General features: G+C 69.1%; 27 protein-coding genes and 2 pseudogenes. 14 read left to right on the top strand and 15 right to left on the bottom strand.

The window, feature by feature from the left end; genetic code table 11:
- Window positions 1-325, top strand: a pseudogene (locus tag R6V09_RS54520) (hypothetical protein); the annotation flags it as partial.
- A 108-nt stretch (window positions 326-433) separates the two neighbouring features.
- Here the strand turns inward: R6V09_RS54520 and R6V09_RS02675 are convergent.
- Window positions 434-4066, bottom strand: a complete 3633-nt coding sequence (locus tag R6V09_RS02675) for a LamG-like jellyroll fold domain-containing protein (RefSeq protein ID WP_317879694.1) — start codon at window positions 4064-4066, stop codon at window positions 434-436.
- 16 nt (window positions 4067-4082) lie between these two features.
- Between R6V09_RS02675 and R6V09_RS02670 the strand changes: the two genes are divergently transcribed.
- Window positions 4083-4370 carry a hypothetical protein gene (locus R6V09_RS02670; RefSeq protein ID WP_317879693.1) on the top strand — a complete coding sequence of 96 codons (288 nt, stop codon included), beginning with the start codon at window positions 4083-4085 and terminating at the stop codon, window positions 4368-4370.
- 285 nt (window positions 4371-4655) lie between these two features.
- On the opposite strand, the pseudogene R6V09_RS02665 reads toward R6V09_RS02670, so the two are convergent.
- From R6V09_RS02665 to R6V09_RS02655, 3 genes and pseudogenes are all read right to left on the bottom strand, one after another.
- Window positions 4656-4950 (bottom strand): annotated as a pseudogene (locus R6V09_RS02665) (zinc-binding dehydrogenase); the annotation flags it as partial.
- Between the two features lie 42 nt (window positions 4951-4992).
- Window positions 4993-5304, bottom strand: a complete 312-nt coding sequence (locus R6V09_RS02660; RefSeq protein ID WP_317879692.1) for a hypothetical protein — start codon at window positions 5302-5304, stop codon at window positions 4993-4995.
- A 442-nt stretch (window positions 5305-5746) separates the two neighbouring features.
- Window positions 5747-6286 carry an AMIN-like domain-containing (lipo)protein gene (locus tag R6V09_RS02655; protein WP_317879691.1) on the bottom strand — a complete coding sequence of 180 codons (540 nt, stop codon included), beginning with the start codon at window positions 6284-6286 and terminating at the stop codon, window positions 5747-5749.
- Window positions 6287-6871: 585 nt separating this feature from the next.
- Here R6V09_RS02655 and R6V09_RS02650 point away from each other — a divergent pair.
- The 3 genes from R6V09_RS02650 (at window position 6872) to R6V09_RS02640 (ending at window position 10061) form a co-directional block, all read left to right on the top strand.
- Window positions 6872-7093: a hypothetical protein gene (locus R6V09_RS02650; protein WP_317879690.1), complete on the top strand. Its 222-nt coding sequence runs from the start codon at window positions 6872-6874 to the stop codon at window positions 7091-7093.
- A gap of 19 nt (window positions 7094-7112) precedes the next feature.
- Window positions 7113-7409: a hypothetical protein gene (locus R6V09_RS02645; RefSeq protein WP_317879689.1), complete on the top strand. Its 297-nt coding sequence runs from the start codon at window positions 7113-7115 to the stop codon at window positions 7407-7409.
- A 78-nt stretch (window positions 7410-7487) separates the two neighbouring features.
- Window positions 7488-10061, top strand: a complete 2574-nt coding sequence (locus tag R6V09_RS02640) for a GmrSD restriction endonuclease domain-containing protein (protein ID WP_317879688.1) — start codon at window positions 7488-7490, stop codon at window positions 10059-10061.
- 26 nt (window positions 10062-10087) lie between these two features.
- On the opposite strand, the gene R6V09_RS02635 is transcribed toward R6V09_RS02640, so the two are convergent.
- From R6V09_RS02635 to R6V09_RS02625, 3 genes are read right to left on the bottom strand one after another with little or no spacing between them, the layout of a single operon-like run.
- Window positions 10088-10540 (bottom strand): PIN domain-containing protein, encoded by a 453-nt coding sequence (locus R6V09_RS02635; protein WP_317879687.1) that lies wholly within the window; start codon window positions 10538-10540, stop codon window positions 10088-10090.
- On the bottom strand, window positions 10533-10841 hold the full coding sequence (locus R6V09_RS02630; RefSeq protein ID WP_317879686.1) for a type II toxin-antitoxin system Phd/YefM family antitoxin: 309 nt from the start codon (window positions 10839-10841) through the stop codon (window positions 10533-10535). Before R6V09_RS02630 ends, R6V09_RS02635 begins: the two co-directional genes overlap by 8 nt.
- 13 nt (window positions 10842-10854) lie before the next feature.
- Entirely contained in the window at window positions 10855-11355 is a 501-nt protein-coding gene (locus tag R6V09_RS02625; protein WP_317879685.1) for an ATP-binding protein, read from the bottom strand.
- 147 nt (window positions 11356-11502) lie between these two features.
- Between R6V09_RS02625 and R6V09_RS02620 the strand changes: the two genes are divergently transcribed.
- The 8 genes from R6V09_RS02620 (at window position 11503) to R6V09_RS02585 (ending at window position 31730) form a co-directional block, all read left to right on the top strand.
- Window positions 11503-12423 (top strand): helix-turn-helix transcriptional regulator, encoded by a 921-nt coding sequence (locus tag R6V09_RS02620; RefSeq protein WP_317879684.1) that lies wholly within the window; start codon window positions 11503-11505, stop codon window positions 12421-12423.
- A complete protein-coding gene (locus R6V09_RS02615; RefSeq protein ID WP_317879683.1) occupies window positions 12420-12617 on the top strand; it encodes a DUF397 domain-containing protein in 198 nt (65 codons plus the stop codon). The genes R6V09_RS02620 and R6V09_RS02615 overlap by 4 nt, the downstream gene beginning before the upstream one ends.
- Before the next feature lie 90 nt (window positions 12618-12707).
- Window positions 12708-13922 carry a serine/threonine-protein kinase gene (locus R6V09_RS02610; RefSeq protein ID WP_317879682.1) on the top strand — a complete coding sequence of 405 codons (1215 nt, stop codon included), beginning with the start codon at window positions 12708-12710 and terminating at the stop codon, window positions 13920-13922.
- Between the two features lie 103 nt (window positions 13923-14025).
- Window positions 14026-17202, top strand: coding sequence for a DEAD/DEAH box helicase (locus tag R6V09_RS02605; protein ID WP_317879681.1), 3177 nt, complete (start codon window positions 14026-14028; stop codon window positions 17200-17202).
- Window positions 17199-19643 carry a hypothetical protein gene (locus R6V09_RS02600; RefSeq protein WP_317879680.1) on the top strand — a complete coding sequence of 815 codons (2445 nt, stop codon included), beginning with the start codon at window positions 17199-17201 and terminating at the stop codon, window positions 19641-19643. Before R6V09_RS02605 ends, R6V09_RS02600 begins: the two co-directional genes overlap by 4 nt.
- Window positions 19607-22678, top strand: a complete 3072-nt coding sequence (locus R6V09_RS02595) for a hypothetical protein (RefSeq protein WP_317879679.1) — start codon at window positions 19607-19609, stop codon at window positions 22676-22678. Before R6V09_RS02600 ends, R6V09_RS02595 begins: the two co-directional genes overlap by 37 nt.
- On the top strand, window positions 22675-29409 hold the full coding sequence (locus R6V09_RS02590; RefSeq protein ID WP_317879678.1) for a DEAD/DEAH box helicase: 6735 nt from the start codon (window positions 22675-22677) through the stop codon (window positions 29407-29409). The genes R6V09_RS02595 and R6V09_RS02590 overlap by 4 nt, the downstream gene beginning before the upstream one ends.
- Entirely contained in the window at window positions 29406-31730 is a 2325-nt protein-coding gene (locus tag R6V09_RS02585) for a UvrD-helicase domain-containing protein (RefSeq protein WP_317879677.1), read from the top strand. Before R6V09_RS02590 ends, R6V09_RS02585 begins: the two co-directional genes overlap by 4 nt.
- 10 nt (window positions 31731-31740) lie before the next feature.
- Here the strand turns inward: R6V09_RS02585 and R6V09_RS02580 are convergent, their stop codons facing one another.
- The 4 genes from R6V09_RS02580 to R6V09_RS02565 form a co-directional block, all read right to left on the bottom strand.
- Window positions 31741-33090, bottom strand: a complete 1350-nt coding sequence (locus R6V09_RS02580; protein WP_317879676.1) for an AAA domain-containing protein — start codon at window positions 33088-33090, stop codon at window positions 31741-31743.
- Window positions 33087-34595: a hypothetical protein gene (locus R6V09_RS02575; protein ID WP_317879675.1), complete on the bottom strand. Its 1509-nt coding sequence runs from the start codon at window positions 34593-34595 to the stop codon at window positions 33087-33089. Before R6V09_RS02575 ends, R6V09_RS02580 begins: the two co-directional genes overlap by 4 nt.
- The gene (locus tag R6V09_RS02570; RefSeq protein ID WP_317879674.1) at window positions 34592-35746 is read right to left on the bottom strand and encodes a hypothetical protein; all 1155 of its coding nucleotides are present in this window, start codon (window positions 35744-35746) and stop codon (window positions 34592-34594) included. Before R6V09_RS02570 ends, R6V09_RS02575 begins: the two co-directional genes overlap by 4 nt.
- Window positions 35747-35890: 144 nt before the next feature.
- Entirely contained in the window at window positions 35891-36763 is an 873-nt protein-coding gene (locus R6V09_RS02565) for a hypothetical protein (RefSeq protein WP_317879673.1), read from the bottom strand.
- Window positions 36764-37052: 289 nt separating this feature from the next.
- On the opposite strand from R6V09_RS02565, the gene R6V09_RS02560 reads away from it, so the two are divergent.
- The gene (locus R6V09_RS02560; protein ID WP_317879672.1) at window positions 37053-38735 is read left to right on the top strand and encodes a DUF6119 family protein; all 1683 of its coding nucleotides are present in this window, start codon (window positions 37053-37055) and stop codon (window positions 38733-38735) included.
- Window positions 38736-38766: 31 nt separating this feature from the next.
- On the opposite strand, the gene R6V09_RS02555 is transcribed toward R6V09_RS02560, so the two are convergent.
- From R6V09_RS02555 to R6V09_RS02540, 4 genes are all read right to left on the bottom strand, one after another.
- Window positions 38767-39990 (bottom strand): TIGR02679 domain-containing protein, encoded by a 1224-nt coding sequence (locus R6V09_RS02555; protein WP_317879671.1) that lies wholly within the window; start codon window positions 39988-39990, stop codon window positions 38767-38769.
- Window positions 39983-44254: a TIGR02680 family protein gene (locus R6V09_RS02550; RefSeq protein ID WP_317879670.1), complete on the bottom strand. Its 4272-nt coding sequence runs from the start codon at window positions 44252-44254 to the stop codon at window positions 39983-39985. The genes R6V09_RS02555 and R6V09_RS02550 overlap by 8 nt, the downstream gene beginning before the upstream one ends.
- The gene (locus R6V09_RS02545; RefSeq protein WP_317879669.1) at window positions 44251-45411 is read right to left on the bottom strand and encodes a TIGR02678 family protein; all 1161 of its coding nucleotides are present in this window, start codon (window positions 45409-45411) and stop codon (window positions 44251-44253) included. The genes R6V09_RS02550 and R6V09_RS02545 overlap by 4 nt, the downstream gene beginning before the upstream one ends.
- Window positions 45408-45695 (bottom strand): DUF2397 family protein (locus R6V09_RS02540; RefSeq protein ID WP_317879668.1); only part of this gene is annotated, 288 nt, incomplete at its 5' end. The genes R6V09_RS02540 and R6V09_RS02545, both read right to left, overlap by 4 nt.

The raw sequence follows: 45695 nt of genomic DNA, 5'->3' as shown, positions 1-45695 counted from the left end.
CCAGTACGTCGCCAAGTACAACGCGGGCAGCGACGTGCCCTTCACCACCTACACCTGGGGCACCGGGCAGAGCTGCGCCCAGTCGTCCCAGACGGTGATCTCTTCCGCCTCACGCGGCCAGATCCGGGTCGTCACCGCCTTGGTGTCGGCAGTGTCGCGTTTCCACAGCGCCGAGAGGGGCTTGGGCTCGGGTCTCTCGGCCGCCTGGGCGACGGTCAGCCCGCCGGCGGCGAGACTCAGGGCGACGCCGAGCGCCACCCCGGGTATGACCCGTACCTGCCAACGGCGCAGTCGTGACCTTCGTTTCCGGAACATGGAGAGATGACCCCCGTGAGAAGTGTGAGAGGGACCGCGTGAGCCAGGAGCGCGGAGCGCGGAAAACGTGCCGGTGCGTCGGCCGGCCCGGGCGGTGCCCCGGGCCGGCCGACGGAAATCAGCCGATCATCGTGTCGACCTGGTCGCTGTCCGCGGCGGCGCCGACCCAGATCCGGATGTCGTTGATCCGGCCGGGCAGGTAGTACCCCCAGGCCCCGCCGACGTAGCCCTTCCCCACGGCCAGTTCGGCCGTGCCGACCTTCGCCGTGTACGCGGTCTCCACGTCGTTGCGCGTGGAGTCCAGGTAGAGCCGGATCGTGCCGTCCTGGGCGTCGTACACCCCGGTCAGCCGGACCGCGCCGGTGAGGGCGGCGCTGTCGGAGGTGACCGCGTCGAAGCTGCCGTCGCTGTTGCGGCGGCCGAACTTCCAGAACCCGGCCGGGTCCTCGTGCAGGTTCCCGTCGTCGTCGAACCAGGTCTCGGTGCCGGTCCGCTGGTACCACAGTCCCCACGCCGAACCGTCGGCGCTGCGCTGGCCGAGGACCTGCCCGACGTAGTCGGTCGCCTTGGTGCTCAGGACGGCCCGGTCGAGTTCGACCTCGGTGGTCACCGTGAAGGAGCCGGTGTCGTCGACGACCGGTCCCGTCACGGTGGCCGCGTCGTTCGTACCGTCCAGGACGATCGACTCACCGTCCAGCGCGGCGCCCCCGGACAGGGTCAGCGAACGACCGTATCCGGTAAGGGAGTCGGCCAGCGTGGTGCCGGTCGCACCCTGAGGATTCCAGTTGGCCATCAGTTCGGTGGCGGTGGCGGTGCCGGTGGCATCCAGCAGCTTGGCCTCCTTGGCCACGTCCGCCGGCTGCAGGGCCTCCGGGAAGACCGCGGGCTCGTCGATACGGCCCTTCCAGTACTGCGTGTACGTGCCGTACACATAGCTGGCCCGGCCGATCTGCAGGGCACCGTCGGGGGTCTGGACCTCACCGCCGGCCGGCACGGCGACCGGGGGGTCCTGGGCACGGCCGTTGAGGAACAGTTGGATGGTCTTGGCGTCGGCGTCATAGACAGCGGCGACGTGGGTCCACACCTTCAGGGGCACGCCCTCGGCGGTCGAACCCGTGGTGACGAAGTGCCGTCCCGTGCTGTCGCTCCAGTTGAAGCGGAAGATCCACCGCTTGACGCCGCCCGAGTAATAGAGAACGAACCCCGAACTGTCGCTGCCGGTCTGCGACATGACACCCCGGTAGACACTGTCGTCCGTGAGGTACGCCCAGGCGGACACGGTGTACGAGGACTGGGTGTTGACCACCGGTCCCGCGGTCGCGGCGTACCCCGTCTGCCGGGTGGCGTCGGAGTTGTCGTTCAGCACCAGCGACCTGTCCTGCGAGCCGCGGCGGCCGAGGCCGGACCAGCCCGCGCCGGTGTTGTACAGGGTGGCCGGGTGCCGTACCCCTTCGGTCGTCGCGGAGTCGGACGCGTTGGTCTCGCCTGAGCCGACCGCGCTGTCGTTGAAGTTCCATCTGGCCGAGGCGCCCTTGCTCTCGGCGACATTGATCCGGATCGCCGTCGTGTCGCCCGACTGCCCCGTCCCGACGCTGTCCACCGCCCGCACGTACAGCACCTGGAGGCCGGACAGCACGGGCTTCACCGAGCGGAGCACCGAGCTCGTGCCCGCCACCTTCGTCCACTTGGCGTCGGTGGCGAGCTTGTACTCGAACGCCACGATGTTGGCGTCGGCCGCGTTCTTGGTGAAGACGAACGCGCCGGCCTTCCCCGGCCCGCCGGTCGCGGCACCGCACCCGTCACCCTCGACCGGGCACACGTCGTAGAGCGAGCCGGGCGGGTTGGTGATCGTCGGCGCCTTGGGCCGCGTCGAGTCGATCGTGAAGTAGCACCAGCCCTTGGTCGTCACCGTGCTGTGGCTCTCGATGTTGTTCGCACCGCTGTTGTAGTAGGAGCGCGAGAACACCGCCATTCGGTACGGGGTGTTCTGCTTCAGCGTGATCGGCGAGTCCTCCGTGACCTTGACGCCGTCACCGACATAGCCGGAGCTGGGCCGGACCGGCTCGGTCACCAGGTCCCAGGTCCCGTCGCTCTGCTTCTCCTGCACGGTGAAGTGGGCCCGCAGGTTCGCGCCGCTCTCACCGCCCGCCTCCGTCTGCACCACGCCGCTGAGCTTCGGCTTCGGGTTCGACAGCCAGGCCGGGTCCGCCGGGTCCGTCTCGCACGAGGTGCCCACGATCGGGCTCGTGGGCACACCCGGCAGACCCACATAACTGACATCGAGTACGGCGTCGTCGTCGAACCGCTTCCAGCCGTTGGGGTCGGACTCGTTGGCCGCCTTCAGCATCAGCGTGAGCCTGGCGAAGCCCCCGGCCGCGAAAGACTTCACCGTGCTGGTGAGGTTTTCGTAGCTCTGCGTCGGGTCGTCGTTGAACTCGATCGGCGCGTCCGGCTGACTCGGACTGCACGCGTCACCGCGCCCGGCCGAGACCGTACGGTCCCCCATCACATCCCAATTGCTGGTCGGCCCCGGCCAGTTCGTCGCCGACGAGATGTTCGGCGTCCGCACCAGCTGAACGGCCGTCTTCTCGCAGGACATCGAGAACCGCTCGGTCACCCGGAACGTCGCGTCGAGCACCCGCTTGCCGCGCAGCGCGGTCGGCGCGAACTCGAAGTACATCCGCTGCCGGTAACCCGAGCCGCAGTAATAGCCGATGCCTCCCGTCACGTACGTCCCGCAGTAGCCGATGCCCTCACCGTCACTGCCGCCGGAGAAGTTGTAGAAGGTGTCACCGTCCGAGGACAGAAGCGTGCGCTCCGACTCCCCCCAGGTCACATCGGGGTCGACGTACACCGGGTAGACGGTGTCGTCACCGGTCAGCAACCCGGCATCGGGCACGACGGTGATCGAGTCGGCGTCCGCCGTCACGGGGAGGACTGCGGTGGCGTCGCCGTCACTGGGGCCGGACGCGGGGTCGGGGGTGGAATCGCCGGTCTCGGGGGTTGGGGCCTCGGCGGTCAGGCCCTCAGCGGTCAGGTTCTCAGCGGTCAGGTCTTCTGCGGTCGGGTCCGCGGCGGTGGCCGACTTGCCGTTTTTGGCGGTCGGGTCCGCGGTGGCGGCCGAGGAGGTGTCCTCGGGGGTCGGGTTCTTGGCGGTGCCCGACTCGCCGTTTTTGGCGGTCAGGTCCGTGGCGGTGGCCGAGGACGTGTCCTCCGTGCGGAGCGACATGGTGGACGCTCCGGACGTCGTCGCCGCGTCTCCCGCGGAATCCCCCGCGGAGTCCCACTGCCGGGCGGTGGGGGCGCGGAACACGGCATTGCCGTTGTCGTCGACGGCGTCCAGGCCGCCACCGCCACCGGCTTTCAGGGTCAGTCCCTGCGCCTCGACGGGAAAGTCCAGCGTCTTCAGTTCGTCGCTCTTCGCCGCCTGGGCCGACTTGACGACGAGAACCTCGCGGTAGCCCTCGCCGGTCGCGGTCATCCGGAGATCCACTCCGGGCAGCACCTCCGGGTACACCGCCGAGGCGCCGTCCAGGGTCGGCTCGGGCAGTTCGCCCGGCCAGCCGACCGTCAGCGACTTGCCGCCCTCCGCGAGGGTCACCAGGTCGGCGCCGTCCCCGCCACCGGAGAAGGACACGTCCGCCACGGCCGCCTTCGGGCCGACCGTGCCGTCCGCCCGGCGCACCAGCGTCGCGTCCGGCGCGGCCCACGATCCATCGTCCTGCTTCACCCGGACCGGCGCGGTGGACATGCTGAGGGAGAAAGTAGTGCCGTCCGGATTCGCGTATGTCGACGTGTATTCGGTTCGCTTTCCGACGATCTCCACGCGCTCACCGGTCGCCACGGCCTTCGCGGCTGCCTTTTCCGCCTCGGGGGTGTTCTCCTTCGAGGCATTTTCCCCGGAGGTGTTCTCCCCGGAGGATCCGGAAAGCGAATCCGCGTGCGCCGCCGAAGCGGTCGCGGTGACGCCGACCGCGGGAATCCCCGCCAGTACGGCCATCGCCGTCACGAACCCCGCGATATCTCTCAACCGCCGTCTGCGCACGCCGACATGACGGTGCGTCACAACTGATGCCACAACAGCCCCCGTAGCCCCGATGCTTCAACATCTGGTCACAAGTTCTACGCGGATTGAGCGCACTCGGTCAAGATCCGACCAAGATCTACCCAAGTCAATTGCCCGTCACGATCCGGGCCGCATCTCGACCGTGCGGCCAAACATGAATTTTGGGAAAACTACGGGGAATTCCACGGGTAACTAATAACGACTGCCAGGATTAGCGGTTCACCAAAAGGGCGATCGCGGATATCTCTCCCGACCGCACGACCTCACGACCAGATCAGACGGTGAGGACGAGCTTGCCCTGGAGGTGACCGCCGTCGAGCAGCCGGTGGGCGTCGGCGACGCGGTCGAACCGTAACGTCTGCTGCACATGGACCGGGAGCCGGCCTTGTTCGACGAGGTCGACGAGACCTCGCAGGGCGACGGGGTCGAGGTCGACCGCGATGCAGCTGAAGCGCATGCCGGCCGCCTCGTACCTGGCGATGAGCTCCGCGTTCCCCCCGGCGACCGCCGTCACTAGGTGACCGCCCGACGCGTAGCACTTCGAGCGACCGCTCGACGGTGCCGCCGCCGCCTCGACGTGCGAGAGCGACGCCGGCTTGCGGGCCAGGACCTCAGTCCTCGCTCCGGGGCAGGCGCGACGCCCGCGTCCTGCGCAAGCCGCTGAGCACACCGATCGCCACAGGCACGACCGCGATGACCGCGCTGGCGGGCCAGTCGATGGGCTCGGGGCGGAGGTGTCCCATGAGCCAGAGGAACACCGTCCCCACACCCCAGGCCACCAGGAAGAGGGCGACATCGGCTCCAGTCGCCCGCCGCAGTCCCGCGGACGGCGCAACAGGAGTCCGCCCCCAGGACCCATCGGGCATACGCCGGGCCAGTTCCCAGCGCACGCCAAGGCTCGCCAGGCCGAACAACGTCCCCATCCCAACCCCTCACAGCACCACACCCCACGTGACGGCGGATATGGCCAGGCCAGCGAGACCGCCAAACCCGACCGCGGCAATCAGGCCGGTGCGCACGGGATACCGAGCGGCCAGCGCCTCCACCTGCCCACGAGAGCTCATCCGCGCGCCACCTCCATCGTCGTTCAGGGCAACACGACGTCCGGGCGGACACCGGGCCTTGCCATGTGTCAGCCACGGAGCAGGTTCGCCGGGGAGAATGGCTGCCGCGGTGCCGATCGAGTCGGCGTAACCACCGGTCGTCCTGTGCTCTTGGAACAGCCGGTAACTGGGCCCACCGGCAACTGCGGCGACCACACTGCCACAGCCCATCCCGCCTACCACGGTGTCCGTCAGTGCGAGGCCGACTCCGCCGACCCAGGTCAGAGCCCTGATGGCAGACGACGAGCCGGGCCGTACGGGATCACCAGGTGTGAGCCACGTCCACCACGAGATGGTTGGCCGTCTGGAAGACCTGGAACGGCAGCCGGGCGCGGACGCCCAGTCCGGCCTGGGTGTATCCCTCGGAGCCGCCTGTGACCTTGAACTCCCGGAAGGTCCGGTACCCGGTGACGTTGGCGGACGGAAGCGGCGGGTAGGGCTGTCCGGTCGCCGGGTCGTAGCGCGAGGAGAACAGCGAGATCTCCAGAATGGCTCCGCCCTTGATCGGAACCACGATGTCGCTCGGGTCCTGATGCAGTACGTCGACGTAGCGGACGGTGTAGCCGATCGGGTCGGCCGTCGTGCCCTGGGCGTCGAAGACCAGGCGGTCGAAGCATTCGTGCTGTCCGGTCCGCACGTCGGTCAGTCGCCTGGAGGCGACGGCGTCACCGGTCTTGTCCAGGCTTCCCCACGTCACGGCACAGTCCACGGCCGTCGGCGCGGCCACCGCCGGAACCGTGCCGGCCAACAGGCCGCCGCCCGCCAGCATTGTCGCGGCCAGTGCAGTACCTATCCGTCGCATGACTACCCCCGGTAGCTCGCGTAGGTGTGTGTCCTTTCAGACCGGCGGCTTTCCAGAAGGTTGTGCGCAGTGAAACAGTCCATTGCGACACAGCGGCCCTTCCAGCACCAACTGCCCCGCAAAACCACAGGGTTTCCGCGTGCGCCGCCGCCTGATGCTGTTCTTCCTGACGCTCCGTCTCCGCCTGGGCATCGCGAGCACTGTGCTCGACATCGACCGCATCGGCCACCGCCTCGCAGTGCGAACTCCCGCTGGTGCACGTAAGAGGCGTAGGCGGCGATGGTGGAAGTGGGAAGCCCCCAGACACGGGAAAAGGCCCCGACCGGCCCATAAGGCCAGGTCAGAGCCCCGCCGACAGACGAGCCGGGCCGTACGCCGGGGACAGATTCACCGCGGGCGAAAGCGGCTTCTCACCTGCACGGGCGTTCACGCGATCAAAGACCGTGCACATCGCGTGCACACCGATTCGACTCGATGCCGTGGAGAGACGGTCAAAACACCACGCGCAGCGCAGTGAACGCCCTCGCCTGCAAACCTCCTGGGACATCCCAACAGTCAGGGTACTGAGGAGTGCGACGGCCGACGGTGGTTGACGTCGCCGCGGGCAAGCAGGGTCCGGTCGTGGTCGAGCAGCAAGGCAAGGCGGCTCTGCAAGGAACGGGCCGAGGCTTCGGTGTAGGTGATGAGAAGTACCTGCGTGCCGGGCACCCGGGCCAGCAGATGCTTGACTCGGTGCAGGGCGACACCGTGTTGCTGGTGCCGAGTTCGCCGGTGACCTGGGCGGGCCCGACGTACCTGGGCCGGTAGGCAATGTGCCGCCGGAGGGGTGGAGGAAGATTCCCTTGGCGGCGAAGGGCTTGGCCAGGATGTCGGCCAGTTCGTCGAGGCCGGTGCCGAGCGCGATGCGGATCCGGGTCCGGATGACGGCGGCGGCCAGGTCGTCCCCGGCCATCTCCTCCCCCATGCCCGGACCGACGATCGTCTTCTGGCGTACGGCCACCAGCGCCCAGCAGATGTCGTCGGGGTCAAGGCCCTCGGCGAGCAACCAGAGCGCCTCGTATCAGTCTTCCGGCATCAGCACGGCACCTACGCGCTGTGGTACGCGTGTGTGGACGAGCGCTGAGGCATTTCCGTGACTGTCAGCCGGAGGCCCTATGGTCGTTCCCACGTGCCACGACCGCATCAACTGCCAAGGGGGACAATGATGCAGGCGAAGGAGACGCTGTTCGCCGATCTCGTGCAAGGGAGGGCCCAGCAGTTCCAGGTCCCTCTCTATCAACGGACGTACTCCTGGACGGAGAAGCAGCTCAGACAGTTGTGGGGCGACATCCTGGAGCAGGCCGAGCTGATCGAGCGCGGGGAGAAGGCGAACACGCACTTCCTGGGGTCCGTTGTGCTGGCGCCGTCGCCGCAGAACGAGGCGACGTTCCCCTGCTGGCTCGTCGTCGACGGCCAGCAGAGGCTGACTACGCTCTCCCTCGCCCTGGCTGCGATCCGCGATCACGTCAGGGACGCCGAGCCCGACGAGGCCGAGCGCATCGACGAGGAATATCTGATCAACAAACGGAAGAGTGGCAGTGACCACTTCCGGTTGCTGCCGACCCAGGCGGACCGGCCTCAGTTCGCCGCGCACGTCCGCGGCCCGCGCACGGAACAGGCCGCCGGCGGTGGTGTCGCCGCGGCCTACGCCTACTTCCGCAGCAAGCTGGTCGAGGCAGCCGACCCCGCCGCCCCACAGGACGTGTTCCGCATCGAGCAGGCCATCACCTCCCGGCTGACGCTGGTGGCGGTGACCGCCGAACGCGGCGACAACGTGCACCGCATCTTCGAGTCCCTCAACAACACCGGACTCAAGCTCAGTCAGGCCGACCTGCTGCGCAACTACCTGTTCATGAAGCTGCCCACCCGCGGTGAGCGTGTCTACGAGACCTACTGGCTGCCGCTGCAGGACAGCCTGAGCAACGAAGAGCTGGAACAGCTCATGTGGCTGCAACTGGTCCTCGACGGCGACGACCGGGTACGCCGCCAGGACCTCTACGCGGCTCAGCAGCAGCGCTTCGAGCGCGGCAAGGCAAGCGAGGAGGAGATCGAGGCGTACATCAAGGAGTTGCACCGCAGTGCCGCTCTCTTCCGCCGCCTGCTGCACCCCGAGGAGGAGCCGGACACATCGGTCCGCGCCCATCTGCACCGCTTGGACGCCTGGCAGGCCCAGGTCACCTATCCCGCGCTGATGCTGCTGCTCGACCGGCGCGAGCAAGGGGCCCTCGACTCCTCGGACACGGCCCGTGCGATGTCGTACATAGAGAGCTTTCTGGTGCGCCGGATGATCTGCCGAGTGCCGCTCAACAACCTCAACAGGATCTTCCAGGCCGTTCCCGGGCAGCTGCCGCTCGACGTGCCCGTCGCCGAAGGGCTGCACCAACTGCTCTCCGCCGACAACCGGTTCTGGCCTGACGACGACGACCTGCGCGACAAGATCCAGAAGGCGCCCTTCTACCAGTTCGGACGCCCACAGCAGCGCAAGATGGTGCTGCGGCGGCTGGAGGAGAGCTACGAGCATCCCGAGCCGGTGGACTTCGCCGCCGCGCAGCTCACCGTCGAGCACGTCATGCCGCAGTCGCCCGGCGACGAGTGGCTCCGGATGTTGAGCGAGGAAGTGACCGGCGGAGAGCGCGCGGAGGACCTGCACTCCCGGTTGCAGCACACCCTCGGGAACCTAACGCTCACCGCGGTCAACTCGGAGCTGTCGAACCACCCCTTCGAGCGCAAGCAGGGCCTGCTGCAGGGCAGCCATCTGGAGATGAATCGTCGTATCGCCGCGACAGAACGCTGGGGCGCGAAGGAAATCCTTGCTCGCGCCGACGAACTCACCGACCGTGCGGTGGCGTTGTGGCCGGCCCCTCTGCGCGGAGTCGGCCGCGCGGAGCGCAGCCGGGACTGGCGCCTGGCCCACCAGGCGCTCGCGGCACTCCCCCACGGCACCTGGACGTCCTACGGCGATCTCGCCGCGTTCCTCGGCTCCGGTGCCCAGGCGGTGGGCAACCACCTGGCGAGCACACCGGGGGTGGCCAACGCCTACCGGGTACTCACCTCCGAGGGCAAGGTCTCCGCGGGCTTCAGCTGGACCTCAGAGGACGAGGAAGGCGACGTCCGTTCCCGGCTGACCGCCGCCGGCGTCGCATTCACGGTGACCGGAGCCGCCGATCCCGTCCAGCGCCTCACCGCTGACGATCTCGCTCTGCTGGTCGCCGAGGACGACGACCAGACCGACGGCTCGGACACCGCACCAGGCATGCCGGGCAACCAGGACGAGGAGACACGCGCGGACCGCTTCTTCCGCCAACTCGCCGCGGACGACTCCCCCGAGACGGTCGAGGCGGTGCGCACCCTCATCACTCGCTGGGAGGAACTCGGCGGCTGGATCGGGCACGGGGCGGGCCAGGTCACGACGAGCGCGTTCCTCATGCTCGGGGAGGCGGGCACGACGGGCCGGGGCATCTGGCCGCTGACGCTCTATCCGGGCGGCGGGCGGGGCGGCACGGCACAGGTGGTGTTCCAGTACCTCGCCGCGCGGGAACCGTTCACCGACCGTGGCCTGCGCCTCGAACTCCTCACGCGCCTCAACGAACTGGAGGGCGTCGACATCCCGGAGGGCAAGCTGGAGCTGCACCCGAGCTTCCGTCTCTCAGTGCTGAAGAAGAACCGCAATCGGGAGCTGCTCGCGGAGACGCTGGCGTGGTTCCGGGACCGCTGGGAGAGGCGGGGCGCGGCCTGAGTGGACGCCGGGACCCCGCCTCCCGCTCAGAGATCGTCCGGGAGCAGCCGGAAGGCGGGGTGGCCGGTCAGCGGTCGCATCATACGGAAGTGCCGGTCCGTCGTGAACATGTCCGCCGTCTCGTAGGCGGCCGCCAGCGCCACGTTCATCGCGTCCGCGAGCCCTACTCCCGCACCGGAGTCCGCGTCGGCATACCCACGCATGACCGCGATGGCTCCGCGTAGGTGAGGAGCGGCGTCGGGAACCGTGAAGCGGCGTGCCTCGGCCTGCCGGGCGATGAAGTCCAGGGCGTTCAGAGAGGCCGCGAGACCGATTCTCTGCGTCAGCAGGTAGTCAAGCTCGGCAAGGACCAACGGGGAGACCACGAGGTGGCCCACGCGGGCGAGCGCATCCCTGTGGGCCGTGTGACGGGGATCCTTCGGTACGAACATTCGGTACAGCGCGTTGGTGTCGGCGATCACGACCGGGATGTCACTCATCGCCGTCCTCCGAGATTCCCACGCCACCCATGCCCCGCAGCGTCGCCTCGATCTCGTCGTTGTCGAGCGCGGGGCCGCCGAGGTCCGGGAAGTCCAGGTCCCCCATCGGATCCGTACGGAAGGGATAGGCAGGGCTGGACGGCCGGGCCTCACCACCGGAGTCGGTCGAGTCCTCGTCGGTCACCGGCGACAGTATGGCGACGGGCCGCCCGTTCTTGGTCACGGTGATCCGCTCGCCGCGCTCGGCGGCGGCGAGGATCTTCGAGGCGTTCTGATTGAACTCGCGAGCGGTCGTCTCCATGTACTACACAGTACTACCGTACGAGCTCGTACTCAGCCCAGACAGTCTTGCCCGGACCGTAGACCCGCGGATGCCAGTCCCAGCGCGCGGCCAGGCGCGATACGAGGAGCAGCCCGCGGCCCGTCTCCTCGGTACCGGCGGTGTCCGGGACGGCGAGGAGCCGGGGAAGGCTCTCGGCGCGGGTGTCGGTGACCTCGACGCGCACGGTGCGGCCGTCGCCCCCGGCATGCACGCGGAGGTGGAAGTCGCGCCCGGAGACATGGCCGTGCCGCACGGCGTTGGCGGTCAGCTCCGCGACGATCAGCACGACGTCCTCGTGCGGTTCGGTGCCGTACGGGATGCCCCAGGCGTCCAGACGGAGGGCCGCGAGGCGCCGGGCCAGGCGTGCTCCGCGCGGTGTGGAGGTGAAGCGCATCTCGAAGGTGTGGCCGGACGGGTCGGGGGCGGTAGTCAAGTGCGGGGCGGGGTCGGTGAGTTGAATGGGGGCGGTGGGGCTGCCGGGCTTGATTGTCATGCTGACCACGGTCCCCTTGGTGGCGTAGCGTGACCAGCGGTGACGCACCGCGTGGACCGGCTGTACGTGCGGCGTCGGTACGGGTACGAGGCGCGCGGCGTTACGGCGTTCCCCGCGGGGGCGTTGGGCCAGGGAGGCGAGGGGTCGATGACGGAACGCAGGGGTACGGCAGCGGGGGACGAAGGTGTTCCGGACGCCGGTGGAGCAGTCGTGAGTCTCGGGGACGGGTGGGAGAGCGACGACGGGGGCGGGCGGCGGCCGGAGGACGATGCCGGGCGGGGCGTGGTGATCGCGTTCGGACACACTATGAAGACGCTGCGCATGCGGGAGGGCTTGGACCGCGACACCTTCGGGAGGGCGATCGGGTACTCGGCGGCGACAGTCGCGTCATACGAGCAGGGACGGCGGATCCCGAGCTGCCGGACGATCGACAAGTCGGACGAAGTGTTCCACGCGGCAGGGTTGTTGAGCGTGTGGAAAGACGAGGTGGAGCGGGCGCAGTACCCGGTGTTCTTCCAGGGGATGGCCGCCTTGGAGAAGGAGGCCATTGAGCTGCTCTCCTACGACGCCCTGGTGGTCAAGGGGTTGCTCCAGACCGAGGAGTACATGAGGGCGCTGCTCGCCATGCGGCGTCCGCCTCTGGACCCGGAGACGATCGAGCTGCGGGTGGCCGCACGGTTGGCTCGGCAGGACATTTTCGACCGGCGGCCCGCGCCGCTGCTGAGCTTCGTGATGGACGAGTCCGTGCTGCGGCACCGGTACGGCGGAAGGGGCATCCTGCGGGGGCAGTTGGAGCACCTCCTCCTGATCGGTCAGAAGCGGAACGTGGAGATCCAGGTCATGCCGACGGACTGCGAGGACAACGCGGGTGTGAACGGGCCGTTCACGGTCGTCACGCGCAAGGACGGCAAGAAGTTCGTGTACGCCGAGGCAGAGGGAACCAGCACCCTTCAGACCGACCCCGAACGGACGACTCTCGCCGCCGCCCGTTATGGGATCATCCGGTCGCAGGCTCTCAGTCCGCGAGAGTCACTGACTTTCATCGAAGGGTTGTTGGGATCGCTATGAACAACGCTGAGTCCTCAACCATCGCCTCGGCCCTTGCCTGGTTCAAGAGCAGCTACAGCGGGACCGAGGGCGGCGATTGCGTAGAGGTCGCGGCCAGTACGGCAGTTGTGCACGTCCGGGATTCCAAGGCCGTCGCCGGGCCCCTCGTCATGGTGTCGCGTGAGGCGTGGGCGGGGTTCGTCGAGTTGATCTGACACGATGTGATCACCGCCTCCCATGGCACACCGATCGGTAAGTAGGATTTACCGATCGCGCAGTCGTTGCGCGAGTCATGGGGGTGTGCGGTGAACGGCGCGGCTCTGCCGTTACGTATCGGTCCGTATCTCGTCGAGCGGCGGCTCGGTGCGGGCGGGATGGGGGAGGTGTACCTCGCCTACTCCGTCGCGGGCGAACCGGTCGCCGTGAAGGTGATCCGGCCCGACCGTACGGATCCACACACGCGCGCCCGTTTCGAACGCGAGGCGACGATCGCGCGCACGATCTCGGGCACGGGCCGTGTGGCCCGTTTCATCGACGCGGACCCGTTCGCCGAGCAGCCTTGGCTGGCCATGGACTACGTCCCCGGCCGCCCGCTCGCCGACGTCGTGACGAACCAGGGTCCGCTGTCCACACCACTGGTGGCGAGCCTTGGCGCGCTGCTGGCCGAGGGGCTCGCCGCGGTGCACGCCGCGGGCCTGGTCCACCGCGACCTGAAGGCTCAGAACGTGGTCCTCGGCGACTTCGGTCCGGTGATCATCGACTTCGGCCTCGGCGCCTTCGTCGGGGCGTCCAACGCGTCGCTCACCCAGGCCGGCATGGTCATCGGCACGGTGCGCTGCATGCCGCCCGAACAGGCCCTGGGTGAGCTGGAAGTGACACAGGCCGCCGACGTGTACGGCCTGGGCACCGTTCTGCTGTACGCGGCGACCGGGCACTACCCGTACGACGGCGCCCGGTGGGAGGCGGTCGCCGCGCAGGTCGTCAACGCCGAGATCGGCCCCGATCTGTCCGGACTGCCCGATGAGCTGACCCCCGTCGTGACGGCCATGCTGGCGCACAAGGCGGAGGACCGCCCCTCCCTGGAGGAGGTGACCCGGCAGTGCGCCGACCTGATGCGTCTGCTGGGCACGAGTCCGGCCCGGGCACGGCGCGCTCTGATCCAGGAGACGACGCCGAAGGACCATCCCACGATGGTGCCGCCCCAGCCTGACACGCCGATGCTGGACCGACTCGACTCGCTCGAAAGGCTGCTGCGCGAAGAGTCGGCGTCCCCGGCGGAGAACATCCCCGTCCCGCCGCCCGACGGTGAATCCGGTCCGGGCTCCCCGGCCGAGAGCGGTATCGAGAACGACGTTGAGAATCCGCCCCCACCCGTGCTCGTGCCGGAGCCCCAGCTCGGACCCGGAAGCCCGGCTGAACCCGCGCCGCAGAGGGGCCGCCCTCCCGCTTCCCGGCGGGTCGCCGACGAACTGCGCAAGCGTTACGCGACAGGCCCGGCTCTCACCTGGTCGAAGCGCTGACCCCTTCTTCCCCCCTTTCGTCGGCGGTGCCGGTCCGGGCGGACAAAGGGTGGGTACCAGCACACCGCACATCACGAGCACACAGTCCACAGAGGAGCACCACGTGACCGCGGCGATACAGCCCGAGGTTCCTGAGGCGCGCGACGCCGACACGACTCGGGCTGCGTCCCCGGCCGGTACGCGGCCGGCCTTCGCCCCCGGCGCCCAGGTACGCATCCGCGACGAGCAATGGCTCGTGAAGTCCGTCGCGGAGTCCCGCGACGGACTCATGGTCGAGGTCAGCGGGGTTTCCTCGTTCGTCCGTGGCACGGACGCGGTGTTCTACTCCGGCCTCGACCAGATCGACGTACTCGATCCGCGCAAGACCCAGCTCGTGCCCGACGGCACGTCCAAGCACGCCAAGGCCCGCCTCTACCTGGAGGCGGTCATCCGCAAGACCGCGCTGCCGCAGACCGAGCACGGCATCGCGCTCGCCGACTCCTTCCTCATGGACCGGCAGGAGCATCAACTGCGCCCCGCCGAGCTGGCGCTGTCCATGCGGAACCCGCAACCCCGGCTGCTGATCGCCGACGTGGTCGGTCTCGGCAAAACGCTCGAAATCGGCGTCACGCTCTCGGAGTTGATCCGGCGTGGGCGCGGCGAACGCATCCTCGTGGTCACGCCCGCGCATGTGCTGGAGCAGTTCCAGCGCGAGCTGTGGACCCGCTTCGCCCTGCCGCTGGTGCGCCTGGACTCCACCGGTATCCAGCGCATCCAGCAGGAGATCCCGGCAGGCCGGAACCCGTTCGCCCACTTCAAGCGCGTCATCGTCTCCGTCGACACCCTCAAGTCGGCGACGTACTCCCACCACCTGGAGAACATCACCTGGGACGCGGTGGTCATCGACGAGTCGCACAACCTCGTCAACAAGGGCACCCGCAACAACCGCCTCGCCCGCCGCCTCGCCGAGCAGACCGACGCACTGATCCTGGCCTCCGCCACTCCGCACAACGGCGACGCCGAATCCTTCGCCGAGCTGATCCGGATGCTCGATCCGGCGGCGATCGCCGACCCCAAGAACTACAAGGTCGCCGACCTCGACCACCTCTACATCAGGCGTACCAAGACCGACCGCGAGGTGCGCGACGGCCTCAAGGGCAAGCCCTGGGCCGAGCGCGGCCCTTCCTTACCGGTGCCGGCTCCGGCGACGCGGAAGGAGACAGCCGTCCTGGAGAAGCTCGCGAGCGAGTGGACCCCGGGGGACCCGAACCGTTCGTCGGTCTGTGCCGATCCTCTGGTCGGCTACAACTTCCTGAAGGCCTTCCTCTCCTCCCACGTCGCCTTACGGAAGTCCCTCACCAGCCGCCGCGCCTACCTGGACAACCCCATGAGCGGCATGGTGAAGGGCAAGGACGGCAAGAAGACGGACTCCCCCAAGCGCCGTGCCGCCCTCGCCGCCGAGGGCAGAGCCCTCGCCGAGCTGGCGTCACTGGTCGCCGACCTCACCGACCAGGACTCCGCCAAACTCGACGCGCTCGTCCGCACGTTGAAGGACGACCTCGGCGTCGGCCCAGGCTCCGAGCGCCGCGTCGTGATCTTCTCCGAGCGGGTCCACACCTTGGACTGGCTGGCCCGGGAAGTCCCGGCCCGGCTCGGTTTCAAGAAGAAGAACCAGGCCAAGCCCGACGCGACGCGCCCCTGGAAGGCGTACGACGGCGCTGTCGAGGTCATGCACGGCGACACCACCAACGAGCAGCAACAGCAGGAGATCGTCGACCGTTTCGGCCGACGCGAGGAGCCGGTGCGCCTGCTGTTCACCGGTGACATCGCCTCCGAGGGCGTCAACCTGCACCACCAGTGCCACGACCTCGTCCACTTTGACCTGCCCTGGTCCCTCATCCGCATCGAGCAGCGCAACGGACGTATCGACCGCTACGGACAGGCGGTCAGCCCCGAGTTCCGTGCCCTCACCCTCACCGCAGACGTGCCCTGGAGGCGTGACGAGGAGAGCGGCGAGATGCTCACGCTCGACGACCGGCTCGTCGGCACCCGCCTGCTGCGCCGCGAGGCCCAGGCGCACGAGATCGAGACCGGCGAGGGCAGCGCCGAGGCCGTCACCGGCCTCTACAGCGACAAGAAGGAAGAGGACCGCCTCACCCGCGACCTCATCAAGGGCGGCACCGTCGAGCGTTCCATCAAGCAGTCCCAGCAGGAATCCGGCGGGGTCCTCGCGGGGCTGCTGGCCGGTGCCAACGCCTGGCTCGCGGACCCGACGGCCGCCCCTGGCACGCTCGGCACGGCCGCGGTGTCCCAGGCAGACGTGCCCCATGTGTTCGCCGACACCAAGGCGTACTTCCACACCGCCGTGGACCTCATCTACCCCCAGGCCGAGCGCGAGGCCCTCGACTGGAAGCCCGAAACAGCCCACGGCCGCATCGAGTTCACTCCGCCCGACGACCTGCAGTACCGCTTCCGCGAGCTGCCGAAGTCGTACCTGGAGCAGGAGAAGATCCTCACGACACCCAAGTACGACGGCACGCTGCGCATCACCTTCGACAAGCAGTACGCCGCCGACCGCCTGGAAGCCGCCCGCAACGCCAAGCAGGGCAAGACAGACGAGCCCACGTCCCAGTGGCCCACAGTCTCCTACGTTTCCGATATCCACCCCGTGCTCGACTGGGTGACGGACAAGGTCCTCGCCAAGCTCAAGTACGACGAGGCGTTCGTCCTCGCCTACCAGCCCGACGCCGACAAGGCCAGACGAATCGACGCCGCTCTGCCGGAAGCCCTCACCGGCCCGGTCTACCTCCTCCAGGGCGTCTACTCCAACACGGCGGGCAAGCCGACGGTCGTGGAGTGGATGGCTGTCACCGGCCTCGCCGGGGCTACGCCCCGCGTATGGCGCATGGACTCGGCGTTCCTCGCCGCCTGCGGCGTAGGCCCCGACATGCCTGGCCGCGCCCACCCCGTCGACCCCGACCTCCTCAAGGAACTCGTTCCCGCGGCCGTCGACGCGGCCGAGACCCACCTGCGTGAGCGCCGCGCCGATTACGACAAGCAGGTCGACTCCTACCTGGCCCCGTACGAGGACCGGGTTCAGGTCTGGGAGCAGGGCGCGCTGATCGCCGTGGGCAACCAGCAGCACCGCCGTAAGCAGGTGTACGACACCGCCGCCCGCCGCCGCGACCTCGTACGCCGTCTGCGGACCGACGGTGACCCGATGCTGCGGGTCCTCGGCGTCCTCGAACCCCTCCACACCGCCACCGTGTCCGCCGCGCACGCCGAGGAGTCCGCACGATGAGCTACACCTACGACTCCTTCGCCAACCGCGGCGAATACCTCTCCGCCCACTACTTCAGCGAGGAGTTGGAGAACACCCTCAAGAAGGGCAAGGCGGGCGACGAGGGCCTGTTCACCCTGTGGACCAGCCGCGAGACCGACCCTCACGACCCACAGCCCACTCCGCGCGAACTCCTCCCCCGCCTTCGCGGTGAGTACCTGGCCACCGTGCGCCCCTTCCTGGCCTCCCGCGCCCAGCAGGAAGAACTCGGAAGCACCTACGACGACCCGACGGGCGAGTGGGCCGAGCACATCACCACCTGGCACACCGCTGTCCTCGAAGCCCTCGGCTACGGTGAGCGTCCTGAGCCGATCACCGTGCACAACGCGGGCAGGGAGTACGAACTCCAGGTCGCCTGGCACGGAGACGGCATCGTCGCCCTCGACTGCGGCTGGACCGCCGGCCTCGACGACGCCCTGAACCCCGACGAGGCCGGGCAGCTCCTCCACCCCCTCAAGACCGCCGACGGCCTCCTCGAAGTCGGCGAAAAGCTGGCGGGCTGGCTCTTACAAAGCGAACTGCACGAGCCGGGCGGCGAGATACCCCGCTTCGTCCTACTCCTCTGCGGCGGCGTGCTAGTCCTCGCCGACCGTAACGCCTGGGCCGAAGGCCGCTATCTCGCCGCCGGCCTGGACGCGGCCCTCGCCCGCAACGACACGGCGAAGGCCGGCGAACTCGCCCTCCTCGCCGCCTTGTTCTCCCGCGACATGCTCGCGCCCCGCCCCGACGGCAAGGGGCGACGCATCGACGACCTGCTGAAGGCCTCCCGTGACAACGCCGTCGGCGTCAACTCCGAGCTACGCAAAGGACTCCAGCACTCCGTCGAGATCATCGCGAACGAGGTACTCGCACGCCTGCGCAAGGAGGAGGTCGAGCCGCGGGAGATCGAGGACCTCAAGAAGGGCCCGTTCGCCAAACAGCTCACCCGCGAATCGCTGCGCTACCTCTACCGCATCCTCTTCCTCCTCTACGCGGAGGCCCGCCCCGAGCTGGGCATCCTGCCCGCCGACGACTCCACGTACGAGACCGGATACTCGATCGCCCGGCTGCGCGAACTGGTGGCGCGCGAGCGGAAACTGGTCGACGAGGACAGCCGAGGCGGCTTCCACCTCTACGCCTCCCTCGACGTCCTCTTCAACAAGGTCAACTACGGCCACAGCCCGCACGGCACCGAAGCGGACGACGACAAGCCCGCCGAGGAACGCAGCGAACTGCGCGGCCTGCGCTTCGAGCCGCTGCGCAGCGAGCTGTTCGACCCGAAGTCGATCACCCTCATCGGCCGCCGCATCCTCCACCCCCACTGGGACGAGGACGGGAACGAGCAGCCACGGTGGCTGGACCTGCGGCTGCGCAACGAGGCGTTGCACCAGGTGCTGCGCCTGCTCACCATGAAGGAAGCCGGCCAGAAGGGCAGACAGGGCGGCTTCATCTCCTACCGCAACCTCGGCATCAACCAGCTCGGCGCCGTCTACGAAGGCCTGATGTCCTACACCGGCATCATCGCCAAGGACGACCGGGCCGAGGTCGCCAAGCCCGGCGCGAAGAAGGGCGACAAGCAGTACGGCGACCCCGAGAAGGGGTCCTGGCTCATCCCGGCCGATCGGCTGAAGGTCTATCCGGAGAACACACACGTCGTGTACTCCGCCCAGGACGCCGAACAGTACGGCCTGCGCGGCCCCAAGAAGTACGCACCCGGTACGTTCGTCTACCGCTTGGCCGGCCGCGACCGCGAGATGTCCGCCGGCTATTACACGCCTGAGTCGCTCACCAAGGTCACCGTCGAGCTGGCGCTCAAGCACCGCCTCGACCAGGAGAAGGACGCAGACGGCAACACGGTCCGGACCCGCGCGAGCGAGCTCCTGCGCTACACGCTCTGCGAACCGGCCGTCGGCTCCGGCGCGTTCCTCAACGAGGCGATCAACCAGGTCGCCAAGGAGTATCTGAAGCGCCGTCAGAACGAGCTGGGCATCAGCCTGGACACGTCGAAGACTCTGGATGCCGAGCAGAAGGTGAAGGCGTACATCGCCCTCCACAACGCGTACGGCATCGACCTGAACGCGACGGGTGTGGAGCTGGCGGAGGTGTCGCTGTGGCTCAACACCATGCACCCGGGTATGCGTGCGCCGTGGTTCGGCTTACACCTGCGGCGGGGTAACTCCCTTATTGGTGCGAGGCGTTGGGTGTACGAGGCCGAGCGCATCAAGAAGGAGCGGACGATCGGCGCGCAGACGCCGACCAAGTTGCCGTTCCGGTCGGCTGGGGACGGTGCGGAGCAGTTGCTGCCGGATGGGGCTGTGCATCAGTTCCTGCTGCCCACGCCTGGTTGGGGCGCGGTCGCGGGGCGAGCGGGGATGCGAAGAAGTTGGTGGAGCAGCTCGCGGGGACGCAGGTTGACCAACTGAAGGCGTGGAAGAAGGGCGTTCAAGCCAAGCCCAAGACGACGGGCGGCAAGGGCAGCCAGCTCGCCCGGTTGCAGGCTGCGGCCCTTCGCGTCGAGTTCTTGTGGAAGCTGGTCGCCAAGCGCATGGAGCTGAGCGAGCAGGAGATCGCCCGCACCATCGATGTGTGGGGGACGGATCGTGAGGAGGACGCAGAGGAGTACGCCTTTCTCCGTCGCGACAAGCAGAACCCGGACCAGAGTCTGCCTCTGACCAAGGAGCACGTTTTCAAGGACCTCTTCGCGGCGGAGGGTTCCCCGTACTGGCGGCTCAAGCAGGTCATGGACGCGTGGTGCGCGCTGTGGTTCTGGCCGCTGGAGAAGGTGGCGCTGCTGGATGGGGCGGATGCGGAGTATGCGACGGCTCCGGTGGTGACGGCGGAGGCCGGGGCCGACCTGGATGCGTTGCTGTCATCGGTAGCTGCGCCGACGGTGGAGGTCGAGGAGCGTGTGCCTGAGCCCACGCCTGCGCCTCAATTCCTTGAGCCCGGCCTCCTGTTCAGCATGGATGGCGACCAGATTTCCTTGGGTGAGGCTGCGAGCGACAACGAGGCCGGGAAGAAACAGGCCAAGAAGGCACGTGCCTCCTCCGCTCCCAAGAAGGCCAGTGGACCGGCACGCCGCCGCGATGTCATTCCGCTAGCGGACGTGGACGACTGGATCGCTTTCCTGGAGTCCATGCTCGGCACGGGAACGGTGCCGGAGGACACCTTCGCCACGACGGTTGACTCCTTGAAGGAGCTGAAGAAGCTCGAAGACCTGGTCCAGGCCGAGATGGGCATGGACGATGCCCGTAAGGCGGTCGAAACGCGGTATCCGTGGATGCGGGTCGTCCGTGACATCGCGGTAGAACAGGGCTTCCTGCACTGGGAGTTGGACTTCGCTGGTGTCTTCACCGGCGAGGCGAGAGGCTTCGACCTTCAGGTGGGTAATCCACCGTGGGTACGGCCGGAGTGGAAAGAGAATCCGGTCCTCGCGGAGTACGAGCCGTGGTTCATGCTCACGGAGAAGCCGAAGGCGGAGGACAAGAACCGGAGGCGGGATGTCGAACTCGCACGCGAGGAGGTGCAGGAGTACCTGCTCAGTGAGGTGACGAACACAGTGACGATGGCGAGCTACCTATCGGCGGCGCCCGTCTACCCGCTGGTTTCGGGGGGCCAGCCGGATCTGTACCGGGCGTTCATGTGTGAGGTGTGGGGTCACGCGGGGCGCGGCGGGGCAGCAGGGATGGTGCACCCGGACACGCACTTCGCGGGAGCCAAGGAGGCGAAGCTGCGGGCGGCGGCATACCGACGGCTGCGCATGCACGGGGACTTCGTGAACGCCAATAACCGGTTCTTCCCGGAACCGGTTGGAGACGCCACCCACTTTGGCGTTCACATCTACGGCCCCGACCAGCCAGTCGACTTCTACTCGCTGGCTTGGCTCTACTCGGTGGATGTCTTGCGATTCTCGGGTGGTGCTGATGACCCTGGAGAGGATCCCGGTGTCAGGTTCAACGGCAGCTGGGATGAACGGCCTCACCCGAAAAGGATGGTTCGCGTTACCCGTGGAACCCTCGAACGGTGGCAGCGACTCGCCGGCGAGGATGGGGTATTGGAGGAAACGCCCCTGCTCACCCCTGTGAGCACGGCGGAGGATCCGGCGATCGACGTGTTGGGGATCTATGCCTTGCGACTCGGTGCCATCCATCCGGATATCTCCCCTGGGTACCACGAAAGCGGCGCCAAGAAGGCGCAGTTCGGCCCCGACAAGAACCAGCAGCTCATCGACTACAACACCGGGATCGACGGCCAGGACGACTACCACGCGACAACATGGAGCGACGTCATCCTCAAGGGCCCGCAGATCGGCGTGGCCAACCCGATGTTCAAGCAGCCGAGCCAGGGCAAGGGCGAAAGGCGCGGCCTCTCCCCGATGGCAATCGCCGACGACGCGGTGCCTGAGTCGGAGTACCGGTGTGTGGCTCCACGGGACGTGTTCCTCGGCGAGCAGGACAGGTGGCCCGACTGGGAGCGGTACGAGGCGCTGCTCGCGTCGCAGGAGGAGCGGGCGCAGGCCCGGGTCCGGATCGCGGAGAAGCGCAAGGCTCAGGCGGACGAAGTCGAGGACGAGCTGGTCGAGAAGTTCCTGCTCGCCAAGGCGAGTTATCCGTACAGCGAGGACTATCGGGTTGCATGGCGCGAGATGGTTGCCCCTGACACCGAGCGTGCGCTCTATGGCGCCGTGTTCCCGCCAGGGACAACCCACATCCACGCAGTGCGTTCCGCTCGACTGGCGACGACGCGCCTCACCCTGCTCTCCGCAGGTTTCTTGGCGGCGCTCCCGGTTGACTACCTGCTTCGGACCGCTGGTGTCGGACACCTCGATGTGGCCCAGGCCAAGCGCCTTCCAGCTCCTCAAGATGACCACCCCCTTGCCCCAGCCCTCCTCCTCCGCGCCCTCCGCCTAAACGCCCTCACCACCGCCTACGCCGACCTCTGGGCAGAGCTCTACGACCCGAATTGGCTGGGCTACGAGCCATGGGCGATCGAATGGCCCTACCTCACAACCGAGTTGCACAAGGTCACCCCCACCTGGCAGCGCGACACCCCGCTCCGTTCCGAGTACGCACGCCGAGCCGCACTCGTTGAGATCGACGCGCTCGTCGCCGTCTGGCTCGGCATCGACGCGAACACGCTCATCGCCATGTACCGGGCCCGATTCGCAGTGCTGCAGGGATATGACGATGTGACGTCGTTCGATGCCAAGGAACGCAAAATCGCGGCCAAACGAGACACCTACGGCTTCGACCAGACCAAGGACCACTGGACCCAGTTCGAGGCCCACCAGAAGGACCCCAAGACCGCCCCTGCCCCCGACGGCTACACCGCCCCCTTCTACAAGGCCAACCGAGAACGCGAAATGCGCGAAGCCCACGCCTACTTCAAGCAGCGCCTCGACGAAGCCGTAGCCAAGGGCCAATGGGACCCTGAGAAGATGGAGGTCCCGACCCCGTGAGGCCGACCCTCGAAGCACAGGGACTCAAGGAGAGCCTGCTCCAGTACCTGTCCACGACGTACGGCCTCGCGGACGAGGGCGCCCGAAAAGCCCTGCACGCCTTCCTTGGGGACGAGACGACGGGCATGTTCCGCGGACCGTACCTCCGTCTGCGTACCCCCTTCACTCCGGCCGACGACGGCTGGCAGCAGCACCTGGACTGGGTGCGTACCGACGGCTGGACGCCGTACGCCCACCAGGCCCGTGCCTTCGCCCGGCTCACCTCGAAGAACGGCCACACACCCCAGCCCACCCTCGTCACCACAGGCACCGGTTCCGGCAAGACCGAGTCGTTCCTGTACCCCGTACTCGATCACTGCGCCCGAGAACGCGCGGCCGGGAACAACGGGGTCAAGGCGGTCTTTCTCTATCCGATGAACGCCCTGGCCACCGACCAGGCGGCCCGTATCAACCAACTCCTCACTGATTACGACGAGTTGAGCGGCGTACGAGCCGGCCTGTACATCGGGGAGAAAGCGGCGACGCACTACGACCGGGTGTACACCCGCCGCCAGGACATGCAGCTGTCCCCGCCGGACATCCTGATCACCAACTACAAGATGCTCGACCTGCTCCTGCAGCGGGCCGCCGACGCACCGCTGTGGGACGGCAGCGACATCCGTTACGTCGTCGTCGACGAGTTCCACACGTACGACGGCGCGCAGGGCACCGACGTCGCCATGCTGCTGCGCCGCCTCGCCATCGCCGTCGATGCCAACCAGCCCGGCAAGCCACTCGGCGCCATCACTCCTGTCGCCACCTCCGCGACCCTCGCCTCCGGCACGGACGCCGACGGAGTGGCCCAACTTCTCTCCGTGGCCACCAACGTCTTCGGCGCCGAGTTCGCCGAGGACGCGATCGTCGGCGAAGACCGGCTGACGGTGGACGAGTTCATCCTCGGCGAGGACGAGTCGATCCCTGACGCGAGATTCCTTCCCGGTCAGGCCACGCCCCCGGAGACCCTGACCTCCTTACCGGACCCGGCCTCCGGCCCCGAAGCGCTCGCGGACCTCGCCGAGGCCGTCACCGGAAGCCGTGTCACCGAGCCGGTCGCCCTCGGCGCCGCGCTCAAGCGCAACCGGCTCACGTACGCGGTCCTGAACGCCTTCGACGGCACGGTGCACACCTACGACGAGGTGCTCGACGTGATGCGCCGCAGTGGGGCGAGGAGCTGGGACGAGGCGATCACGACGCGGCCGCAGATCGCCGCGGCGGCCCTCGCCCGCTTCGTCGCCCTGCTCTCCGTGGCGCGCGATCCGGAGGCGCCGGCCGCGATCAGCCGCCCCCTCGTACAGATCGAGGTGCACCAGTGGGCGCGGTCCGTCACGCGCATGTTGCGTGGCGTGCTGCCTTGGCCGAAGGCCGAGTTCGCGTGGGACACGGCCGGGGCGCGGAGCCAGTCGCGTACGACGCCGGACACCACCACCTCCCGCGACACCAAGGTCTTCCTGCCCGCGGTGTACTGCCGCGAGTGCGGGCGTTCCGGGTGGTCGGTCCTCGCCCCCGAGTCGGACTTCGAGGAGCTGAACTTCGAGGCCCACAAGATCCGCCGGGCCACCGTCACCGCCGACAAAGCCAAGGTGCGCACTCTGGTGGCGGCCGCCGACAACGAAGCCCGTGAGGGCAACGGCCGTACCGTCATGGACCCGGCAGCGCAGAAGTCGCTGACGACCGGCGGCGCGGGCGTGCTCATGGTGCTCGACGGCCTGTCCCAGCGCCTGCGTCTGCCCGACCCCCAGGGCGACTACGACGACGAGGGGAACCCGGCGCCCGCCGGCCCCGACTCCGCCTTCGTCCTCGTCCAGCTCGGCGACACCGCGGAACGCGCCGCCAAGGACGACTGGTGCCCGGCCTGCGGCACGCACAACGCGATCCGCTTCGTCGGTACGGGTGCCGCCGCGCTCGCCGCCGCGTCCGTCACCCAGCTGTTCACCGGCGGGGAGATGGACAAGGACCAGCGTGAGACGAAGACGCTGTTGTTCAACCACTCGGTGCAGGACGCCGCGCACCGGGCCGGGTTCGTCGCCTCCCGCTCGTACACCTTCTCCCTGCGCGCCCTGTTCACCAAGCACCTGAGCGAGCAGCGGCCCAGCGCGCTCAACGACCTCGTCGCCGACGTCGTCGCGGCCACCACCGATCGCGAGACGCTCGCCGCCGTCGTACCGCCGGACCTCCATGACGACACGGGCGTGGCGCGCCTGCTGTCAGGCGCGGGACGGGGCGGAGACAGGAAGACCTGGGACCTGATCGGTGAACGGTTCGCGTTCGAGGCCGTGATGGAGTTCGGTCACCGTTCCCGCAACGGTCGCACCCTCGAACTGACCCGTACCGCGGCCGCCTGGGTGGACATCCCCGACGAGGAGGCGGCCGTAGCCCTCGTACGTGCCGCCCATGAGGAAGCCGCCCATCACGGGCTGGCCCTCACCGAACACGACGACACCCGCTATCTGGCCTTCCTGCGTGGGCTGTTGGAGCGGCTGCGCACGCGGGGCGCGGTCGGGCACCGGTGGCTGGAGAAGTTCCTCGACGAGGCGGGCACCAGCCGCTACTACATCTGGGGTGGCCGCCCGCGCGGTATGAAGGCCTTCCCGAAGGGTGTCTCCGCACCGAGCTTCCTGCTCGCGCGGCCGAAGCAGAGCAGCGAGTTCGACTTCGCCGCCGGGCGTCTGGCCTGGTACCAGATCTGGGCGCAGCGCTGCCTCGACATGACCCGTGAGCAGGCCGACGAGTTCTGGGTGCGATTACTGCCCCGGCTCACCGACGCCGGGCTGCTCGCGGCGCGCACCCCGAGCGACACGGCTGTACGACTGTACGGTCTTCAACCAGGCGCCATCCGGCTGCAGTTGTTACCCGACGCCCGGGTCAACCAGTCGTACGTGCGCTGCCCGAAGTGCTTCTGGGAGCAGACCGTCCACCCCTCGTTGCTGGCGCAGTATCACGGGCAGCCCTGCCAGGCGTATCGCTGCGCGAAGGGACGGCTGGTCGCGGGTGACCGGTGGCTGGAGACCGTGGACCGGCACGACCGGGACCGCGACTACCGCGACGACTACTACCGCAGCCTGTACCGACGAGCCGGTACCTACCAGGTCATCACCGCCGAGCACACCGGTCTGCTCTCCCGCCCCAAGCGCGAACGCGTCGAGGACGCCTTCCGTAACGGCCAGGGATTCAACGACCCCAACGTGCTGTCCTGCACGCCCACCCTGGAGATGGGTATCGACATCGGCGATCTGTCCGCCGTCGTACTCGGTGCTCTTCCACGCCGGCCGGCCAACTACGCCCAGCAGGCGGGCCGGGCCGGGCGCCGTACCGGTAACGCCTTCCTGCTGACCATCCCCGACCGCTCCCGCCGCGACCTGTACTTCCTCGACCGGCCACGAGACATGATCGACGGGCGGATCGTACCGCCGGGCTCCTATCTGTCGGCCATCGAGATCCTGCGCCGCCAGTACACCGCCCACCTGCTCGATCTCGCGGCACGCGGACGGCTGTTGCGCGAGGACGGCAGGCCGCTGGCCGCCCTGTCGCGTCGGGTCGACGAACTCTTCGGCCCCTCCGGCTACCTCGCCGACTTCACCGACGCCGCCCTCGCCCACGGCGAGGAGCTCGTCGCGGGCTTCCTCGCGCTCTTCCCGACCGGCGTGAGCGACACCGCCAAGGAGGAGTTGGAGAAGTACGCGGTACGCGGCATCCGCAGCGCGATCGAGAAGGCCGAGCGGGAGTGGGAGCGCGAGAACCAGAAGCTGCGCACCCGTATCCGTACGATCCGTTCCGCGATCGACGAGCTCCCCAAGGACGGCGACGACGAACAGGCGAGTACCAAGGCGGAGTTGGAGGCCGAGCTCGGCGCCATCTCCAGGCAGGGTGCCACGCGACAGCGTCAGCCCGCCCAGACCGTGCTGTGCAACCTCGGACTGCTGCCCAACTACGCCCTCATCGACGCCACGACCACTCTCGACGCCACCGTCTTCTGGCCCGAGGGCACCACGCCCGAGGGCCGACCCCGCTACAAGTCGAAGTCGTACTCCTACGGGCGGCCGCGCGGCTTCGCCCTGTCCGAACTCGCCCCCGGCAACACCTTCTACGCCGAGGGCTACAAGCACCGGATCACCGGCATCGACATCGTCACCGGCCGGGACCAGGACTGGCGCCACTGGCGCTTCTGCCCCTCGTGCGGCTACGTCCGCACCGAGAACGCCGAGAACGACACGACGCCCTGCCCGCGCTGCGAGGAGACGGGCATCGCCGACTCCGGATGTCTGCGGCAGATCGTCCAGCCCAGTGTCGTGACGGCCCGCGACAAGCGGGAGGACGCCAGGATCGGCGACGAGAGCGACGACCGCGACCGCCGCTTCTACACCGTCGTCGACATGGTCGACATCGACCCCAAGGACTTCGCGGTGGGCAAGTCCTGGCGGCACACCAAAGAGATCTTCGGCGTCGACTACACCCGCCGCGCCGTCATCCGCCGTATCAACGCCGGACCGCTCAGCATCGGCGCCCAGGAGAACGACCAGCTTGCCGGGAAGCCCGTGCGCATCGCCCCCTTCCACGTGTGCACCGCCTGCGGAGCCGCGAGCGCCGACGGACGACCGGTCTTCGATGACGACCGGGACGCCGTCGACAACTCCGCCAACCGTCAGCGCGAACTCAAGCACCACACCCCCTGGTGCCCGCTGCGACGCGGCAAGAAGGGCGTACCCCAGGAACCGGTGCTGCTCGCCCACGAGTTGGAGACCGAAGCGCTGCGCATCCTGCTGCCCGCGGCGACCGTCCTCGTCGAGGAGAAGGTCCACTCCTTCCAGGCGGCCCTGCGCCTGGGCGTGGACGGCGCCTTCGGTGGCGACCCCCAGCACCTCGCCACCACCCTGGCCACCATGCCGGACCGAGACACCGCGGAGACACGGCACTTCCTGGTCCTGTACGACCGTCTCCCGCACGGCACCGGCTACCTCGACCGCCTCACCGACCCCGCCGCCTTCCGTCAGGTGCTGGAGGGTGCGCGCCGACTGCTCGTGGAATGCCCGTGCAACGGGGAGGGCGTGCAGGCCTGCCACCTCTGTCTGTACCTCTACGCCGACGAACAGCACATCGATCGCGTGTCCCGCCAGGCCGCCCTGGAGATCCTCGACGAACTCCTGGGTACCGACACCGACGCCTGGGACACCAAGAAGGTCGGCAACACCGACCAGATCGGTCTTGACGGACAGGTCGAGTCCGACCTGGAGGCCCGCTTCCTCAAGGCACTGCGCGGGTGGGCCGGACAGCGCGCTGACGCCGTCCTGGAGGAGAGCAGCGACAACAGCGCCTACCTGCGTCTCGACGAGGTCGGCACCGTGCACGGCTGGCGTCTGACCGCTCAGCGCAACGAGGGATACACCCGCACCGACTTCACCTTCGAACGCGTCGACGGCCCCAAGGCTTCCAGCGTTCCCAAGCAGAAGATCACCGTCTACCTCGACGGACACCGCTTCCACGCCACCCGCCGTCACAACCGGCTCGCAGGCGACGCCGACAAGCGCAACCGGCTCCGGTCCGAGGGCCGCGCCGTCTTCCAGCTCACGTGGGACGACCTCGACGCCTTCGAGCGGCAGACGAACACGGCGGAGTCCGCCGCGGGGCGGGAGGCGGCCGAGCCGGTGTGGCCGCCGTACCCGCACAGTGCCCAGGACCTCGCCAAGCAGCTCTACGCCGAACGCGGTGACGACGATCTCACCGGATCCGCCTTCACCGACCCGATGACCATGCTTCTCGCCTACCTGCGCAGTCCGGACGACGCGGCTTGGGGAAAGCGAGCTTCGGCCGTGGTCGGCGGACTCTTCGGGACCGGCAAGGAGATGCTCGTCGGCAACGGCAGCCCCGACCGGACCCGCCAGGCGCTCGACCATCTCCTCGACGCCTGGGGCGGCACCGACGGCATCGACCCGGCACCCGTCCAGGGCACCGGCACACTCAACCTGTTCCAGACCTGCGACGAGTCAGGTCTCCCAGTCGCCTTTCTCGTCGACGGGGCCACCGGCCGCTGGTCCGCCCTGGCCTGCCTCGACGACACCGCACGCGACCAACTCGGCACGCCCGAACACAAGGCGCGCTGGCGCGCCTGGCTCCAGTGGTCCAACATCCTGCAGTTCCTCGCCCACGACGACGGCGACGGGGTCCAGCTGACCACCGCCACCGCGGGCCGCTTCGACACCTCGATCCTGAAGGCCTTCGGTGGCCTCGGAGAACTCGAGTCCCTCGTCGTGCGGTACGGCACCGGCGCACCCACACCGCGGCCCGTGCCCGTCGAGGCGTCCAACGAGACTCCTCTCGAAGCAGCGGTGCGCGATCTGCTGTGGGACCGGGAGATCCTCGAATACCTCGACGAGGACGACCCCGACGCCCCTCTCACCCGCCTCGCCCACGTCTTGGCCGACGGTGGCAAGAAAGCCCCCTCCTACGGCTACGAGCTCGGCGAACGCGGGTGGCTCGCCGACTTCGCCTGGGACCACGGTGGCCGGCGGATCGCCGTCATGGCCGAGCCGTACGACCAGGCGGACGAGGAGAGCGACAAGACCTGGAGCGCCTACCGCGACGCCGGGTTCACCATCCGCTCCGCCGACGACTGGCTCACCGATCTCGACGCTCTGCTGACCGTGCTCCCCGACGCCACCGCACGTCCCGACTCCGAAGAACAGAGTGCCTCACGATGACCGCACGCCTGAGCCTCTATCAGAAGGCCGAGAACGAGCTCTACAAGATGGACTCGTCGGTCAAGACTAAGTTCTACGACTTCTGCCACCAATTCCGTCTCAACCCGGATCACCCGAGCCTCGATCTCAAGCCTCTCAAGGGCGACGGCCGGATCTACCGCGCCAAGATCGACCGCTCGTACCGGGCGCTCCTTGCCCGGGCGGGAGTCGGCGCCGATGGCATCCAGCAGTGGCTGATCGTCGCCGTCCGTCACCGCAAGGACGTCTACGAAGAACTAACCGTCGCCATCAACCGGATCACCGGCGAGATCGAGTTCGTCGACCTCGGCATCGTCGGCCAGAGCGTCCTCCAGCGCGCGGGACTCCAGCTCACCCCGGCCCCGGACGAACACGTCGCACCGGCCGAGCCCACGCCCGCCCCCGTCGTGACGGAGCGACCGGCCGCCCCCGCCGAACCGCTCCTCGCGGGCTGTACTCCCGAGAACCTGCGTCGACTCGGTGTCGCCGACGCCCTCATAGGCCTCGCCCTTACTGTCACGACCGAGGAGGAACTCGACCAACTCATCGTCGGCGCCCCGCGTCTGACCGCCGAGGTCCTCACCGGACTCGGCTCCGGCATGTCCGTGGACGAGGTCGAGCGTGAGATCACCGAACCTGCCTCCGCCGAGCTCGAACCGGGCTTCGAGAACGACATGGCGGCGGCCCTCACCCGTACCGCGGTCACCACGGTCGACGACGACATCCGCAATGTCCTGGCCGAGGGCGACTTCCGCGCCTGGAAGGTCTACCTGCACCCCACCCAGCGCAAGACCGTCGAACGAAACTACGGCGGCCCCGCCCGGGTCAGCGGCGGCCCCGGTACCGGCAAGACCATCGTCGCCCTGCACCGCGTCGCACGCCTCGCCGCGGCTCTGCCGCCCGGCCACGGCAAGCCGATCCTGCTGACCACGTACACCAAGAACCTCACCGCCGACCTGCGCTCCCGGCTCACCTCGCTCATGAACCCCGCGCTGCTCGGTCGGGTCGACATCAAGCACATCGACCAGCTCGCCCAGAGCGTCCTCAACGAGAACACCGCGCCCGGCGCACAGCGCGGCCTGATCGCCGACGACCGGGCTCTGGACGTGCTGCGCGAAGTCCTCTTCGAACACGACGAGCAACGCTGGGACGCCGAGTTCCTCTTCGACGAATGGGAACAGATCGTCCTCGGCCAGTCCCTCGCCACCCGCCAGGACTACTTCAAGGCCCGCCGCGCCGGTATGGGCCGCGCCCTCAACCGCCCCGAACGCGCCGCCATCTGGAAGCTGCTCGACCAGTTCACCCTGCGCCTCAACGGCATGGGCCGTGAGACCTGGGCCCAGGCCGCCGAACGCGCGGCCCGCTACGAGATGGAACGCGCTCACAAGATCCGGACCCGGGCCGAGCACAAGGCGGACATCGGCGGCGGCGACCTGATCCACCTCGACGACAACAGCTCCGCGATGCGCTACCTGCGTCATCGCTACCGCCACATCGTCGTCGACGAGGCCCAGGACCTCAGCCCCGCCCACTGGAAGATGCTGCGCGCCATGGTCGCGTCCGGCCCGGACGACCTGTTCATCGCCAGCGACACCCACCAGCGGATCTACGACCGACAGGTCACCCTCTCCACCGTCGGCGTCCACATCCGCGGTCGCGCCTCGAAGCTGACGCTCAGCTACCGCACCACCCAGGAGATCCTCGACCAGGCCGCCAAGGTCGTCCGCGGGGCCGCCTACGACGACCTCGACGACGGCACCGACACCCTCGACGGCTACCACTCCCTGCTGCACGGCCCGGCCCCCGAGTACGTCGCCTGCGCCGACTGGACCGACGAGATCGCCCAGCTCGCCGAGGCTCTCAAGCAGTGGCGCGCGGACATCACCCAGCCCCGTGAGGACGGCACCGTACGCGACCCGAGCGGCACCATCGCCGTCTGCGTCGCCGACGGCGAGATGGCCGGCCGCGTCGCCATCGACCTGGAGACGAAGCACGGCATCACCACGGCGACCCTCACCAAGGACGGCCCGCAGGGCGGCGGCGAGGTCCACATCGGCACGATGCACCGGTTCAAGGGGCTTGAGTACCAGAAGCTCGCGGTCATCGGCGCGAGCGATGGCATCCTCCCGCGCGCCTCTCTCATCGAGAAGTACGAGACAGCCGACCCCAACCGCTACGAGCGCGAACTCAAGAAGAGCCGCAACCAGCTCTTCGTCGCCACCACCCGAGCCCGCGACGCGGTGCGCATCTCATGGCACGGCAGGCCCAGTCCGTTCCTGCCCTTGTCCGTCGCTGCCTCATGATTCGGACAGCTCAGACCAGCACACGATGGTCAGACCGTTCAAGGTGTTCCATGACGACCTGGTGCGCACGCCAGCCGTCCGGGAACTTGGGCGGGACGTCCAAGTAGACGGGCTGGACCGAGGGGTGGCGGTCCAGAAGGTCTGGGATACCGGCTCGGGCGACCACGACGCAAGCGTGGCGGTGACGGGAGAGCAACACGCACAAGCGGCCGGTCTCCAGGTGGAAGGCGCTGGCGTCGACGCGGCCGGACAGAGGATGCCAGACCAGGGTGACGTCGAATTCCCGGCCCTGGAGGCGGTTGGCGGTGTCCACGGTGATGCCGTCCAGCTCCGGGACCAGGGCGATGCGGCTGCGGACGACCTCCGCCTGGTCGTTGTGGGCGACGCCGACGGCGATGCGGCCGGGGGCGAGGCGCCGTCCCTCGGGTGGGGGCGCCTGGTCGCAGTAGGTGCGGAACCCGCGTGTGAGGAGGCGTCTGGCCGTGTCGGCGAGGGCGTCGGCCAGTTCGCCGTCGGTGCGCAGGGTGTGCCGGGCGGGCAGTTGGAGATAGCCCCATCCCCTCTCGGCGGCGCGGTCGAGGACGCGGTCGACGGGATCGGGAGCGAGGGTGCGCAGCAGAGACACACGCCGGTCGTCGGGACCAGTGCCGGCTATGAACCGGGTGAACGGGTAGAAGGCCCGCTCGACCAGCGGGGCGGCCGAGGCCGGCAAGCGCCAGGAGACGGGGAGCTCGTGGAGCGTCATGCCGGGGTTGTGCGCCAGGGTGACGTCCACGGCATTGCGCAGGGGATTCCAGGTCAGGCCGGTCCAACGGTCGGTCTCGACGCTGCTGAACGGGTCGAGTTGCCCGGGATCGCCGACGAACAGGGCATTGTCGAAGAGGCCAGCGCAGGCGAGCAGAGCATCGGAGCGCATCTGGTACGCCTCGTCGACGATGGCGATGGGCCAGTGGCCGTCCTCCTCCTTGCTCCACGCCCACTTGGCGGCGGTCGCGATGACGATCGGCGGCAGAGGACGCAGGTCGGCGACTCGTTCAGCACCGATGACGACGTCGGCGTGCTCCGCGAGTCGCGGGGACAGCGAGCCTCCGGTCCGCAGCAATCTACCGACGGCGAGGCCGGGTTGGTCCCGTACGAGCCGCTCGGCCAGGTCGTCGACCTGCTCGTTGGTCTGGGCGACGATCATCACCGGCTCGCCGCGTGCGACAAGGTGACGGGCCGCCTGCACTACCAGGGTGGACTTCCCGGCACCGGGTGGAGAATCCACCACGATGCCGCGAGAGGAATCGCCGTCGAGCCGGTCGAGGTCGGTGAGGACCCCGGCGACGGCGGTGTCGGCGCGTTCACCGGGTGTGCTCATTCCCATGCCTCGTTCGCGTCGTCGTCGGTGGGTGCGTGGGGCTGGGGCGGGCCGCCGTGCGTCCAGGGCGTCGACTCGTCGTCCGGGAGAGCGGCCGGCCTCGTGAAGACGGGCAGGCTCGTATAACAGACCTCCTCGCCGAGCTCCGGCACAGTGCCCGGTGGTGCCGGGGGCCGCTGGGAGCGTCCCATGCCGCCGCTCAGCTCGAAGTCGATCTCGTACGGTCCCTCCTCAGTGCGCCGTATGGCCAGGACCTCAGCCTTTTGCCCGGCCCTGGCGGGGCTGCGCATCTCGTCACGGACATGAAGTCGCCCAGGCCGCGGCAGGGAGAGCGTAAGCAGAGGGCGCAGCAGCTGTCTGCCGGAGGGGGCGACGATCATACGGCTGGGGGCGGCCGCGGTGACCACACCGACCACGGCCTCGCCGGACAGTTCGTACTCAGCCATCACCAGGGGGTCGTCGAAAGCCCGCTCGGACTCGTAACGGTCGGAGGCATCCTCCAGCCGGGCAAGCCGCCGGGCGGCTCCCGAGGCGTGTTCCCATCGGCCCTGCGGAAGTCCGCCGTCCGCCACATAGGCGGCGAAGCCGGTGAACCGGTCCCTGTCCGTCTGCCAGCGCGACACCACGCTGCGGCCCGCGGGACGGTCCCTCAGAAGATCCAAACCGCGCCACATCAGCCGCCAAGTGGGCAGCAGTTGGGTTCGGAGTTGGACTTCCAGCTGGCGGATCGCCGCCGCTCGGTGGCGCTCGCCCGGAGCCTGTCCGATCGCCCTGTAGAGCTCGGTGAGGATGCCGTCGAAGACCGGGTCAGTGGCGGGGCCGGCGGGCGGAAAGCGGGAGGGGTCTTGAGCTTGTCGCGCCGCCGTCGGTCCGTCGGTGTCGGGCGGCGGGTCGATCCAGCCCATGAGAGCGGGGAGATGTGCGTCCTCGGTGGGGCTCTGCCCGGTGGCCCAGTGGGCGGTCAGCATCCGGGTGAGGGCGGGCATGAGGCTGGAGGTGGGGAACTCATTCTGGTCGGTGAACCAACTCAGCCACTGGCCGAGCCGCGGGACCGCGGGATCCACCGCGTACGGGCCCTCGGTGCGCCGGAACCGAGTGGAACGGCCGAGCAGCCGCAGGAACCCCACACTGGCGGGATTGGGCACGATCAGCTGCGGGGCGTCGGTGGAGCGCTCCCGTAACTCCTTCGCCTTGCCGCGGCCGTACTCGTAGGGCTCGGTGTCCGTGGCGAACCTCTCACAGTACGGCAGTACGTGTCCGGCGAGCTGGGCGGCGAAGCGGATGCGGTCGGTACGGTCCTTCGGATTCGGCACCACCAGCAGGACGGGGGCGTCACGGTTCGTGCCCACCATCGCGGCGAGCGGGGCGCATGCCTCACCGGCGAGGTTCAGGGGGATGAGGACCAGGGGGCGATCAGCGATGTGGACATGGCGCAGGATCGTGACCGGCACCGCGCGGCCGGTGGCGGTCGCCTCCAGCGCCGCCGCCACACGCAGGGTGCTCATGCCGCGCCTCCGGCCAGACGGAGGGTCCGGAGCCGGACCGCGTCGCCGAGCAGCGCGGCCACCTCTTCCTGCGCGGCCGACGGGTTGAGCTCCCCGCGGGCGAGTGCGTACGCGGCGGCCGTACTCGCCAGACCGGGAAGGCTGTCCCGTACGACACTGCCGAGGTGCGCGGGGTCACCGTCGCGCACGGCCGCGTCCCGGCAGTAGCGGGACAGCTCACACATGTCGAGGCAGCGCGGGCCGTAGAGGTGGGGAAGGGCCTCCACCGTGTGGACCAACTCATCGGTACCGACAGTCGGACGGCCGGTGCGAGGGTCCGTGGAGAGATCGAGCGTGGCATCGGGCGGAAGCATGACAGCCCGTTCCTCGGCCCGGCGAAGGCGGACCAATTGGTGGCGGACCGCGTCGAGTTGCTGGCGCAGGTCGACGAGACGGCCGTAGGGGCGGTTCGCGAAGTCCTTGGGCAGCACGAGGAGGAACTTTTCAGCGACGAGAGCGGGATCCGCGCCTATGCCGCTCAGGACTGAGCGCAGGGCGAGGACGTACACGGCGGCCTGCTTGGCGGCCTCGGCGACCTTGCCCGCGTCGGCCTGCCCGTCCACGGCCGCGAAGGACTTGATGACGATCACGTAGAGGTGGTCGCCGATGCGGTGGCTGACCGCGTCCGGTACGAGGTAGGCGTTGGTGCCGGCGACGTCCAGAGTGAGGACCGGGTGGTCGAGGATCACCCGGGCGTCATGATCCTCGGTGATCGCGCCGAGAAGTCTTCTGGTCTCCCCTGCCCGTGGCCGCAAACCGGCGTTCTCTCCCACCGTGTTGAGGTCGGCGACGGCCGCCTCGGCGACCGGAACCTCAAGCTCGGCTCGCAGCAAGGTGATCAGTTCGGCGTAACCGTTCGCCTTGAGCTGTTCCTCGAACGCCCGCTGGCGGGTGATGGCGAAGGGGGACTGGCCGAACGGGGCGGGCAGCCCGAGTCTCACGGCGAGGCCGACCTTGTCGATTCCGGCGGCATCAAGGACGGCTCGCCGGTCGCAACCGGGGTTGACGTTCAGGGCGGTGATCTTCCGCGCGGAGTAGTCCTGCCGTTCCATACCGCCACGCAGCCGGTCGAGGCGACTGCTTCCGGGCGCCGGAGGAGAGGTTGGCGGCATGGACCTTCCATTGAGCGGGGGTACGGGCATAACGCCCTGCGGCGCCAAGCGGCACTCGTGCAGGCGCCATGGAGGTGGAGCACGGGGCAGGAGTGGCCATACAACCTTACCGGCAACTCCCCGTCATCGATGTGCTACCGGTGGCTACTGTTGCTCGACCGCTTCGACGGCACCCAGGCGGGTCGCACCGAACAGCATGCGCACCGGATCGGTGAGTCGTTCGCGTGCATGGGCGGCGGCGGCCTGCCGGGTGGCCCGGTCGGCCTCCGCGTGCACGTCGGCCTCGGCCTCGGCCGCCTGGGTCACGCGGGCGGGGTCCGGCGACCCGTAGCCCTCGTAGGCGCCGGGGATGTTCAGCGCGAAGCGACGCAGCAACACCCAGGCGGGGAGCGTCGGTTCATGACCGGCCGCCTGCATGCGGGCAATCTGCCGGGAGATGCTCCGCGCGTGGACAAGGAAGTCGGCGCGGGGACCCAGCGGTCCGATGATCCGCTGCTCAAGAGGCCACGTGGACACCGCCAACAGCCCTCGGACGGGGGTGAGCCGGTCATGACTGAGTGCGGGGCAGATGTAGTAGGGGCGGGCGAACGGCTGGGCGGTGAACGAGCGTTCCTCGTCCCGCCGCAGTGACCCCAACCGGGTAGTGACCACTTTCTCGAACAGGAACGCCTCATGGGTCGCGGCGATCAACTTCGGGCCCGCCGGGGCGTCGAGAATGGTCAACGCCTGGTGCGCCTGCTCCCGAATCGGGACGGAGCCGCCTGAGGGGCGGGGCGCGGGCGGTGGGGTTGCCTTCGGAGCGCCACTTTCCGACGCCGGGGCGGGCTCGGGCTCGCCTGCCTCGGGTTCGGGCAGGTCGTCCATCTCGTCGAGGCGGCGGCCGTACTCCTGCACGATCGCGCGCAGTTCGGCGCGCAGCTGTCCTGCGGTGACGTTGTCGCCGCGACGCTTGGCAACGCTGATGGCGGCACGGTACTCCGCCATGCGCGCTTCCAGCTCTTCCAGTGACTCAGCCATACGGGACAGGCTACCCATCTCCCACTCGACGCTTCAAGCTCCAAGCTCTCCCAATAATTTGCGTTATTTGGCGGGATGCGGTTACCGTGAAGCACCGGCCCTGCTCCCACGACGCCATCGGCGAGTGGGGCAGGCAGCCGGCACCTTGTCACCCCTGGTTCCAGCGTGTGCGGTCCCCGACGGGGTCCCGCCGCCCCGCGCCGTCGATCGACATCGGCGCACTCCGTCCCGAAGCACCTCGGACTTCACCGCCTTCGGCACGACCAGACCTCGCAGGAGCAACACGGCCATGTCCCCGCTCTCTCCCGTCCCGACCTCCACTCGCACCCTCTACCGGCTCGTCGGCGTCGAACCGACCCTGGAGGGCATGTTCGACAGCATCCAGGCCGACCGCCTCGACGAGATCGGTGCCGAGTTCCGGGCGCTCGACCACTTCGGCGTCCCGGCCATAGCCCTGCACGGCCGCTTCAGTAAGGAAGAGGCCAGCTGGTGCGCGGACTTCGCCCGGCTCACCGAGTGGCCGGTGATCCACCCGTCCCTGCGGGGCGCGGGCCTGGTGCTGCTGGCGGTCGACGGCCAGGTGTACGCCCTCGCCTACGGCGACGGTTTCCGGCTCGTTCCGACACCGCTCAAGGACCGGCGGTTCGGGCTGCGTTTCGCGGTCCGCAGCATCGACCCGGACGACATCCGTGCCGCCGTGGCCCGCACCCCGGGCCAGGGCCGGACCGACATCGCCGTGATGCCCGGCGGCGCACCGATCGGAACGCTGGGCCTGGACACGTACACCAAGCTGGTCCAGCGCATGGGCGGCCGTCTCGCCCGGCCCGAGCTGACGGTCGAGCGCGCCGGCGGTGGCCGGGTGCGCAACATCGAGGGCGGCTGCGGCCTGCGGCTGCCCTACGGCGCGAACGCGGCGTCGCTGATCAGCGACATCCGTACGATCGCCAGGGTGTCCAAGGAGGAACTGCCGCATCCTCAGCTGGAGTTCGTCGAGTCGGTGGTGCAACTGCAGGACGCGGAGACCGTCTCGCTGCTCGACGCCGCCCTCGACCACGCCCTCGGCACCGTCGACGGAGCCCGCCTCGCGGCGACCGTCCCCACCGACTGCCTGGCAGACTTCGGCCGGGCTCGTACCGTCGGGATCCGTTTCGGCTCCGGCGAGGAGTGGACCAGCGATACGTTCGAGCTCGACTACGTGCGGGGAAGACTGCGGTTCCACCGGCCCGGACGCCGGGTCACCGCGCTCCGCGAGGCCCGGGTGACCCTCTACCGGGACCGCCGTGCGAGGCTGGCCGACGCCATTGGCACGGACCCACTGCAGCGCTGGGTCGAGGCGGATCTGCTCCGGGCGGACGGACGCCGGTTCGTCCTCACCGAGGGCGAGTGGCACGAGTTCGACCAGGCGTACCTCGCGGGTCTCGCCACCAAGATCGAGCGGCTGATCACCCCCAGCCCGTCGGTGGATCTGCCGGCCTGGCGCGTCGGCGACGACGAAGAGGCGTACAACAAGAGCGTTCAGCGCACCCGGGACGGCTTCGTCTGCCTGGACCGGAAGCTGGTACGGACCCCGCTCCACCGGCAGCGCGGCGTGGAGATCTGCGACCTCCTCGCGCCCGACAACACGCTGGTGATGGTCAAGCAGGCCAGCGGCTCGGGTGCGCTCAGCCATCTGTTCAACCAGGGTGTTGTGGCCGTCGACGCCCTGCTGAACCAGCCGGAGGCGCGAGCCGGGTTCGCCGACCGGGTGGCGGTCCTGGGCGGACGTCGGCTGCCGGAAGGCTTCCTCCCGGAGCGGGTCGTCTACGCGATCCTGCTCAAGGGCCACGCCGAGCTCACCACCGACACCCTCTACCCCTTCGCACAGGTCGCCCTCGCGCACGCGGCCCGCGCACTCGAGTCCTACGGCGTGCAGGTGGAGGTCGTCGGAATCCCGCTGGAGGACACGCCAGAAGACGGCTGCCAGGCTGCCTGAGCCGCGAAACCCTGTTGCCAACCTGCCACGTTCACCTGCTCCGCGGATGTGACAGGTCGTCGAGCAGGGTGGTGAGCAGGGCCTCCTCGTGGATCGGGATGCGGTGTTCCTCGTAGAGATCGCGGAGTGTGTCCAGGCCCAGGCTCTGATCTCCGGTGATCGTCATGCCGAGGTGGCCGAGGTACGTTCCCGTGTCGTACCGCCAGGTCGTCGCGGCCGGTGCGGCGGTGAGGAGTTGGTCGACCACGACAAAGCCGGCGTCGTCGATATCGGCCCGGACCGTGATCTCGTCCGTGGCAGCCGCCAGTCCCGCCACCAGATCGAGGGCCGCGTTCGAGGGCATGCCGTCCGTACAGATCAACGGGGGGCAGTCCGGGCCCAGTTCATCGGCGGCGGCCTCCAGGACAGAGGGGTTCTCGCAGACGAAGACCCTGGTCGCCGGGGGCACCGACCAGGTACCGGTGAGGGAGCGCAGAGAGAGCCACAGCGGCTCGCCGGGAGCCGCTGTGCTCCATCGGGCGGCGGGTGCGTCGCCGTACAGGGGAAGGTTCAGGACCAGAACGCGGGAGGAGACCCCGTCGCACCGCACGCCCATCGTCTTCCAGGCCCGTCTCCAGTCCCGTCCGGGACGCAGCGGGCGCGGCACCCCGTGCGCGTAGGCAATCAGTCTGGATACGGCTCTGCCCAGGGGCTCCTTGTGATCCAGGGCGTGCGCGTTGTCCAGTACGGTGGCGGCCAGTTGTGCCAGTCGCATGGCTGGCCGCCCCGCACCGGGGAGGCGGTTCCAGACCCGGACGGTCTGCTCCGTCAGCGCGCGAAGCTCGTCGTCTCCAGCGCGTGGTGTGCCGAGGTCGTCCAGCCACTCCCGGGCGACCTCGGCGTCGATCCCGGCTTCGGCCAGAAGGGCGTCGGCAGCGGACCGCTCAGCATCGGCCGCTGTCCGCTTCTCCGCTCGCAGTTGTCGCAGACTGACCAGCGGTCCGCCGACGAGCGTCTCGACGAACTCCCGCACGGTCAGCCCGTGTTCGCCCAAGGCCGCGGCAACGTCCTTCAGCCGTACGGGACGCCCGGAGACGTCCCATTGGGTGCCCACCAGGCGGGCCACCTCCCGACGCTGTGATGCCGTGAGGGTGACACGCAAGGTGCCGTCCTCGGTGTTGAAGCCCTGCTCGGCCCTGCTGCGGATCGCGTCGAGCACCATGGCCGGTCCGGCCAGCCGGGCCCACGCGGCAAGTCCCGCGGGCAGCTCAGGCATCGTCGTACGCTCCGAACAGCCCCTCCGCCATGGCCTGCGTCTCCTCGATGGACACGCCGAGACGGTCTACGTCCACCTGGGTCAACGTGCCCGAGCACCAGAGGTAGGGCATGGCGTCCACTCCCGGCAGATGCTGTTGACGAGCCAGGTCGTACACCGCCACCGCGGGCACCTCCGGATAGGCGCACCACTCATCGTGAGCGGTGAGCATGACATCGAGTTCGAAATCAACGGTCAGGCCCATGAAGGAAGCCTTGACCGCCGTGTCCACGCCCGTCATCGCCTCGTCCAGCCACACCCAGCGGGGGGCGTGCGGTCCGGCCGCGTCGTACGCCACGACGGCGGCGGCGAACAGCGGCTGGGACAGCAGGACGACCTTCTCCCCGCCGGACTTCGCGGCGTGCCGGGCCGAGTCGAACGCCGCCCAGGCTCCGCCCGCGCCCAGCCGGTACTTCAGTGACAGACGCAGCCATCTCCGGTAGTCCAGCGCTTCGGCGAGCTGCGCCTTCCAGTCGACGGCCCCCTCGGCCGAGGCGTCACCACGAGCCGCATCGATCTTGCGGGCCAGAAACGCCCTCACCATTTCCTGGCGGTCGGGGGACAACTCGTCGTAGCCACGCCCCAGAGCCGCGACCACGGTGCCGGCATCGGGGTCGGTGGGATCGGCCTCCCAGTCGACCCGGACCACGTGACCCTGTCGGGTCGAATGCGCGGCCAGTCGGGCGTTGATCTTGGCGAAGGTGTGCGCGGTGTAGTCCAGCCGCTCCTTCAGATGCTCGATGAACGCCGAGCCCAGAAGGGTGGTGAGGACGCGCTGCTGCTCGGCGTCGTAGCCGTCCTGCTGTCGGCGCACGCGGGCGGCCAGTGCGTCGGCGGCGTGGTGCGGTGCCTGCCAGCCGCTGTCCGGATCGCCGAGGACCATGACCTGCGGGATACCGGAGGCTCTCGCTGCCCCTTCTCTCCCTTCACCGTCTTCTCCGTCGTCCTCGTCCAGGACGCGGGCGTCACGGCCCGGCAGCAGTTTCTGCCGCAGTTCCTCCAGTTGCCGGTAGCAACGGCGCCAGAGCCGTTCCTCGTCGGTGGTCTGCGCCAGCACGCCGAGCTCCCGCCGAGCGGTGGCCGCGAACTCGCGCGCGGACTGCACGGAGCGTCGCTCGGGCGAGGTCAGACCCACCGGTTCCGCCAGGCCTGCATCCACCGTCGCCCACAGCGCGGCCATCGCGGAGTCCCGGGCCTGCTCGGCCGCCGCCCGGCGCTCCTCGTGCTTATCGAGGACCTCCTCGGCACGTGCGACGGACGCCTTCGCCTCGGACAGGGTTTCCGAGAGTCCTTCGATGTGGCTTTCCAAGTCCGCACTCTTGGCTTCGAGTTCCTCTCGGCGACGAAGCTGCGCCTGGTGATCGGTACCGAGTACCGATTCCGCCGTAGACAGCTGCACCCCCGCCTTGCGGAGTCGTCCGTCCAGATCCGACAGCTCCTTCCCGACGGCCTGCTGGTCCCGCTCCCGCTGCTCGACTACCGAAACCAGGTTCTCGAAGGTGTCCTGGCGCGCGGCCAGCACATCCACATCGCCGGACAGCGACGCGAGGCAGGAGCGGAAGTCCTGCAGTGCCGCTGCCTGTCCGTCGAGATCGCGCAGGCCGAAGCGATGAATACCCGCGTAGTCGGCGAACCGTGCCCAGGCCTCGTCACGCCGGACCAAGTCCGCCTCATGCCGCTCCCGCACGCCCCGCAGTCCGACTTCGTCGGACAGGCACCGCCGGATGCGCTCGGCCAGCGTGGCCACAGCTGCGGCCAGCGTCCGCTCGGCCTGAGCGGGAATGGTCCGGTCTTCCTCGGCCAGCAGGGTCTGCGCGTCGACGATGTCCGACAACACGCCGTCGACCTCGGCCAGTTCGCCGTCCAATGCCGACAACTCGGTCTCCAGGCGTACGATCTTCCGCTGCCGCGCGGCCTCGCGTGCCGCTGCTCCCAGATAGGCGGCGGGCCCCATGGGCTCGGCGCGGCCGACCAGTCCGCCCACCCGCCAGCCGCCGTCTGCGGCCAGCCAGTCACCGCGCGCACCGTTCGTCCGGCTCGCGCCGGTCCATCCGATGCCGCCGAGGACACGTCGTACGACGTCGGTGTCCACTCCTCCGGCCGAGTCCGGCTCCAGCACGGTCAGCAGGCTCGGTTCAGATCTCACTTCGCCTCGCGATTCGCCCACAACGGGCTGCACATCGGCGACCGGCACACCGTCGCGGGTGGAGAGGTGTCCGTCCGGAGTGATCCAGGCATCGAGCAGACCGGACGCCGCCAGCGCCGCTTCCAGCCGGGCCAGCAGATCCTGGCCGATGTCGCTCACCGGGTTGACGAGGCGCCACAGCGGTGCGCCGCTCCGTTCAGCGAGCTCGGGCCGCTCGCGGCGCGCCCAGCCCGCGGGTTCGGGCGGCGAACCCACGACGTGTTGCCGTACGGCCGCCAGTTCCGCCGTAGCCTCGTCGTGGCGGCTCTGCAAGGGTGCGCGGCGGAGCCGGAGTTGTTCCGCGCGTGCGGTGAGCCCTTCGCGGGCCGCCGTGACATGCGCGTGCATCGCCTCGGTGGGCGATGTGCCGGCGTGCACCGTGCCGGTCTCGGTGTCGATGACGGTCAACTCGGCGACCTGGTCGGACCATTCCTCAAGGAGTCCGGCCGGGCAGCGCGCCACCCGGCACTTGGCAGCCCAGTCACGGATCAGTTCGCGCACCGCACCGACCTGCTGCTCGACGTCGGCTCGTGCCGCGTTCTCGTCCTGCCGGGCGGTGGCCAAGGCACGTTCGGCGCCTTCCAGCGCCTGGCCGGCCCCCTCCGCCCGTCGCTCGGTCTCGCCGTACTCGGCATGGAGATCGCGCAGCGTGGCGAAGCGGTCCGCGCGTGTGCCGAAGTCGGCGGCGAGTGCTTCGACGTCCCGGGCCGGCAGGTGTCGGTCCACGGATGTTTTCAGGCCGCACCGGCCGGCCACCGAGCGCAGTGCGGTCTCCTGGCCGCGCACCTTCTCCTCCGCTTTGCCGACTTCCCGCTCTGCCGAGTCGGCCCGGCGGCGGGCGCCGTCCAGAGCGGTCTGCTCTCGCTCCAGCCGGGTCCGTGCTGCGTCCGTCTGGTCAGTCAGCCCTGTGACGACGCGGCGCAGGCCCTCCACCCGCTCGGCGGCGGTCAGCGCGTCCTGGTAGGAGCGAGAATCCAGTAACTCGCGCAGTTCGGTGTGCCGGTCCTGTTTGTCCCGCCGCGACTCGACCAGCCGCGCCGTGGTGGCTCGCACGTCCGACTGGGCCTTCTCCAGGAAGGTCTGTGCCCGGTTCTTGTCGCGTGTGGTGTTGTCCAGGGTTGTCGTGGCGGCGGTGAACTCGTCGGCCCGGCGGCGTACCACGACACGGCCCCAGGGCCGCCACCCGCTGCCGACGAACCGCGCCACAGCGGTCGCCGCCTCTTCGGTCTGCTCCACCGCCCGCCGCAGCTGCTCCAAGTGGTCCCAGCCTTCGGCGAGCTGAGTGATCTCGTGGCCGGACAGCGGCGGCAGGGCCGCACGCAGGGTCTCGGCCAGGCTGGCCGGGTTGAGGCGCTCCCCGAGTTTGGGCTTGCGCAGCTGTTTGAGGAGCTCGGTCAGGTTGTCGTACGACTCGCTGGACAGGCCGAACAATTCCTCCGCCAGACGGGCGCGGTACGCGGCGGCTGTGCCCGGTACCGTCACTCCGTCGAGCTTCTTGAGGTTCTTCTCCTCGATCGCCCGTCCGCCGGTCAGCAGCGCGAAGTCCTTGCCCGGCCGTCCCGTGGTGACGAAGTGCCAGGTCGAGACGGACTGGCTGCCCGTGCCACGGCGGGCGCTCGCGCCCATGCCGCACGCGAAGTAGCGGGCCGCGCCGGTCTCGTCCCGGCGGCCGAACTCGACCCAGGCGTACCCGAGGCCGGAGTCGGCCGGAGCGCGCGGGTCGTCGCCTTCGCCTGTGGGCAGCAGGTTGAACCGCATGGTGCGATGCTGCGAGCCGAAGGGGTCGAGCACCGACGGGGCGATCTCCCCGCGGAGCAGCATGAGCGTCGTCAGCTCCAGCACCTTGGTCTTGCCCGCCCCGTTGCCCCCGCGCAGCACCAGACGCCCGTCGGCGAACCAGAACTCCGCGTCGTCGTACTCCCAGAGGCCCACGATCCCGACCCGCAGCGGCTGCCAGCGGGGTCGGCCCGGCTCGGGCAGTCCACCACCGGTCGCGGCCGCCAACCACGCGGGCCCCGGCTCCGCATGTTCCAACGTCATCGGTCCCCCACCTCGTCGAAGCCGACTGCCACCGACACCACCTTCGGGTCGCGGAACCGGGCCGCCGCGGGCGAGAGGATCCACCGGCCGGGCTCCGCGGCGGGACGCAACATGTCCAGTGCTCGCAGCAGCTCCAGTGCGTGCCCACGTATCGCCTGATCAGTCTGGAGTTCCTTGGTCATGGCCTTGTGGTACCGGGCACGTACCTCAGCCACGGCCCGGTCGAGCCGACCGTCGTCCAGCAGACCGTCGGCGTCCTGGTGGGACAGGAGCTGGTCAAGCACCATCAGAGTGGCGAAGTCCACCGCACGCAGGCGGGGAAACGGCAGATCCGTCTCGCTCTCGTCGGTGACGACCAGGGCCAGCCCTTCGACCCGCTGCTCCGCGGCCCAGCCGGTCATCTCCGTGCACCAGGAGAGGATCCGGTGTCGTTGCCCGGTGAGATACGCGCGTTCGGCGGGGGTGAGGTCCGTCCAGAGGCAGACGGGCAGTTCGATCAGCCGTCGCATCACGGCGAACCGGGCAGAGGTCTCCGTCGCAGTGGCTTCGTCGTCGCCATCGGCTCCCGAGGCCAAGGCCGCGCGCAGGGCCGCCGGGTCGACGAGTCGCAGCAGCAGGTCCCGCCCGATCTCGTACGCGCCGCCCATCACGTCATTGCGGTGCGCCCAGCCCTCCCCGCGTTGCTCCGCGTCCCGGGAGACGGGTCGCAGTGCCCCGCTGTCCACCAGCAGGCCGACGGCCTTGACGAACAGCTGCCGCTCGGCGAACCGGTCAGGGTCGTATGGGGCGACGTCGACGTCGTCGTGGTTGGTCAGTGTCCGCACCCGGTCCGACAGGTCCTGTGTGGTCGTCACGTCCTCGGCGTCCTCGGCTGCCGCCGCGGCGAGGATCGCGAGGACGAGGACGCGTCTGGAGGGCGCCCGGAATCGTCTGGGTGCCGTAACCTCCGTGCCCAGCGGGGGCCGGAAGAGCCGGGCCGCGGAATCGGTGACGACGAGCCGGTAACCCAGTCGAGAGGCGAACCACTCGGCCAGCAGCGGCTGGTGCCGGGGATGCCGGACCAGCGCGTACAGCTCCGGATGGCGGCGGCGGTCGATCACCGGGTGAGCCAGCAGAGCGGTGAAGGCCCGCCGCCGGGCCTCCGCGTCGCCGGTCACCGCGCCGGCTCCAGCTCGAACAGCCAGTTCAGTGTGACGAGTTGCCCTCGGGGGCTGTACAAAGCCGCGGTGGCGGGACCGTCCCCTGGCGGTGTGAGTGTCACGCGCCATCGACCGTCTCCGGTGACAGCGGCGCGGACATCCAGGCCTGCTCGGCCGCGGGCGACGCCGAGCAGTTCGAGCAGGAGGTCCAGTTCCGGTTCGGACACCGGATCCCAGTCGGCGAGGGTCGTTCCGGAACGAGCCCGCAGCGTCGCCTCCGCGTCCGCGCGGGCGGCGAGGGC

Source organism: Streptomyces sp. W16 (assembly GCF_033194735.1).
In the GTDB taxonomy this organism is placed as follows: Bacteria; Actinomycetota; Actinomycetes; order Streptomycetales; family Streptomycetaceae; genus Streptomyces.
This window is presented reverse-complemented; position numbering and strand designations above follow the sequence as displayed.

Excerpts from the sequence above, each read along its gene's own strand:
- R6V09_RS02675 (WP_317879694.1), bottom strand. The coding sequence starts at position 4,066 with ATGTCCACCGCGCCGGTCCGGGTGAAGCAGGACGATGGATCGTGGGCC.
- R6V09_RS02660 (WP_317879692.1), bottom strand. The coding sequence starts at position 5,304 with ATGGGGACGTTGTTCGGCCTGGCGAGCCTTGGCGTGCGCTGGGAACTG.
- R6V09_RS02655 (WP_317879691.1), bottom strand. The coding sequence starts at position 6,286 with ATGCGACGGATAGGTACTGCACTGGCCGCGACAATGCTGGCGGGCGGC.
- R6V09_RS02640 (WP_317879688.1), top strand. The coding sequence starts at position 7,488 with ATGATGCAGGCGAAGGAGACGCTGTTCGCCGATCTCGTGCAAGGGAGG.
- R6V09_RS02635 (WP_317879687.1), bottom strand. The coding sequence starts at position 10,540 with ATGAGTGACATCCCGGTCGTGATCGCCGACACCAACGCGCTGTACCGA.
- R6V09_RS02630 (WP_317879686.1), bottom strand. The coding sequence starts at position 10,841 with ATGGAGACGACCGCTCGCGAGTTCAATCAGAACGCCTCGAAGATCCTC.
- R6V09_RS02625 (WP_317879685.1), bottom strand. The coding sequence starts at position 11,355 with ATGACAATCAAGCCCGGCAGCCCCACCGCCCCCATTCAACTCACCGAC.
- R6V09_RS02620 (WP_317879684.1), top strand. The coding sequence starts at position 11,503 with ATGACGGAACGCAGGGGTACGGCAGCGGGGGACGAAGGTGTTCCGGAC.
- R6V09_RS02615 (WP_317879683.1), top strand. The coding sequence starts at position 12,420 with ATGAACAACGCTGAGTCCTCAACCATCGCCTCGGCCCTTGCCTGGTTC.
- R6V09_RS02600 (WP_317879680.1), top strand. The coding sequence starts at position 17,199 with ATGAGCTACACCTACGACTCCTTCGCCAACCGCGGCGAATACCTCTCC.
- R6V09_RS02585 (WP_317879677.1), top strand. The coding sequence starts at position 29,406 with ATGACCGCACGCCTGAGCCTCTATCAGAAGGCCGAGAACGAGCTCTAC.
- R6V09_RS02580 (WP_317879676.1), bottom strand. The coding sequence starts at position 33,090 with ATGAGCACACCCGGTGAACGCGCCGACACCGCCGTCGCCGGGGTCCTC.
- R6V09_RS02575 (WP_317879675.1), bottom strand. The coding sequence starts at position 34,595 with ATGAGCACCCTGCGTGTGGCGGCGGCGCTGGAGGCGACCGCCACCGGC.
- R6V09_RS02570 (WP_317879674.1), bottom strand. The coding sequence starts at position 35,746 with ATGCCGCCAACCTCTCCTCCGGCGCCCGGAAGCAGTCGCCTCGACCGG.
- R6V09_RS02565 (WP_317879673.1), bottom strand. The coding sequence starts at position 36,763 with ATGGCTGAGTCACTGGAAGAGCTGGAAGCGCGCATGGCGGAGTACCGT.
- R6V09_RS02560 (WP_317879672.1), top strand. The coding sequence starts at position 37,053 with ATGTCCCCGCTCTCTCCCGTCCCGACCTCCACTCGCACCCTCTACCGG.
- R6V09_RS02555 (WP_317879671.1), bottom strand. The coding sequence starts at position 39,990 with ATGCCTGAGCTGCCCGCGGGACTTGCCGCGTGGGCCCGGCTGGCCGGA.
- R6V09_RS02550 (WP_317879670.1), bottom strand. The coding sequence starts at position 44,254 with ATGACGTTGGAACATGCGGAGCCGGGGCCCGCGTGGTTGGCGGCCGCG.